This window comes from Blautia sp. ZXY-1-B12, assembly GCF_056339915.1.
The window spans coordinates 1-57,671 of record NZ_JBWJVP010000164.1; the positions used below are offsets into that span (position 1 = coordinate 1).

Sequence of the window (57,671 nt, forward strand, 5' to 3'; positions counted from 1 at the left end):
AACACTGATTGTTCCGGAAGCCGAGATGGACCTTCCGGAAGCAGGACAGTACTTTGTGAGAGTAAGAGCAACAAATACATCTGGAAAAACGCAGGATGCATTTGATTATTATGTAACAGATGAAGGAAAATATTATGGTATGAGGTGCTTTTACATAACAGAAGATAGTACGGTAGAGGAAGACGATTATGAAGAAGGCTGACAGGAAGAAAGAACGTTTTCGTAACGAGTGGAAATATCTTATCAGTACCAGTGAGAAAGAAGTCCTGAATCTTCGGATGAAGCCACTTATGAAACTGGATCCTCATGCAGAAAATGGAGGATATCTGATACGGAGCCTGTATTTTGATGATTACTGGAACAGTGCATATGAAGAAAAGGAAAGCGGCGTTCTTATGAGGAAGAAATACAGGATACGAATTTATAATTATAGTGCTGAAAGTATCAAGCTGGAAAGAAAAAAGAAGTTCGGCAGTTATATTTATAAAGAAGATGCCCCTCTGACAAAAGATGAGGTGCAAAAAATTCTTTCCGGCGAGTATGAATTTCTTCTGAAAAGCCCGTATAATCTTTGCAGGGAATTTTACATAGAATGTATGAGTAATATGATGCGGCCGAGAACAATCGTAGATTACGAGAGAGAACCATGGATCATGGATGAGGGAACAGTCAGGATTACATTTGATACAGATGTCAGAGCGGCTGTTGGAAGCTATGACATTTTCGACAGTACGCTTCCGGCTTTATCTGTACTGGAACCGGGAAAACTGATCATGGAAGTGAAATTTACAGAGATGCTGCCTCAGATTCTGAGAAATCTTCTGCCGCCGCAGGCAGCAGAATTTACAGCAGTTTCCAAATATGTACTGTGTTATGAAAAAACGCGGTACATGAATGGATTTGAGTATTGGTATGATACACAGGGGAGGATGATAAGATGAGTGTACAGGATATGATAAAAAAATCTGTACTGGAATCAGGAATGTTCAGTCAGTATGATATACCTAAGATATTGGCTGCTCTGGCAGTGGCTTTGATTTTGGGAAGTGTGATTTATCTGGTTTATCAGAAATTTTATGTTGGAGTTATTTTCTCCAGAAGTTTTGCAGTTACACTTGTGGGAATGACAGTGCTTACCTGTATGGTAACACTTGCGATCAGCAGCAATATTGTGATTTCTCTTGGTATGGTTGGTGCATTGTCTATTGTACGTTTTCGTACAGCAATTAAAGATCCGATGGATCTTCTGTATCTGTTCTGGGCAATCACATCGGGGATTACAGCCGGTGCAGGTATGTATGCATTAACTCTGTTGACAGCTGTGATTATCATTCTGATGATCACCCTGTTTTATCACAAACAACAAAATGGAAGAATTTATATTGCAGTGATTCATTATCAGGGAACTCAGGCGGGAGATGAAATTATCCGTTGTTTTGGAAAAAGAAAATATTTCGTAAAATCAAAAACTATGCGCAATGAAAAAACAGAAATGGCAGTGGAAATATATTGCAGACAGAATGATATGGAGTTTATGGAAAAAATCCGGGATATCGGTGGAGTGGAAGATGTTACATTGATTCAGTATAATGGAGAATATCATGGCTAAAAGTCAGAAACGATATCTGGTTCTGTTGGGTTTTGGACTTTTAGTTATTATAGCAGCAGGAGTATGGATGGTATTTGGAAGAAAAACTCAGATATATGAAAAAACAGAAGAAATTTTTGGAAATCCATTAATGGGATATGCACCTTGTGCCTGGGAAGAAACAATAGGAGAGGATATATCTTTACTGTATATGGATATTACCTGGGCTGAACTGGAACCGGCGGAAGGAAAATATGACTGGGAGAAAATCGAAAGAGAAAATCAGACTGACAGATGGAGAGAAGAAGGGAAACACCTGGTACTGAGGTTTGTGTGTGATATTCCCGGGGAGGAAAAGCATATGGACATTCCACAATGGCTATATGACAAAACTGATCATGCGGGAACCTGGTATGATATGGAGTATGGAAAGGGATATGCTCCTGATTATAATAATGAACAGATGATACAATATCACAAAAGGGCAGTTAATGCACTTGGAGAGCATTTTGGCAGAGATGGACTGGTCAGTTATATCGAACTTGGAAGTCTGGGGCACTGGGGAGAATGGCATGTAAATATTTCCGCAGGAATACAGAGTCTGCCGGAAGAATCTGTAAGAGAACGTTATATGATTCCATGGACAGAGGCCTTCCCTGATTCCATGATACTGATGAGAAGACCTTTTAGTGAGGGAGAACATTATGGAACAGGTCTCTACAACGATATGACCGGACAGCCAGAGAGCACAGAGGAATGGTTTCGCTGGATTAATGAAGGCGGTGAGTTTGACCAGACTCATGAGAAAAAAGGGTTATCCGCAATGAAAGATTTCTGGAAAAAGTTTCCTTCCGGAGGTGAGTTTACAAGTTCAATTACAATGAAAGATTTGCTTGACACAAATCTGGATCAGACAATAAATCTGATAAAGAAAGCACATACTACTTTTCTTGGACCGAAAATAGCGGATAAAACTTATGAAAATGGTTATAGGAAAGTTTTAGGAAGCATGGGATATCGTTTGTGGATTTCGCAAGCAAGCCTTATTCAGATGCCGGGTTATGTCAGCCTGAATCTTAAATGGAAGAATGATGGAGTTGCACCATTTTATGAAGACTGGCCTGTATGGGTTCTGGTAGAAGATGAGGATGGAAATAGTCTTGAAAAAGAAGCGGTTGACATTTCGTTAAAATCACTTCTGCCGGAAGAAACTTTACAGACAAAAACAAGAATGCAGGTAAAAAAGCTGATCTCACTGGCCGGAAAGAAATATAAGATCAGTATAGGTATTGAAGATCCGATGACTGGGAAATTAGCTGTTCGATTTTCAATGAAAGGAACTTATAATGAAGGGAAAAATTATCTTTTTCAGTAAACTGAAAGAGTTACGTTTTGATATTTAGAAACTAAAATTACCTTATTTAATTACTATAAATGAGCAAATTTGAAAAAATGCACAAAATTATCCTGCTAATTTCATAAATGCTTCAAAATCATCACTTGCTTTTGCACATAGGAATAGATACTGATACTTTTCCTGATGAACGGCACTACAGATTCGATGATATCCATCTTGAAAAGACCGATATCCGCCAGTTCCTGTGACACAAATATAATGTGTCAGTGACATCAACAGCCAGTACCTCTGTATTCCCTTTGAGGAGCGTATCTGGTATGTATCCAGGGCCAGATGGTTTTTGCATTGCCTGAAAAATATCTCAATCGGCCATCGACAAACATAACAGGAAAGGATCTCCTGTGTAGATAAGGATACATTTGTGCTAATGAAAGCACGTAGTGCTTTAGGATTACCAAATGCTTTTTCAGGATAGCTTAAAAGAACAACTGCATTTTCTATGCCGCTGAGGTTTCCCTCATACCGGTACACATAATAGTTGCGTTTTTTGACTGTGACGAGGTCAAATCCTTTATGTGTTGTGGATCGTTCAGCAGCCAGTTCACTGAGTTTCTTTTTCATTCCTGATGGATACAGCAGACGGTTTGTTTTCAAAGCACCAATGGTATGGAACCCTTTCTGTACAAAAGTATTGATTATTTTTTCAGAAACATACCAGCAGTCACAAAGGAAATAAGACATTACTGGTGGAACAGGCAGTTCCTTTGCAATATTTTGTACAATATCAATCTTGGAAATTGATTTATTGTACATTACAAAAGCATAGTTCAGGACAATGCCGTTACAGGAAAGCATAACAGCTACTGCCTGATGTCCGTAGTCTTGTTTCCCCTTTAAATGGGATTGGTGAAAGTACGCATCTTCAATCGGATGCAGAGCCTGTGACGAAGGCTTTGTCTTTGAAGCTATCGTATCGTCTACAATGCAGAAAACAGGCTTTCCGGTGCGTGCTGCTTCTGAATAAATAATCTCTATAACAGAACGTTTTAACGTATCTAAAAGTAGAGAATCATCCCATTTCCCTGAATTAAGGAAATGTGCAATCGTAGTTCTGTGACAGGAACTGTTTTTAGCAAAATCCGTGGTTTTTCCATGATATCCTGAAATGAAAATGCTGATCAGGATACTTATAAGGTGGTTTATCACCCGGTTCGAATAAAATTTGCATAAATTTAATTTCTTAAGCTGGTTGTATATGAATGCGGAATGATGTATAGTATTTGCGAGAGACACCTTCTTTCGTAAATGTTGCAAATGTTTGTTTAGGCACTTTCATTATACAACACACGGAATCGAGGTATCTTTCTTTTATGCAAAATCACGAACTTGCTCATTTATAGTAGTAAAAATATTTTAGCATAAACAAAGAAATGCCACAAGAGAAGGTAGTGCTGCAAAGAGACCCTTATTATGGAATAGATACTGGAATCTGAATATTCAAGACCATAGTAAAAGTGAATAAAAAAACATATAAATATTAGATGTAAATTATTGACGTTAACCAAATGGAATTATATAATAAAAATATAATGAAGTTGGGGAAAAGCCTTAGCGCGGAGTAAAAATAGTTTTTGACTTTTAGCCCCTGATATCATATTATAAAAATAATGCATGTTTCCAGTAATATGGAATTAAAAGGGAAACCGGTGCAAGTCCGGTACGGTCCCGCCACTGTAAAAGGGAGCTTTTTATCATATATGTCACTGCTTAAGAGGCGGGAAGACGATAAAATGCGATGAACTTAAGTCAGGAGACCTGCTTGCATTAAAAAAGGTTATTTCTTACGGTGTATAAGAAAGGCTTTATTTTTATACCTAAAATACATTTTAAGAAAAAGATCTTTTTTATTTCAGGAAAGGATGTGAGAAAAGAAAACTTGAATTTTTATACAAATACGACAGAAAGGTAAAAAAGGAATGAAAAAGATAATAAGTTTTATATTGACAATGATTATGCTGCTTACCTGCACCAGTATTTCAGTTATGGCAGCTGACACTCAGAGTGATACAACAAATCAGGACGGAAAAATGACAATAGGAGTGTCCGTATATAATCTGAATGATGCAGAAGTAAGAGCATTTAGAAATTATTTTGAAAATTATGTCGGCATGGCTTTTGATGTCGAGTTTTTATATTCTTCCAGTATAAGTACAGCAGAAGAAGAAATCAGCTTTATCAACGAGCTTCATGAAAGAAATGTAAAGGGAATTATTTCTTTCCTTTCCTCAGATCTTGAAGAAGTTCTTCCGGTATGTGAAGAATATGGTATGTATTATGTACGTGGCTCAGGAACGATCAGTGATGAAATGTATGAGAAAGTAAAGGATAATCCTTATTTTCTGGGAACAATAGGAACATCTGTTGAAACAGAAATGGATGCGGCTGCCAATATGGCGGAGTATTTTGTTTCAGAGGATCAGAATAACCAGAATCATTACATAATAGCATGTGGAGGATCTGCTATCGGTAATGAGATGCATCGTCTGAGAACGATTGGTATTCTGAATAAGCTTCAGGAAGCATATGGCCTGTCATATGAGAAGTCTGTAGAAGAACTGGTGAATACGCAGGATACTGAAGAAATTGAAACAGGCAGTGACATTAAGATTACTCTGGTTCCGGGGTATCCAAAAGATCACCTGGATGAAAAGCTGGCTGATTCGCTGAATACAGGAGAGTATAATGTTATTCTGAGTGTAGTGAGCGCAAGTGATTTTATCAAGATAATTGATGCTTATGAAGAAGAGAACAGTACAGATGTATTGTTGGGTTCCATTGACTGTTTTACAGAAGATACATACGAAATGTTTAATAAAAAGGGATATAACGGCAAGGAAAGAATCGACTATCTTGTAGGAAAATACGGTGCTATCGTTGCACCATCATTTGTTGCCATGAAAAATGCTCTGGAAGGCTTTGCAGAAGATTACCGTGAAGATGGAAGTGCTTTCCGGCTGCAGCAGTCATTCTGGACAGCGGATTCAGTAGATGAGTTTAATAAGCAGTATGCGTTATCTATTGGAATGTATGATAATACATATAGTGTAGAGGACATGATGGAAGTTCTGAAATCCTATACACCGGAAACAAATTTTGAGAAATTCCGGAAATTTACGGAAAAATAGATAGAAAATAAGAGTCTAAAATAATTGACGTATACATGATGGTATGTTATGATAAATGAGTATTCATACGGTCATTTAATGATTTTAGAGATAAGTTCAGACCAGCAGAAGCGTCCTGCTGGTCTGATTAAAAGGGAAACCGGTGTAAATCCGGTACGATCCCGTCACTGTGATAGTTGGTTTTCAGCTGAATGCCACTGGAAGATATTTTTCTGGGAAGGTGCTGAAAATGGGTAAGCTTAAGTCAGGAGACCTGCTTATTTCTGGTAAAAGAGATTCTTGCGGACGACGAGAAATCCTGATTAAGAGTTACAACTTCATGTGTTGCATATATATGTTTGATTCTTTAATGGTAAGATTTCGTGACGGATGTGGGAGCATCTGTCTTTTTTTTCGTTCAAAATCACAGGAATGGACAGTATGAGAAGGAAGAAAAACAACGAAGAAACAAAAAAAGAAAGGAAGTAAAGGATGAAAAAAACAAAAAGAGAATTACTTGTGTTAGCAGCGGCAACAACAGTTGCATTATTAATGGGAGTTACTGTACAGGCGAAGGGTGATGAGAAGGTTTTAAACTTCGGATGTCAGATGTACACAGATGGATGTGTAAACAGTGCAAATGATGAAAACAGTGGATGGAATGCTATGAGATATGGTATTGCTGAAGCATTATTTAAATTCGATGACAATATGGAAGTTATCCCGTGGCTTGCTGAGAGTTATGAAGTAAATGACGAGCATACAGAATGGACGATCAAGCTGAAAGACGGAATTAAATTCTCTGACGGATGTGATTTAACTCCGACAAAGGTAAAAGAGTATTTTGATCACATGAAAGAGGTAGGACCTTCCGGATCTGCCAAACCGGAGAAATATCTGGAATTTGAAGCAGAAGTTACTGTAGATGATGATGCAAATACTATTAACATCAAAACAAGCAAACCATATGCAAACCTTGTAGGACAGCTCTGCCACCCAACTATGGGAATCACAGATGTAGAACATATTGAAAACTACGATAATGGAATTATTGGAACAGGTCCATACAAGATTGAAGAATTCAATGGTGTAGGTGTTGGTTATACATTAGCTGCAAATGAGTATTATCGTGAAGATGTTCCATACGATAAGATCAATCTGCTGTTCATGGGAGATAACTCCGCAAAAACAATGGCTCTCCAGAGTGGTCAGGTAGACTTGGTTGAGAATATCACAAATGTAGCAGATATTCAGGATTTCCAGGACAGTGATGACTTTACTGTTGATATTGCATCCGGTGTACGCTGCGGATTTGCATGGATGAACTTTGATGGTGTTCTTGGAAACAAAACACTTCGTCAGGCAATCCTGATGGCAATTGACTATGATACAATCTGTAATTCCAGAACAATCGGTGGACTTTATACACCAGGATTTTCCGTACTGCCATCTACTCTGAACTATGATTACGACAAACTTGAGAATCCATATACCTATGATCCGGAAAAAGCAAAACAGATTCTGGATGATGCAGGAATCGTTGACACAGATGGAGATGGAATCCGTGAACTGGATGGCCAGAATATCAACCTTAGATATATTTCTTATGAAAACCGTCTTCTGAATGACTTTGCAGATGCTCACGCACAGTATCTTGCAGAAATCGGCATCGGTGTTGTTCCTGAATACGGAAGCTCAGATGATCAGTGGAGTAAACTTGCAGCACTGGATTATGACTTTAATAACAATAACTGGATCACTGTTGGTACCGGAGATCCTCTGGCATATATGGCTAACTGGGCAACTGATACCAGCTACTGCGCATACTCCAACCCGGACTATGATAAGTTATATGAAGAATTAAAAGGTGAAATGGATCCGGAAAAGAGAAAAGATCTGATCTTCCAGATGCAGCAGATCCTGGTAGATGATGCAGCGGTTCTGATTGATGGATACTACAACTCATCTATGATCTACAGTAAGAAAGTTGGTTCTGCACATATCCATACAGCAGATTACTACTGGCTGTCAACAGAAATTACTCCTGCAGAATAAGAAAAGTCTGCGAATTGTGAAGTTACTGAATAGTTACAAACAGAAATAAAAAGAGGTGTCTTTTTTGAGTAAAAAGCAAATAATCAAGCGTTTATTACAGATTGTGATCGTATTGATCGGTATCAGCTTTATTACATTTGCACTGACCTTTATGTCACCAGGTGACCCTGTACGAAACATGTACACGGCAACCGGTGTAATGCCTACTGAAGAAATGGTTCAGGAGACACGCGAGGAACTTGGTCTGAATGATCCGTTTCTGGTGCAGTATACCAGATGGCTTAAGAACTGTCTGAAAGGTGACTTTGGCAAATCATACAGCTTAAATAAACCAGTTACAGAACTTCTTGCAGCCAGATTATGGCCGACTTTGAAACTTACATTAATGGCCATGATCCTTATGCTGGTTATTTCTGTACCTTTAGGTATGTTGTCTGCCATATATAAAGATAAATGGATCGATTATCTCGTCCGGGGAATTACATTCCTCGGATGTGCGATGCCTAACTTCTGGGTTGGACTTCTGTTAATGCTGGCATTCTGTGTTTATATCAATGCATTTCCGGTTATCAGTTCTGCGGGAGACTTTAAGAGTCTGTTTCTTCCGGCTTTGACACTTGCGATTGCAATGTCTTCCAAATATACCAGACAGGTAAGAACAGCGGTGCTGGATGAACTGAGTCAGGATTATGTGATCGGTGCACAGGCAAGAGGAGTAAAGAAATCAAAGATTATCTGGGGCAATGTATTTCCAAATTCATTGCTTCCGCTGATCACAATGTTTGGTCTTTCCATAGGATCACTTCTTGGAGGAACCAGTGTTGTAGAAGTAATCTTCTCTTATCCGGGTCTTGGAAACCTTGCAGTTTCAGCAATCACATCCAGTGATTACAATCTGATCCAGGGATATGTATTATGGCTTGCCCTGATTTATATGGTCATTAACCTGATCGTTGATGCATCTTATGTTTATATTGATCCACGTATGCGTTTAAAGGAGTAGAATCATGAAAAAGAAAAACAGATTTTTAGCAAATAAAACTTTTGTCGTGTTTTCTATTCTTGCAGTCTGTATTATTCTGACAGCAGTATTTGCACCGGTGGTAACCAGAGGGGTTGACCCGTTAAAAGGTTCTCTGGTAGATGCACTGCTTCCGCCATGCAAGGAACATATTTTTGGAACCGACAAAATGGGCAGGGATATTTTTTCAAGAGTTATTTATGGAGCACGTGCATCTCTGTCAGCAACCTTTGGTGTTGTTGCCCTGATCTTTCTGGTGGGAACTGTTACCGGAGTCCTTGCAGGATATTTCGGAGGTGTCATTGATGCTGTTATTATGCGAATTGCAGATATGATGCTTGCTTTCCCAGGACTGGTACTTGCTCTTGCTGTTGCAGGTATTATGGGCGCAAGTATCAAAAATGCGATCATCGCTATTGTAGTAGTAAGCTGGACCAAATATGCGCGTCTGGCACGAAGCCTAGTTATGAAGATCCGTGACAGGGATTATGTATCAGCAGCGATCGTTACCGGTTCCAAAACACCGTATATGCTGTTTCGATATATGCTTCCAAATGCACTTCCTACACTGATCATTACTGCTGCCACAGATATAGGTTCCATGATGCTGGAACTGGCAGCAATGTCCTTCCTGGGATTTGGCGCGAAGCCGCCGGCACCGGAATGGGGTTATATGCTGAATGAAGGAAGAGCGTGTATGCAGTCCGCTCCGTGGCTGATGATCTTCCCGGGTCTTGCTATTTTTGTAGTAGTTGTTGTATTTAATATGCTTGGGGATTCCATCCGTGATATCCTCGATCCAAGAAATGAGTAGGAGGAATAAACATGCTGAAATTAGATAATGTGACAATCTCCTACAAAAATGTTCCAACTGTTCAGAACTTTAATCTGGATATGAAAGAGGGACAGATCGTTTCTCTGGTAGGAGAATCCGGAAGTGGAAAAACCACTGTTATCCGTGCTGTTCTGGGACTTCTTGCAGGTGGCGGTAAGGTCACAGAAGGAAGTATTACGTTTGAAGGAGAAGACCTTTTATCCTATACACCGGAACAGTGGAGAAAACTTCGTGGTTCTGATATTTCCATGATTTTTCAGGACAGTGGTGCAATGATGAATCCGACACGTAAAGTCGGAAAGGTATTTACAGAATATATTCTTACTCATGAGAACATTTCCAAGAAAGAGGCATGGAGTAAGGGAATCGCAATGCTGGAGCGAATGAGACTTCCGTCTCCGGATAATATTATGGAATCTTATCCTTTCCAGTTATCCGGTGGTATGAGACAGCGAGTTGGTATTGCGATGGGAATGACTTATCAGCCGAAGCTTCTTCTTGCAGATGAACCGACTTCTGCACTGGATGTAACAACACAGGCGCAGATCGTACGTCAGATGATGAAGCTCAGAGATGATTACCATACAGGCATTATTGTAGTAACCCATAATCTGGGTGTAGCTGCCTACATGTCAGATTATATTGTTGTAATGAAGAACGGAAGAATGGAAGACCAGGGAACAAGAGAGTATATTCTGAAAGAATCAAAGAACGAATATACCAGAAAACTTCTGGAAGCAGTTCCATCCCGGGGAGGTGAACGATATGTCTGAAAAAAGAGAAGTCATACTGGAAGCGAAACATGTAACCAGAAGATTTGCGGCATCACATGGACGTACTCTGCTGGCGAACAATGACATCAATCTGAAAATGTACAAAGGCGAAACACTGGGTCTTGTAGGAGAATCCGGATGTGGTAAGAGTACATTTATGAGATTTCTGGTTTCTCTTGATACACCTTCAGAGGGTGAGATTCTGTACCGCGGTACAGATATCACGAAATTAAAGGGAGAAGAACTGAGAAATAACCGTCAGAACATTCAGATGGTATTTCAGGACCCGACCTTATCTTTTAATCCGAAAATGAACATTCGTGATATTGTGTGCGAACCTTTGATGAATTTCAAAAAGATTAAGAAATCTGAGAAGGATGCTGTCTGCAGAAAACTTCTTGAGATGGTAGAATTACCGGGAGATTTTGCGGATCGTTATCCTCACAATATGAGTGGTGGACAGCGTCAGCGTGTTGCAATCGCGAGAGCACTGGCACTGGAACCGGAAATCGTTGTTCTGGATGAAGCAACTTCCGCTCTTGATGTTTCTGTTCAGAAAACAGTAATTGAACTGATCACGAAGCTTCAGAGAGAAAAGAACATCACATTTGGTTTTATCTGTCATGATATTGCACTGGTTCAGTTAGTGGCACATCAGGTAGCCGTTATGTATCTTGGAAACCTCGTAGAGGTTCTTCCGGGAAAAGATCTTGATATGAAAGCAATGCATCCATATACAAGAGCACTGATGGGTGCAGTATTTGATATTAATATGGACTTTTCCAAACCAATCGAGAGTATTGAAAGTGAGGCTCCGAGCCCACTGGATCTTCCACAGGGATGCCCGTTTCAGGGAAGATGTGAGCATTGTATGGATATCTGCAAAAAAGAGAATCCAAAACTTGTGGAAGTGGAAGATGGACACAGTGTTGCCTGCCATTTGTTCCAAAAGGGCAGTAAATAATGAAAAAAGATAGTCTGATCTCTGAAAATATAGGAAAAGCATTATTACTTTTTGTACTTCCACTGATTGCGGGAAGTCTGATCCAGCAGTTGTATACAACAGTTGATGCGGTTATCGTCGGACAGTTTACGGGAAAAGTCGGACTTGCTGCAATTGATTCTGTACATACACTTTTTAAGTTTCCGATTAACTTTATGAATGGTCTTGCAACTGGTGCGACGATTATGATCTCCAGATATTTTGGAGCAAAAGATAAAGAAGGACTGCATTGCGCAGTGCGGACAGCTCTTTTGCTTGCCGGTATTCTGGGAATTATCTGTGCAGCAGCCGGTGCTGTTTTTTCTCCATGGCTGCTTGATATCATGTCTGTTCCGGAAGAAGTTCGTGCAGGATCACTAATCTACTGCCGCATTTATTTTGGCGGAATATGGGCAATGATCCTTTATAACATGATGGCAGGAGTCCTGCGAGCGTTTGGAGATTCTAAAAAGCCATTATATGTACTGGTCGTATGCAGTGTGGTTAATATTGTTGTAGACCTCATACTGGTAGGACTTATGCATACTGGTGTTGGAGGAGCGGCAGCAGCTACTGTACTTTCTCAGATTGTAAGTGTTGTACTTACCGCATATTTTCTTGTGAAATCTGATTTCCTGGAAGAAAAGATAGGAATCAGAACTATGAAAATCTGCAAAGAGCATATGGGGATGATGGTAAAAAAAGGTTTCCCGTTAGCTCTTCAATCTATGTTGTTTCCAATTGCCAATTCTATTGTTCAGGCAAGTGTCAACACAATGGGAACTGACAGTATTGCGGCATGGGGAATTTGTGATAAACTGGATTTACTGATCTGGCTGATCGCGGATTCTATGGTACCTGTACTGACGACATATACCGCACAGAATCTCGGTGCCGGTAAGACGAAGAGAGTAAAGAAAGGAGCACTGATCGGTACTGGGTTATCTGTAATCGCAGTAGGAATTATCAGTCTTGTTCTTTACTTCGGTTCAGGACTGATTGGACCGTTGTTTATTGATCAGAAAGACGTTCCGACACTGATCCCGCTGGTTGTAAGATATATGCAGATGATGGCACCTTTTTTTGTATTTTATGCAGTTGCAGAGGCGCTTTCAGGAGCCTGCTGTGGTCTGGGTGAAACGCTGGTACCGATGATTACTACATTACTTACAATTTGCCTGTTTCGAGTAGTATGCATTTTGCTTGTTTTACCGTCATTTAAAACAATGGAATGTATTGTATGGATCTATATTGGATCATGGGTTGTGTCCGGTGTTGCTTTTGCTGTTTTATATCTGGCAAAAGTCAGGAAACTCTACCATAAGAAAATTAAATAAAAAGATTGCAATCATTTTGTAAATGATAGATGACACAGAGGATATGGCAGGAAGAATGATCAGGCGGTATCCTCTGTTTTTATATATTTGCTATTTTTCTAACATTAAGCTATTGACAGAGGACGAAAATCTGTTATAATAAAATAAACAAATGAACAAGTGCTCATATGATAATGTGAAAAAATATTCATGAGCCAGAAAGGAAAAAATACTATGAAAAAGACTTACAAAATTGACGTAGACTGCGCAAACTGTGCAAATAAAATGGAGGAAGCTGCTAAGAATACAGCAGGTGTTAAGGATGCAACTGTAAACTTCATGATGCTGAAAATGATCGTTGAATTTGAAGACGGACAGGATCCGAAAGCAGTTATGAAAGATGTTCTGGCAAACTGCAAGAAAGTAGAAGACGACTGCGAAATCTATCTTTAATTCAGGAACGATTTCTGTTGATAATATATTTACGGGAATTGTCGTAAATTAGCAGAGAGGGACTGCGGCACAGAGATATATCAGGCGGTTATGGTTATCCACTGATATATATTCTGGCGGCGGTCCTGTTTTATAAGAAGTGAGGTATTAAGATGAATAAGAAGCAAAAAAAGATGCTGATCAGAATCATCGTAGCGGCGGTATTGATCGTGCTTTTTTCTAAATTGCCGATAGATGGATATGTCAGATTTGGACTGTTTATGATTCCATATCTGGTAATTGGCTATGATATTCTTCAGAAAGCATTTAAAGGTATCAGAAATAAACAGGTATTTGATGAGAATTTCCTGATGGCAGTAGCTACTGTGGGAGCAATCCTGCTTGGAGATTATTCCGAAGGTGTTGCGGTTATGTTGTTCTACCAGATCGGAGAACTTTTCCAGAGTTATGCAGTAGGAAAGAGCAGACGTAACATCAGTGAACTGATGGATATCCGTCCGGATTATGCCAATATTGAAGTAGATGGAAAACTTGAACAGGTAGACCCGGATGAAGTTGAAATTGGTACTGTAATTGTTGTACAGCCAGGAGAAAAAGTTCCGATTGATGGTGTGATCATTGATGGTGTTTCTATTTTAAATACCAGTGCTCTGACCGGAGAAAGCCTTCCAAGAGATGCAAAAGCCGGGGATGAAGTAATCAGCGGATGTATCAATATGACAGGTGTTCTGAAAATCCGTACGATCAGAGAATTCGGAGAATCTACCGTATCCAAGATTCTGGAACTTGTGGAGAATTCCAGTTCCAGAAAATCAAAATCAGAGAATTTTATTTCAAAGTTTGCCAAATATTATACTCCGGTTGTATGCTACGGAGCACTTGCACTTGCTTTTATTCCTCCGATCGTACTTTTGATCATGGGAAAACCGGCTATGTGGGGTGATTGGATTTACCGAGCACTTACTTTCCTGGTAATCAGCTGTCCATGCGCACTGGTGATCAGTATTCCTTTAAGCTTCTTTGCAGGAATCGGTGGAGCAAGTAATCAGGGCGTTCTGGTTAAAGGTTCCAACTATCTGGAAACACTTGCACAGACCAGCTATGTAGTATTTGATAAAACTGGTACAATGACACAGGGTGTTTTTGAAGTAAGCGGAGTTCATCATAATGAGATTTCAGATGAAAAACTGCTGGAATATGCAGCTCTTGCAGAATGTTCTTCTTCCCACCCGATCAGTAAGAGTCTTCAGAAAGCATATGGAAAACCAATTGACAGAAACAGAGTCACAGATATTGAGGAAATCAGCGGTAACGGTGTGACTGCAAAAGTGGATGGTATATCTGTAGCAGCAGGAAATGCGAAATTAATGAAACGTCTTGGAATTTCCTATCAGGAATGTCATCATGTGGGTACAGTAATTCATATGGCTGTAGATGGAAAATATGAAGGTCATATTCTTATTTCTGATATTCTGAAACCTCATGCAAAAGAAGCAATTGCAGAATTGAAGAAAGCAGGCATTAAGAAAACAGTTATGCTTACCGGCGATTCTAAACGTGTTGCAGACCAGGTAGCAAAAGAACTGGGAATTGGGGAAGTTTACAGTGAACTTCTTCCGGCAGATAAAGTAAGTAAAGTAGAAGAATTACTTCATCAGAAATCCGAAAAAGAGAAGCTTGCATTTGTGGGTGACGGTATCAATGATGCGCCGGTACTGTCCAGAGCAGATATTGGTATTGCTATGGGTGCACTGGGTTCTGATGCAGCGATTGAAGCAGCAGATATCGTACTGATGGATGATGATCCGCTGAAAATTTCCAAAGCGATTAAGATTGCAAGAAAGTGTATTCATATTGTATATGAGAATATTTATTTTGCAATTGGCATTAAGATTTTGTGTCTGATACTTGGTGCGCTGGGAATTGCCAATATGTGGATGGCTATTTTTGCAGATGTAGGTGTTATGATCATTGCGGTATTAAACGCAATCCGTACTTTATTTGTAAAAAACCTGTAACTGTGAAGGTACTGAACAGTTACAAAAATTTATAGAATAACAGACAGTTGCAGACAGGAAGGAAAATGGTGAAAGCGTGGAAAAACATAAAGACGAGGCTTGTGACTATTATGAAATTCATGAAGATTCAATGGAAATTATAAATAAAACAATGCCAGAAGAGACGGAACTTGAGGATTTGGCAGATTTGTTTAAGATTTTCGGAGATTCTACAAGAATCCGTATTCTGTTTGTGCTTTTCGAAACAGAGGTATGTGTATGCGACCTTGCGAAAGCACTGAATATGACACAGTCTGCAATTTCCCATCAGCTTAGAATCCTGAAGCAAAACAAACTGGTGAAGAACCGACGAGAGGGAAAGTCCATTTTTTATTCTCTGGCAGATGATCATGTGCGGACGATTATCAATCAGGGAAGAGAGCATATAGAAGAAAATTAATCCGATGTGAACGTATGGTAAAAGTAAAAAGCAGGGAGTTGATATTTCAAGTATTGGCTCCCTGTTTGAAAATATAAAAGTTTTATAGAACTAACTATTGAAAGTGGAATTTACAGAATGAAATAAGAGCCTGCCAGTGGATGATAAGATCTGGCAGAGATGGAATGAGTGGAAGGAGAAGATTTGATGCGAACATTACGAGTAGCAGACCTGGAAGCAAAACCGGGTGAGAAAGTATCAGGATTTGTGCACATCATCGGGGCAGAATTCGGAATTCCGGTAACACTGATCTGTGGAGAAAAAGAGGGGGAGACTGTTCTGATCTCCGGTGGGGTACATAATGCAGAATATGTAGGAATTCAGGCAGCTATGCAGCTTGCAGATGAGCTGGATCCGAAGAAGATCGCAGGAAATATCATAGTGATCCGTCTGATGAACCGAACTGGATTCGAACACCGTACCATGAGTCTTACTTATGAGGATGGAAAAAACCTGAACAGAGTTTTCCCTGGAAATCCGAATGGTACACTTAGTGACAGGATCGCTTATACTGTTGTGACAGAATTTTTCCCGAAGGCAGATTACTATGTGGATCTGCACTGCGGTGATGGATTTGAGGGACTGGTATCTTATGTATACTGTACAGGGGCAGCAGCTCCGGAAGTAGCTGCAAAGAGCCGTGAGATGGCGGAGATCGCACATGTAGATTATCTGGTAACTTCCATGTATGGAACAGGCGGAGCTTACAACTATGCCGGAAGCATGGGAATCCCAAGTATCCTGCTGGAACGTGGACACAGTTCCCGCTGGTGCGAAGATCTGGTAGCGGAGGATGTTCATGATGTGAAGAATATCCTCAGACATCTGAGAATCCTTCGCGGGAAGTCCCATATTCATGGCAAACCACCGATAGAAGTAAGTCCTGTGATCTATGAAGATGCCCCGGTATCAGGCTGCTGGTATCCGGCGAAACAGCCCGGTGAGACCTTTAAAGAAGGCGAAGTACTGGGAAGAATCTGCGATTATTTTGGACGTGAACTGTTTGTATACAGAGCCAAAATGGGTGGTATTATTCTTTATCAGACCATCAGTCTGTGCATTATGAAGGATACGCCGATGGTTTCTTATGGTACCTGGGATGAGGATACACAGGGTAAGATTGAAGTAGGATGTGAAGTGTGCGGAAATGAGAAACATAAGCATGGACACCATCATCATAAATCAGAGGAAAAACATCATAAACGGCATGAACATCATAAGCATCATGAGGATAAATAAATACTTAAGTAAGACAGAAATGGGTTCGACCAACTCAAGTGAACAGCAAAGCAAATGAGCTTATCGGTTCGACATAAATATAAAAACAGGGTATAAAAATACGGCTGACTATATCCGGGTTAAATGCGGATATAGTGCAGCCGTATTTTATACTATAGCAAGCCTCTTAATCAATATGCATTATTTATGAGGCTTGCTATAATCTTCGTGAAACAGAATCTGTGTAAAGAATCTTACATCTGAGTCATCTGCCCAGCAGACCATACCTACTGCATCAGCCATTTTCTGTGCATCTACACTGTAGGCGGACATACAGGAACAATTCTTATACGGTCCTGCGCTCATGATCAGGATATCTTCTTTTCCCGCTTCCTGCATCTGTCTGGCAAGCTGTTCTGTAAGAATATTCTGTGCATGCTTCGCCTGCTTGAAAAGTACCGGATCCATGATCGGATCCTTCAGAACAGTCTGGAGAACCAGTGCCTTTTCATATTTCAATGCTTTTGCCTGCATTTCTTCTACAGTACCGCAGGCAGGCGGACATGCAGGAACCAGGTTATAATTTCCACAGAGATTGTCCTCGCAGAACTGTCTGTATTCCGGTACAAATACCAGATCCTTTGTATCCATGATCGCCGCATCTGCGAAACCCATGGAAAGTGCTTCTTTTATTAAATCCATAAGAATGACTCCCTTCTTAAAGCGGATTATTTTGGCTTGAACATATCAAGGTGAATTATAACATTTTGAAATAAATAAAATCAAGTTTTGTCGAGAACTTCTGATGAGGGAAACTTGATGTAACAAAAAACTTATGTTAACATATAGATATGCAAATTGGGGGATATTAATAAGAGGAAGTGATTATATGCCGGAAAATATCAGAAACATCATATATAGATTTTCTCAGGAGTTAAGACGTATTTTGGGCGATAAATTGACAAAGATTATCGTATATGGATCATATGCGAGAGGAGATTTTCGAGAAAATTCTGATATAGATATTATGATTTTGGTGAAAATGTCTGATGAAGAAATTCGATTAGTGAAGAATGATATTTATGATCTTGCATTTGAGTTTGAAATAAATACAGGAATAGAGTTCTCTCCCATCATTAAAAATGAAGACCAGTATGAGTATTGGATTGATACGTTACCTTTTTACCGAAATGTGCGAGATGAGGGGGTAGTGATCGATGAATGACAAAAAAGAGGATTTATGTATATACCGTATTCGGAATGCGGTGGAGACATTGGGAGTGGCAGTATTATGCTTAGAAAGTCAACATTATAAAGATTCAATAAATCGTAGTTATTATGCTGCTTTTTATGCAATAAAAGCAGTATTAGCTTTAGAAGAGATTGATTTTAAGCGTCATAAGGATGCGGTTGCGTATTTTAATAAAACTTATATAGCAAAAGAGATTTTTCCAAGAGAAATGGGAAAGAGGTTGGGAAGACTAAAGCAGGAGAGAGAAAATAGTGATTATGATGATTTTTACGTTGCATCTTTAAAAGATGCATCAGATCAATATAAGTCAGCGAAGCTTATTATTGAAAAGATAGAAGAATATCTGTCAGAGAAAGGTATTCAATATTAACTTGTCGACACACTAGAGAAATGAATTAGCGAGAGGAAATCTTATGAAGCTGACGGCAGAAAACAGCAAGGGTGAAAAAATGAAATACCGTCTTGCGCGGTCGATGAAGGAATGTATGAAAACGATGTCTGTAGATAACATCACAGTAAAACAGATCACAGAGAATTGTGGTGTTACGAGGCAGACTTTCTATCGGAATTTTATGGACAAATTTGACCTTATCAACTGGTATTTCGATAAGCTTCTGGCGAAATCCTTTGAGCATATGGGAATGGGAAAAACTGTTTATGATGCTCTGGTAAAGAAGTTTACCTATATTCAGGAAGAGCATGTTTTCTTTGCAGCAGCATTTAAGTATGACAGTCAGAACAGTCTGCGCCAGCATGATTTTGAACTGATCCTGGACTTCTATGAGAATCTGATTCGTGAGAAAACAGGAAGGATTCCGGATGAGACCATACATTGCATTTTGGAAATGTACTGCCATAGTTCTATTTATATGACTGTAAAATGGGTACTGGGAGAGTTGGAATGTGCACCGGAGGGACTGGCGAAAATTTTAGTTGACGGGATGCCTGGAAAACTCTCGGAATTGTTTGAAAAGCTGGAAATATTGTCATAAATATAACAATATTAATGCATAATTTTGCACCCAGTTTTTCGGCATTATTGCACAAATATTGTGAGAAGGTTACATTTGAGCTAAAGTGTAACTTTCTTTTTTTATTTTATATTGTTAAGATAATAACAAAGATAAGTGATGCGGAAACTTACCTAATACTGAAGAATACCGAAAGGAATGGAAATCATTATGGCAAACAGAATTAACTTAAATCAGACATCTTATCACGGAGCAGGAGCGATCGAGGAAATCGCAAACGAAGCAAAAGCACATGGCTTTAAGAAAGCTTTCGTATGTTCTGACCCTGATCTTGTAAAATTCCATGTAACAAGCAAAGTTACAGACATTCTTGAGAAAAACGGACTTGCATATGAACTGTATTCAGACATCAAACCGAACCCGACAATCGAGAACGTACAGCATGGTGTTCAGGCATTTAAGAATTCAGGCGCAGATTATCTGATTGCAATCGGCGGCGGTTCTTCCATGGACACTTCCAAAGCAATCGGTATCATCATTGCAAACCCTGAATTTGAAGACGTAAGAAGTCTTGAAGGTACAGCTCCAACTAAGAAACCCTGTGTACCGATCATTGCAGTTCCGACAACAGCAGGTACAGCAGCAGAGGTAACTATCAATTACGTTATCACAGATGTAGAAAGAAAACGTAAATTTGTATGCGTTGACCCACATGACATGCCGATCATCGCAGTTATTGATCCTGAAATGATGTCCTCCATGCCAAAAGGATTGACAGCTTCTACAGGTATGGATGCCCTCACTCATGCAATCGAAGGATATACAACAAAAGCTGCGTGGGAAATGACAGATATGTTCCATTTAAAAGCAATCGAGCTGATCTCCAAATCTCTCCGCGGTGCTGTTGAAAACACAAAAGAAGGTCGTGAAGGAATGGCTCTTGGACAGTATATCGCTGGTATGGGATTCTCTAACGTAGGTCTTGGAATCGCTCATTCCATGGCTCATACACTTGGTGCTGTTTATGACACACCACACGGTGTTGCCTGCGCAATGATGCTTCCAATTGTTATGGAATACAATCAGGAATGCACAGGTGAGAAATATCGTGAGATTGCCAGAGCAATGGGCGTAAAAGGTGTAGATGAAATGTCTCAGGATGAATACAGAAAAGCAGCAATCGAAGCAGTTAAGAAACTTTCTGTTGATGTAGGAATCCCGACTAAACTGGAAGCAATCAAAGAAGAAGACCTTCAGTTCCTGGCAGAATCTGCACACGCAGACGCATGCGCACCAGGAAACCCGAAAGATGCAAGCGTAGAAGATTTGAAAGATCTGTTCCGTAAGATTATGTAATTAATAATGGTTATAAGATGAAATAAAAAAAGCACCGGCTGTAATGGAGTACTGTCACAGTCAGTGCTTTTTTATTTCCCATAAGTGTGCTGATGCTCTGAGTGTGGCGGGATTGTGCATGAGAAGCAGTGCCATATGTAAGTGTAAACGGACGAGAATTTTGTTTATAAAATGATTAGAATTGGGACACTGATTAAACACATTTCTTTTGTATGATGGAAACGTAATGGGGAAAAAATGGTTATTTTGCAGTACAAATGTGGAAAAAAGGTAAGTTCTGCAAAGAAGTACAGAATAAGAAATATGAAAGACAGAAGAATAACAGCAGAGGTTTTTACAGGAGAAATAATATGACAGATGAAGAATACTATGAATTTATACAACCATATGAAGATGCTAAACAGATGCTTCTCACACGTCTTGATGTGTTGAATCACAACCTGTACGGTGAAGCATCTGCAAGACCGATCCACAACATCCAATGCAGGATCAAGAAGAAACAGAGCATTGAAGAGAAATTACAGCGAAAGGGAAAAGAACCTACTGTGATGAATGCGAAGGATTATCTTCAGGATATTGCAGGTGTCAGAGTAATCTGCTATTTTGTAGATGATATCTATAATCTGACAGAACTTCTGAAGAGTCAGAGTGATTTGATCGTGATCAAAGAACGGGATTACATTGGAAACCCGAAGCCAAATGGATATAGAAGCTATCATGTGATCGTAGGAGTGCCGGTATACTGTCTGGATGGAATGGAATACTTCCCGGTGGAGATACAGTTTCGCACTATGTCCATGGATTTCTGGGCCAGTATGGAGCATAGGATTTCCTACAAAAAGGAACGCACAGATAAAGAACAGCTAAAAGAGGAATTAAGAGAATATGCGAATATGCTGGTAGAGATCGAGAGCCGTTTTGAGCAGTATAATGAGACGGATCATCAACAGGAAAAAAGAACAGCAGAAGTAAAACAGTCACTGTAAAAGGTGGCTGTTTTTGTGTCTTGTATTTTTTATAGTGGGATGTTAGTATAACATTGGTTTATAGTACTCTTATATTATTTTCTGACAGCACCTTCAGAAAATAATATAAAGGTAACTATTCAGCAGTTTATTATCCTGCTGAGGTACTGAACAGTTGTGATTCTGGAAATAAGAGAAGGAGAAGCGTGTGAAATATAATCAGAAGAAGAAAAAAGAAAACATAGAGATATTTCTGTTTATCATGGTGATGGCTGTTTTTGCTGCTGTTCTGGGAGTTATGTCACTGGGAGAAAAGATGCAGCCGGTGAACCAGATCAGGAAGATATCTTCTGGCTGGTACTATTATGACAACGGAAAAAGAACAGAAGTTACTCTTCCGGATACAATACAGGCAGAGAAAGGGGAAGAACTGATATTATATAATGACGGGATTACTGATCTGGATGCCGGTAAGGTAGTTACAACCAGAGGTGCACAGTATGATCTGAAAATCTGGCTGGGTGACCGTCCCATCTATGAATATCAGGATACAACCTTTGTAAGGAATACGCAGATGAAATCAAAACTGGAATGTGTAGGGGAAATCCCTACAGACATGCAGAATGAGCCGCTGAAGCTGGTTTATTCAAATCCACATCACGGAAAGTACGTTTTGACTTCTGTTTATATTGGAACCGGAAGTGCAGTCATTGCTTTACATTTACAGAATTCAGGAATAGTTATAGGTATTGCTTTGTGTTTTCTTGTTTTGAGCGTTATTTCTCTGTTGATTACAGTTTATCTGAAATACCGTCAGATGCCGGATGCCAGATTTCGCGATGTAGCATTGTTCCTTATGATATGTGCAGTCTGGCTGATTACAGATTCTTCTGCGATCCAGACCTATAGCAGTCATCCGGATATGCTTTGTACGATTTCTTTTTATATGTTTATGTTACATTCGGTACCGATGCTGCATTTTGCCCAGAAAATAGGTGGACTGAAAAAGGAACGCATTTTGGATGCAGGAATTGCTGTGTTTTATCTGAATGCATTTATTCAGGGACTTCTGGCCTATTTCGGGGTATTCACGTTTGCAGATATGCTGTTTGTAACACATGTTCTGCTGATAACGTGGGTACTGATCGTAGCGGTACTGCTCTGGAAAGAATATAGAAAGAAGCCGGATCGAAGTGTGCAGATCATATTGATCGCTTATATGATATTATTGTTCAGTGGACTTTTGTCACTGTCATTGTACTGGCTGTTTGAAATATCCTATTATGGAGCAATATTTGAGTTTGGAATACTGGTATTTCTGGTTATGATCATTGCAGATACTGTGATCAGTCTTGTTGGAAAGGTCCGTTACCGGACAGAAATGCAGGCATATGAACGACTGATGAAAGAGGACTGGATGACCGGAATGCAGAGCAGGGAACCTTTTGAAAATCTGCTGGCGGAAATTCCGAAAACCATGAATGAGCATAAGGATATCCTGCTGGTCTTTATGGATATTGATTATCTGCGCAGGATCAATAATGATTTTGGCAGAGCGGCAGGAGATGAGGTTATTGTGGCGGCTGCCAGATGCATTGAGAATGTTTTTGGAGCAATCGGAAAATGTTATCGCACAGGAGGAGATGAGTTTGCGGTAGTTGTGTTTGATCCGGAGGAAGACAGGAATGCATTGTCTGAGAAACTGGATAAAGAAATAAGGCGTTATAACAGAAACAGCAGATATCGTATGTCTATTTCAAGAGGTTTCAGTTCAATTCGGGATGACAGGGGAAAGCTGAAGACAACTGGTGAATGGAAGTATGAGGCAGATACGAATATGTATCAGAATAAAATGAAAGAGAGAAAGACACATGAATTATAATATAAACTTTCAGGTAGCGGCAGTTATTATTACAGCGTTACTCTTATATCATTTTCTGACGCAGAAGAAACTGCATAATGCAAATGTGAAAACATTTACATATATACTTGTCCTGAGCGGTTTATATATTTTGTCTGACCTGTTGGGTACGCTGACAATTATGAATTACACAGCGGAAGATGAAGGAACTGTCATGGGTATTCTGACAGGAATCTATTTGCTTGATATTCTGATTCCTTATATTTTGTATTCATGTATTCCTGATTCGCGTGAAAATGAGAAAAAGAGCGGTGCATTATCTGTGATCTGTGCCGGGATTACGGTGGCTATGATGATAGCTGTACTTGGAAACCTTGGAAGCGGGGGATTTTTCTGTTTTGACAGTAATGGCGTTTTTCAAAAAGGAACAGGGTACGTGTTTCTTTATCTCTATGCCCTGGTTTATATCGTTCTGATAATGCAGCGTATGATCAGAAGCAGAGAGGACTATACGCCGGAAAAGATGAGTATTGCAGGCGAATTTCTTGTGATCGAAGGCGTATGTATAGGAGTGGAACTGTACACAGGGTACATATTTCTGTCAGATTTTGGACTGGCACTTGGTCTCATATTTCTCTATCTTATGATGAACAATCCAGGTGATTATATAGACAGTACAACAGGAGCATTTGATAAAAGGTATTTTGATAACTGGATACAGGAGAAATTTACCAAAGGAATCGAGTTTCATGTGATTGCTGTAGAGCTGTTTATGCTGAAACAGATTAATAAGGTTTACGGAAGTAGTACAGGTGATCTGCTTCTGGTACAGATTGCAAGAGAACTGCAAAACATTACAGGTTCTGTACAGGTGTTCCGAACCACAGGAAACTGTTTTCTGATCATTACAGATTCATTGACAGAATATGAGAAAAAAAGACAGGAGATTGAGAACTATTTCAAAGAACCTTTTGAAACTGACGGGGAAAAAATCACTTTTCCGGCAATCATCTGCGGGATTATCAACGGTGAAAAGATGGAGAAGGAAGATGTACTGCTGGCATATATCGAGTATCTGATATCTTTGGTAAAACGTGCAGATGAAACGGTAGTGATCCAGTCAGATGACAGGATTCTGGAGGGCTTCCGTTATGAAAAAGAGGTGGAGCATTTCCTGAAAACAGCAGTGGATAAAGACCTGTTTGAAGTGTACTATCAGCCGGTATTCTGGACAAAGGAAGATCGTTATATTACTCTCGAAGCTTTGAGCAGGCTGAAGCATCCCTGTATGGGAATGATCCCGCCGGATGTGTTTATCAGTATTGCAGAAAGGCAGGGGCTCATCGCACAGATCGGACTGCTTCAGTTCAGAAGGGTGTGCCGTTTTATTAAAGAGAATGAATATATGATGAAACAGATTAAGAATGTAAAGTTCAATCTGTCACCTTCCGAACTGTTAAAACCGGGACACAGTCAGCTTCTGATCGATATAGTGAAGGAGTATGAGCTTTCACCGAAATATTTTCAGTTTGAGATTACTGAGACAGTGGCAACTGAATACAGTGAAAGTTTCTGCAAAGCTGTGGAGGATTTTACGAATGCGGGAATCGGATTATGTCTGGATGATTTTGGTTCAGGGTATGCAAATCTGAATGCAGTATTGAGACTTCCGTTTGATGTGGTGAAAATGGACAGATCGTTGTTAACAGGGATTACCTGTGATGAACAGGCTGCTGTTTTTTACCACAGTATTGTGACGGTTATGCAGAATATGGGTTATACAATTGTAGCAGAAGGAGCAGAAACAGAAGAAGAGGTGAGTCTGCTGAGAGAATGGGGCGTGGACATGGTCCAGGGATATTACTTCTCAAGACCACTTCCGGAGGTAGAGTTGCTGAGACTTTTCATGTTATAGGAAATTATTCCGTAATATACCTATAACATAAAAAGGTCCTCCGGACAGAATCGCACTGCGCCGGAGAGAAAGCAGGTGTTGTTCAATCAGATATAAATGATTGAACGACATCTGCTTTTTTAAATAATTTAAAAACAGAAATACAATACACTTATAAAGATGTTCTTGCATATTCTATGTGCTTCCTTTATAATGTAACGTATCATTGTTTTATCAAATTAAAGGGAAAGAGGATTAAAGAAATGAAAAAAGTTTGGGACAAATGGACCAGGATTGCTCTTGTAAAGAGAATCCTGGTTGGCCTGATTCTGGGTGCGATTCTGGGAATTGCTGTACCGCAGGCAACAGGAATCGCAATTCTGGGTGATGTCTTTGTAAGTGCATTAAAGGCAATCGCACCTTTGCTGGTATTCTTCCTGGTTATCAGTTCCCTGTGTAATGCAGGAAAATCTCACGGAGGAGTTATTAAGACAGTTATCATTCTCTATATGTTCAGTACAGTTCTGGCAGCAGTGATCGCAGTATTTGCGAGTATGGCATTTCCTGTAAAGATGACACTTGCAAATGCAGCAACAGATACAAGTGCACCACAGGGTATCGTTGAGGTATTAAATAACCTGCTTCTGAACGTAGTTGCCAACCCGGTATCTTCACTGGTAAATGCAAACTATGTAGGGATCCTGATGTGGGCTGTTCTTCTTGGGCTTGCTTTTCGTGCAGCTGATAAGATGACAAAGAAGGTTCTGGCTGATGTTGCAGATGGTATTTCCATGGTAGTAACCTGGATCATTAATCTTGCACCTTTTGGAATTTTTGGTCTGGTATTTAACACAGTATCTACAAACGGTCTGGATATCTTTACGACTTATGGAAAACTGTTGCTTCTTCTTGTAGGATGTATGCTGTTTATCTATTTTGTGACCAATCCGCTTCTGGTTTACTGGTGCATCCGCCAGAATCCATATCCGCTGATTTTCCACTGCCTGAAGAGAAGTGCGCTGACGGCTTTCTTTACAAGAAGTTCCGCAGCTAATATTCCGGTAAACATGAAAGTCTGTGAAGAGATGGGACTGGACAGAGATACTTATTCTGTAACCATTCCGCTTGGTGCAACTATTAATATGGATGGTGCGGCTATCACTATTACGGTTATGACAATGGCAACTGCATTTACTCTTGGTATTCATGTAGATATTCCGACAGCAATTATCCTGAGTCTTCTTGCAGCTCTGTCAGCATGTGGCGCTTCCGGTGTAGCCGGCGGATCACTTCTTCTGATCCCGATGGCATGCTCTCTGTTCGGAATTTCAGATGACATTTCCATGCAGGTTGTTGCAGTAGGATTTATCATTGGCGTAGTTCAGGATTCTGTAGAAACAGCTCTGAACTCTTCGTCAGATCTTCTGTTATCTGCTTCCGCAGAATTCAGACAGTGGAGACTGGAAGGGAAAGAGATTAAATTTAAATAAGATTGCAATGAGCGAAACGGTCGTCCGGTATGGACGGCCGTTCTTTTATAAGGCACAACTATAAAAATGATTGCTACATATTCGGGAATTTCTGTGCATACACTGTAAAAACAGCGTCTTCGGAGGCTTATCCGTGAAAGATTATATCGAGGAGCGGGCAGTGGAAATTGCAAATTATATTATTGATACAAAGGCAACGGTGCGTCAGGCGGCGAAGAAATTTGGAATTAGTAAGAGTACAGTACATATAGAAGTAACAAAATAGAACGGTTCGTTTGGGCAATATATTAAACAAAATCAAGGAGGAACGAACCATGAAGGAACTGAAACCAAGAATTACAGAGAATGGCATCGAATATGTGCTTGTCGGGGACTATTACATCCCGGATTTGAAGTTGCCGGAGGAAAACCGACCTATCGGTAAGTACGGACAGATGCATAGGGAGTATCTGAAAGAGCAGTGCTACGGTAGATATTCCAGTTTACTGCTGACCGGAAAACTTTGGAGCTATCTGGAGGATTTGGACGAACAAGCGGAGGAACGGTTTACGTGTATTGTTGATCAGATGAAAGCGGCTGAGGGAGTGACGGAGGAATTGAAGCGGAAAGATGCTATGCTTTGGGTACAACGGTGTAATAATATTAGAAACAGAGCAGAAGAAATTGTACTGAATGAAATGGTTTATATTTAGTATGGAGCAGTCAGCCGAAAGGCTGGCTGTTTTTCTTTTCCTAGCGACAGAAAATGATTGACAATGCTATAAGACTGTGGTAGTCTGAAAACAAGAACAGACTACTGTAGTCTTATAGGAGGCGAAACAAGTGACAGAGGAAAATATCAAACTTTTTGATTCGGAATTAAAGGTAATGGATGTTCTGTGGAAGGATGGTGACGTGCCAGCGAAATATGTTGCAGATACTTTAAACAGAGAAGTCGGCTGGAATAAAAACACAACGTATACATTGATTAAGCGGTGTATCAATAAAGGCGCGATTGAACGAACGGAACCGGGATTTATGTGCCATGCGCTTATAGCAAAAGAACAGGTACAGGATCTGGAAACAGATGAACTTATTGATAAGATATATGATGGATCTGTTGACAAGTTGTTTGCGGCACTTCTTGGCAGAAAAAAACTTTCTATGGAGCAGATTAAGAACCTGAAGCAGATCGTCAGTGAATTGGAATGAGGTGATGTATATGAGCCTGCTGCAAATGAGTTTTCTGGGAACGGTTATTATTTTACTTATTGTGGTATTAAGGGCTGTGCTTATCAACAGATTACCGAAGAAAACATTTTTGATTTTATGGTGGATTGCATTAATACGGTTATTAGTTCCATTTTCCATAAAATCAGTCACAAGTATTTATTCTCTGTTGCAGAGTATTTATTCTGATATAAACCCAGTGAGAACGGCGCAAACGACAACATTTTTACCCATTCATGGGAATATGCCTGAGATAGCAAATGGATTATCAGAGGCTATGGTACAGAGAACAGAATCCATTTCGATTTTGAGTGTAATATGGCTGGCAGGTCTGTTACTTTGTTTTGGATTTTTTGCGGTTTCCTATATAAAATGCTATCGGGAATTTCGATTTTCGCTGCCTGTTGAAAATGATATTTTGGAAGCATGGAAGGAAAAACATCCACTAAAAAGGAGTCTATCCATCCGGCAGACAGAAACCATAGCTGCACCACTTTCTTATGGTGTGATTCGCCCAGTTATTTTAATGCCAAAAAATACAGAATGGAAAAATATTTATCAGCTTCGTTATGTGTTGGAACATGAATATGTGCATATCAGACGGCTTGATATGCTTACAAAGCTGATAATGATTGCTGCAGTATGCATTCATTGGTTTAATCCGCTTGTGTGGGTAATGTATATTCTTTTTAACAGAGATTTGGAATTATCCTGTGACGAAACCGTAGTCCGCAGATTTGGAATGGATATAAAGTCGGTATATGCAACTGCTTTAATATCTATGGAAGAAAAAAAGAGCGGACTGACACCATTATGTAACAGTTTCAGTAAAAATGCGATTGAAGAAAGGATAAGAGCAATTATGAAGATAAAGAAGACATCTAAGTTTGCAGTAATGATAAGTGCAGTATTGGTAATTGGCGTGACAGGTGGATTTGCAACTTCCGCATCATCCTTGGAGAAAAATACAGAGACAGCGCAGGAAAACGGTGAAACAACAGTTGCTTTAAACGAAGTGAATATCCGGGAAGATGAACCACTTTCAAGTTCGGATGTGGAATGGTGGACAGCAGAAGAGTATGCGAAATGGCTGGACGAGGAAAAAGAAGTTCTGCAGTCTATGATTGGTGAAAAAGCTTATACAGGCGGCGACGGATGGTTTGTATGGACACAGGAAAAGGTAGATGAGACGATTGCACTTTATGAGGATAATCTTCAAAAAATAAAAGATGGGATGAAGTTGTCGAAATCATCTGATGATGCAGTGGGAATTACAATGGCATATTCTCCGGAAAATATAGAATATGCGAAGCAGGAAGCAGAAACGGTCACCGAAAATAAAGACAGTAATGAAAATGTATTCAGCGAAGAACAGCTTTCTGAATATGCAAAAGCGGGAATAACTTACCAGAAAGAAACAGGATTTCTGATGTATGATGGAAAGACCATTGGATATTTCCGGGATGAGTTTAAGCCGGGTACTTATACAATAAGTTCCAAACGTGGAGGTACGCTTCGAGTTGAAGTGCAAAGGGAAAACTATGGCACCATCACAGACGTAAAGGCAGAACCGTTATCAGATGATTTTTGGTCAGAACCGGCGGCATTGGTTGAAAGTTCCGGCGGAGAAGCTGTAACTGCAGATGAAATGAAAGGATCTGTTTTTGAAGAAGGAGGAAGTGAGAACATAGCGGCTGATGACATGGGCGAATATAGCAGTGAAGAGGGAAAAGGTCTTAATATTGCTGTTCCACAGGAGTATGCTGATTATGGAGTATCCTGTGATGCTCAAGGAAACTGGGTTTATAATGGTAAGATTATAGCAGATTTATATGATGAGGGAAGGGGAATCTTTTCTAACAGCAACGGCACTATGTACATTGAAGTAACGAGAGACAAAAGTGGAAAGATTAGCAGCTTTCAAAAAGTAAGCAAAAATAGAATGCAGGAATTATTTACTGAATTTAATCCGGAAACGGAAACATTTGCGGAATATAATTCAGAGGCGAAGCATTAAGTTAGTGCTAAATGAAACGAGGATGATTAAGTGGGAAAAATATTGCTGGTATCATTCGAGGGAGATGAGGAAGAGTTGGTAAATTCTGTTATTTCCGTGTTAGATTCCGGCAGAGAAAAATTCCTTTTTCAGGAAATACAACTTCAATCGAAAATAAGGCATAAGGGTATAGCGATTGATTTGAAACGGAGGGAAGTTGTTCGTGATAATAGAAAAATAGAATTAACTTACACTGAGTTTGAAATCCTGCAGTTATTAGCACAAAATCCAGGAAGGGTATTTAGTAAGGAGCAGATTTATGATGTAGTCTGGAAAGAAGCCTATTCTGGCGATTACAATATTGTCATGAGTCATATCAGCCATATTCGTGAGAAGATAGAAGATGATCCGGGCAACCCGGTATATATTCAAACCGTCTGGGGTGTAGGATACAAGTTTAATGAGAGGGCAGGCAGCGAGTAAATTCGCTGCCTTTCCTTTACAGGGATGGATTCAGATTTCGCTGAGTTTCAAGATAATATTGCTCTGCTGATACAGCCAGTCCGTGAATTCCGTTGGCTTGGTTGTTCCTGCCTTTACAGCTTTCTTACGCCGCAGAGCTTCTTTCTTAAAAAGGTCAAACGCAGTTTTCATTTCTTCCAGACGTTCAATCGGAAAATCAGCAGTTTTTTTGGATTTATTGATTTTATTACGCCAATTCTGGCATTCATTTTTATAAAGCAAATCATAGTTATTTTCTCTGGCTCGTTCATCAAATTCCCTTTTATTTTGAAGTGCCTGTGCTTTACGGCACTTATCACTGCATAGTTCATAACGCTGGTTTTTTGCCAGAAAATATTTTCCACAGACTTTGCACTGACGGAAACAAAGGCCCCAGTCATTCAGCCGATTCAAGTAATAAGTGATAAGCGGATAAAAAGAGCTGTAGGCAGCTACGCATTCTGTTCTGCGCCTATTATCCGGAAACCAAAGTTCAAGTCGAGTGATTTCAGCAGGAGTGTTGCGGAAATAAAGACTGCCAGTATGAAAACGTTCTGGTTTTCCGGTATCAGAATTAAAATTCATGACATTTTCTGTTTGGAATGCCTGAGTCAAAATTTGGATTTTTTCTATAAAACGATCACAGGCAGTATTACGGTCACGATATTCCCTTGTAACAAGATATTCATTCCAAATACGGAATGTAGCATACATTCTCACCGGATCACCGGTGAGATATTTTTTTGCCAGAAAATCACCAGCAGTCTGTTCCAGTGCAGGCTGTTTCCAACGGTTAGTGTGCAATGCATCACGTAGGGGAGCAAGTCCATATATATTCCAGTTCTTTTCTTTATCATATTCAAAATCTATCAGAAAACGTCCTAGAGGACGTGTTATATCATATATGACATCGTTATCTTTATTTCCGTCCAGTCGAAAACGGATTTGCTGTTCCGTTCCGATTAAAATTCGCTCCTTCATTTTGTCTCTATCCAATGCCAGAACGAAGAGGATGTGGTCGTAGCAAGGTTCTTGCCTTATAAATTGATAAGCCATTTCTATTTGCTCCTGTTTAGTATGGTAATTTTAAAAAATATAATATTAGTTACATTTATGGTATCGCGAAAGTATTGAAAAGTCAAGATGAGATTGATAAGATACGATTGCATGGTAATTTCGTACTATGCAGTGTACTTTGACAACTTTATGACCGTCTAACCTGAGATAAACCGCCATGACCTTCGATAAAAGAAGTGAGCGCATCCGAATGGATGACGTGTTGTATGCCTTGACAGCAGTATGACTCAGGAAACAGGAAAGATAAAACGGCAATGAGAAGCTAAAAAATGAGATCAAAAATGGAGGAACAACATGAGTGAAAATAAGAGATTAAACAATTATGATGAACTGCCTCTTGTACTGGATGTGGCTGATATTCAGCGGATTATGGGGATTTCCAGAGTAACGGCTTATGAACTGGTTCATACACCCGGTTTTCCGGCATTTCGAAGCGGCAGATTAATTAAGGTTAGTAAAATTGCTTTTTTCGAATGGATGGCAAAGGGGAATGGAAGGGTGCCAGAGAATAGTAACTAAATCTGGAGCAGAGCGGAGAGCGAAGTCTTTTGTGCAGGTTAAGGGCGGCAGCCATTGCCCAGTGAGTTGATGCGTGCGTCTACTCGTACTGGGTATTACCTGACGCAAATTCACGCAGGTTTGCAGCTTCGCTGCCTTATTTAATTTGGAAAAACGTGAAAAAGGAGGGCAAGAAAATTATTGAAAGCAACAAGACACAATGGACGCTCCGGGAAAAATGGCACTTATAATCCCAGGCATAATGATCGCCGTTTCGACTTGGAAAACAGTGAACATATTGATGCTGGAAGAGTCAGAGAAAATATTTACTGGGACTGTTACCGTGGCTATACCACAATGCAGAACAGGGAAGAAGATTCTCAGGATATCAGTTTTGAGAAAATTGAATGTACTTTTTATCAGGAACATTATGGAAAATATATAGAAGCGCAGAATGAAAGAAATGCAAGAACCCGTCATACAGAGCGTAACCGATCTGTGGAAGATTTACTAAAGAACAATAAAACCTGTCCAGAGGAAACTATTTTTCAAATAGGAACAGTAGAAGAATCTGTTTCCTATGAAATATTACTTGCGGTCGTACAGGACTTTACAAAGCAGTTCACAAATCGGTTCGGTTCTCATGTCCATATTCTGGACTGGGCACTGCATTTGGACGAAGGAACGCCGCACATTCATGAACGTCATGTTTTTGATTGTGAGAATAAGTACGGGGAAATCTGTCCCCAGCAGGAAAAAGCACTGGAAGAATTAGGGATTGCACTTCCAAAACCGGATAAACCTAAAGGCCGCAATAATAATCGAAAGCAGACTTTTGATGCTATTTGCCGGATAATGCTTTTTGATATAACCCGAAAATACGGGTTGCATCTGGAAGAAGAACCGTCTTATGGAGGGCGTGACTATCTTGAAAAACAGGATTATATTCTGTTTAAGCAAAAGGAACAGATGAAAAACCAGACGGAAATACTGGATAGACTTACTTTGAAAATTGAGGATGTGGAAGCTCTGATCGATGAAGTTTCAGATATTGCTTACGACAAAGCTGTGGAGGTTGTGACGGATGAGGTCAGAGTGGAAACCCATAAAGAAGACATTCGTCTGGTAGAACAGTCAAAGGCGTGGGTGCTTTCCCCTGAGCGCAAGGCTTCCCAAAAAGAAAGGACTTATGCTGCAAGCCGATTGGATGGAGTAATTACCAAAATTACAAAAGCTATGCAGACAGCAGTTAAAACAATTCAGACCACGCTGATAAAACCAGAAGTCAAAAAGGCGAATACCGAGCAGATTAAGAAAAAAGCCAGAAGTTCCATTCTGGATAGGCTGACAAAAGCGAAAATTACTGCGGAACAGGAGAACCGGGAGCGATGGGAACACGAAGGAAGAATTAAATTAGGAAGAAACGATATGGAGTTGTGATGTAAAGGAAAGAGGAAAAGGATGAATATATTTGAAGCAGTTAAACAGTCTGTGACTACCCGGCAGGCTGCAGAATACTATGGAATACGGGTAAACAGGAACGGAATGGCGGTCTGCCCGTTTCACCGTGACAAGAATCCGAGCATGAAAGTGGACAGGCGTTTTCATTGTTTCGGATGTCAGGCAGATGGGGATGTGATTGATTTTACGGCACACTTGTACAATTTAAAACCGAAAGAGGCGGCAGAGAAACTGGTAAGGGATTTTTCTGTATATTATGAGAACATGGGGCACAGCCCGCCACAGAGAAAACAAATCAAACGACAGCTAACACAGGAACAGAGGTATCTGCAGGCAGAAAATAGATATTTCCGTGCATTGGTAGATTACCTGCATTTGTTGAAACAGTGGAAAGAAGAGTATCCGCCGAAACAGATGGAAGATGTCTGGCATCCGTTGTTTATGGAGGCATTGGAAAAAATATCAGAAATAGAGTACCTGCTGGATATATTATTATCAGGCACATTAGAAGAACGAGTTGCCGTAGTGGTAGCTCATGGGAAGGAGGTGACAGCGATTGAACAGAGAATTTCGGACTTTAACGCCACAGACACGACAGGAATTGTGCGAAGTAATGGATATAATGGAAGCGGAGTTGACAGTAGAGGAAATCAGAGAACAACTGGAAATAACACAGAAGGGTGCTGTGAAAAACAATCGGCATAACTGTAAGCTAATTTTAGAACATGATTCTCTGCTAAAAGGTGTATTCCGGTATAATATTTTGACTGAGCAGACAGACCTTGTAAAACCTGTGTGGTGGGAACGGATAAGCCCGGCATTCACAGATATGGATTTGAACTATATTATGCTTTATCTGGAAGAAACGTATGGTTTGACGATGGATAAGGTTGTGCAGAAAAGTATTGTCCATCAGGCAGATCGGAACAAATATCACCCTGTCCGGGATTATTTGAACAGTCTGCAATGGGATGGGCAGGAACGTATCCGCTATGTGCTGCATCATTTTCTTGGTGCACCTGTGGATGAGTTGACCTATGAAAGTATGAAAATGTTTTTGCTGGGAGCTATTGCCCGTGCGTTCCGCCCCGGAATTAAGTTTGAATATATGCTCTGTCTGGTCGGGGGTCAGGGCGTGGGAAAATCTACATTTTTTCGTTTCATGGCAGTAAAGGATGACTGGTTCACTGATGACATTGGCAAGCTGGATTCAGAAAAAGTTTATTGTCAGCTTCGCGGTCACTGGATGATTGAAATGTCTGAAATGGTTGCAACGGCACGTTCCAAGAGTATTGAGGAAACAAAGAGCTTTCTGAGCAGGCAGAAAGAGACTTATCGGGATTCTTATGCAGTATATGCTCTTGATCGTCCGAGACAATGTGTATTTGGAGGAACATCCAATATTAAGCGATTCCTGCCGTTTGACCGTACCGGAAATCGAAGATTCGTTCCGGTTCAGACGAACCGGGCAGAGATGGAGGTTCATATCCTCGAAAATGAGAAGGAATCCAGACAGTATATTGATCAGGTGTGGGCGGAAGCAATGATGTTGTACCGTAATGGGAATTTTAAACTGGCGTTTTCAAAGGAAACAGAAACACAGCTTGATAAACTGCGGCAGGAGTTCATGGCGGATGATACGGAAGCCGGAATGATACAGGCATGGCTGGATGAACATGAAGACAGAAAAGTCTGTTCATTGATGCTTTTTAAAGAGGCACTGGACAATCCTTATGTAAAGCCGAAGAAGGCGGAGACAGACCGCATCTGTGAAATCATGAATACAAGCATTGTGGGTTGGAAACAGGGGACGATGACAAGATTCAAGGATTACGGTACACAGCGTTCGTGGGTATGTGTAAACGAAAACTGTAAACGAGACGCAAAAGACTTAAAAAATGAAAATGACTGGCATCCGGTTACTGAGGAGGAAGCCCGGCAGATGGAGTTATCCTTCCAGTAAAATGCCAGTCAGGTTTACGGTAGTTGGCGTGTTGTTTACGCTTTTATCTATGGTTATTGCTTTGAGTTGTAGAATTTGTAAACAGTAAACAGATATATAAGAGTAATTTGGTATTGAGGAAAGAAAACTGAAAAAACAAAAAGAATTAGATTTTTTGGAGTTTGTTTACAGCGGTGGTTTACAACAGGGATGCCCCTTTGACTGGCATCTATTTAAGTTGAACAGGAATGACATTTAGCAGGACTATTTCAAAGAACATTTTCATAGTTATGGACAAGGATATACGGGAGGAGGTGGGAATTCCGCTATGAAAAAGAGAAAACTTAATTATCGATTCCATAATCCAAACACTGCGGAAGTAACCGCCGACTATCTGTTAAAGATATTGATTGAAGCAAATGCAAGTAAGGTGGAACAGGCAATACAAGAAGCAGCGGATGAGCTTCCCAATGAACCAAAACATGATGGAGGGTGTCCTGCGTAGCGCGTGGGATGCCTTTTATTTTTTTGCTATTGCTTGTGTTCTGTCTGAAAATCAGTTAAAATTAGTTCTAGAAAGTCATAGATTAGTCATAGAATTTAGTCATAGAAAATTTTGAAAGGCGGAAGAATATGATATATACGGATAGCCAATTAAAAGAAAAGATTGTTCGCATGATAGAATCCTTTGAAAATGAAGTTGTAGAATTTAAAGAAGCACGCACAAATTATTCGTTTAATGACATTGGTAAATATTTTTCTGCACTTAGCAATGAAGCAAATCTTCGGGGATTACAGGAGGCGTGGCTGATTTTCGGAATTTCGGATGATAAACGATATGTAGGAACGGAATTTCGGAAACAGGGAAGTCTGCAAAGTTTGAAAAAGGAAATCGTAAATGGAACCAATGAACGATTGACATTTCTGGAGATATACGAACTGACAATGGAAAAATGTCGAGTGATAGCATTTCAAATTCCTCCAGCTATTAGGGGGATTCCGACAACATGGCAAGGGGCAGCGTATGCCAGAGAGCATGAATCTGTATCGCCGCTTCCGATGAATAAAGTAGATCTACTTAGAAATCAGATAGGAATGGATTGGTCAAAAGAAATTGTAGAAGATGCTACCATAGAAGATTTGGATGAAGAAGCGATTAAAAGAGCAAGAGAACTTTTCTCAAAACGTCAGAGTGATCGAAAAAAAGCACAGGAAGTTTTAAAGAAACTGTCTGATATTGAGGTTTTAAATAAAGCTGGTATTACAATAAAAGGAAAAATAACCAGAACGGCGTTATTGTTATTAGGAAAAAGTGAGGCTAAATATTTCTTTGATGGCTTTATTCCTAGAATTACCTGGACACTTTATAATGCAGATAATTCGGTAAAAGCTTATGAACATTTTGATATACCGATGTTAATGGCAGTGGATAAGGTATATTCCAGGATCAGAAATGTAAAGTATCGCTATATTGCCGGACAGCAGACTTTGTTTCCGGATGAAGTAGATCAATATGAACCAGAGCTGATCAAAGAGATTATTAATAACTGTATTGCTCATCAGGACTATCGCTTGCGTGGAAAAATCAACGTAGAGGAATTTGAGGACAGACTGGTATTTATCAATGAGGGGGCTTTTATACCAGAAACTATTGAACAAGCACTGGAACCGGGATATAAACCACCGTATTATCGAAATGTGTTTTTGTGTAACGCAATGGTAAATCTGTATATGATTGATACAAATTCAATGGGAATACCAATGATGTATCAGATACAGCGTGATAAATGCTTCCCATTGCCGACATATGATTTGAACACAATTAATAGAGTTACAGTGACTGTGTACGGAAAGATATTGGATAAGAATTATACTCAGCTTTTATATTCCAATGAAGATTTAGATATGAGAACTGTATTTTTGTTGGATAAAGTTCAGAAACAGGAAGTAGTTTCTAAAGAAAGCTTTAAGGATTTGAAGAAAAAAGGTCTTGTGGAAGGACGTTATCCTAATGTTTTTGTATCTTTCAAGGTGGCAGATATTGTCGGACAGAAAGCTGCTTATGTTCGAAATAAAGGGTTAGATGATGATATTTGCAAGCAGTTAATTATAAAAGCACTTCAGTCAATGGGAGAAGCCAGCAAAAGAGATTTAATGGAAGTACTGGAAAAAGCATTGCCAGAAGTACTTAGCGATGAACAGAAATCGAAGAAGGTTTCTAATTTGTTACAGGCAATGAAAAAGGATGGAATTGTTGTTACAACAGGAACTAATAGGTATGCAAAGTGGTACTTGATAAAAAAATGATTGATTTACAAAAATGCGAGGGGGATGAAAAATGAAATATATTACACAAGATTGGACATCTACTAAGGATGGATATTTATTTTTTGTTCAAAGACTACAAGAAATGTTGTTTCATTATTCAGATGATATTGTTAAAGCGCCTGTTCATAATACACAAACATTATTAGAAGAATATGTTGATACTGAAAAAGATGTGGTGAAAGGGAGTATTAAGCAATATCAATTAGATATAATTGCAAAAGAGATTAAGTCGAGTTTAATGACAGACGTTATTGTTCGAGAGTTGTATAAATATGAAGTTATTGAAGAGATGGCAAAATTTTTAGATAAAGATCAAAGAACAGCGGTACATTATATATTCAATAAGATACCAAAGAAAAAGTACTATGAAATATGTTGTAAATACTTGAAAGAAAATTTGTCGGAATCAAACCGTAAAACAGAAATTGAAAAAGGACTTCGTGCTTGGCTTGCTTTTTTGCTATGGCATGGATATTCATCGGAATATATATAGATTCCTGAGAAATATATTTGAGGAAAGTATAAATGATCCAGAAAAAAAAGCACAGATTTTTTTGAATAGGTTTGATTTTGAAATTGGTAAATACAAAGTGTACTTTGTTTTTTATGAAAAATTAAAGCCATATCAAAAGTTGTTAAATGAAAGATTGCATATTTCGTTTGAAGATGATGGTTGCTTTAAACAGATTAAAAGAAAGCAAAAGTCCTTTATAGGGGTTATGGAAACAAAGGCATATGATAATTATTCAGCAATGAAACGAGCGTATTCTGCATTAGAAATTTTTTTGAGATATTTAGAAGTTTTTTTGAATGATAATATCAGTGTAATAGGTAAAAACGGATTGGTAATTCGACAAGATACCCAAGAGGGAATAATTCTTCCCGTAAAAGCGTTTGGGTATAAAAGTATCAAGCCTGAGCCACGAGAAAATTTTAAAACTGAAATAGATACAATTGTTTTGGGATGCCAAGAAAAAGGAAAGGAAACTTATTCTCAGCTTAATAAGATTGTTGATTTGCATAATGCGGCATTAAATCAACAAGACTTAAATGATGCATTTCTTAATTTGTGGTCAGCGTTGGAGGTTGCAAGTGTTACAGATAGTTCAAAATCCAAAATTGAAAGCGTTACTGATAATATAGTTTCCATTCTACAAAATGACTATTTCGAATGCATATTTTCTAATATACTTGACGATTTGAAAAATAATTTAGGTAATCGAAAAGTAAGTTTGTTGCTTAAAGATATAACAGAATTCGATAAAGAGATTTGTAAAATCGCAGGCTTTATATTTCTTGAAAAATATGAGAAATATCGAGAAGATTATTTTGCGAATGAGCTTAAGTATTATCCCAATATACGTTATAAAATATATAACTTATATGAGCAAAGAGAAAATCGCGAAAAATTATGGCATCTTTCCGAAAAGTATTGTCAAAGAATTGAATGGCATCTTTATCGCTTATATAGGCTTAGAAATGCTATTGTTCATGCAGGGGAAAGCCATAAACGAATACAAATGTTAGGAGAACATTTGCATATCTATGTGGATCGTGTAATTCTTGAGTTGATGGTTAAATTAGCAAAAGATAAATGCCTTGGGACGATACAAGATGTTTTTACAGATACATATTTGTTATTGAATAAAAAGAAAAAAAATTTAAAAGAACCAGGTAATGTTGATGAACAATCCATTATGCTATTGTTAGAAAATTTTTTTATCGAAGAGTAATGCATATAAGGAATATTCTGAAGAAAGGGTATTCCTTATTTTGCTATTTACAATTATATTTTAGATGGTACAATAAAGTTGTAACAGAACGACTTAAATATAACAGAAAGGTATTAGATATGAATATAGCTGCTTATTGTCGTGTCTCCACTGATAAAGCTGATCAGCTCAACAGTCTGGAAGCTCAAAAGCAATTTTTCTCTGAGTACACCCAGCGTACTGGTGACAACTTAGTTAGATTATATGCAGATGAGGGTATTTCAGGCACGAAAATAAAAAATCGAAAAGAATTTTTACGCATGATGGCTGATGCTGAACATGGACTATTTGATATGGTAGTAGTAAAGGACATCTCTCGCTTTGCCAGAAATACTGTAGACCTTCTGCAGAATGTCCGCAAACTGAAAGCATTAGGAATCGAGACACAGTTTTTGACGGCCAACATGACCAGCATGGGAAACAGTGAATTTGTTCTGACAATCTTCGGTGCATTGGCGCAGGAAGAAAGTGCCAATACTTCAAAGCGTGTGAAATTCGGCAAGAAAATGAATGCTGAAAAAGGACGAGTTCCGAATATTGTGTACGGATATGATAAAACCATTGGAGATTACTTTAATTTGGCAATCAACGAGGAAGAAGCAGCTGTTATCAGGCAGATTTATAAATGGTATATCGAAGAAGGATATGGTGCCGCCAAGATTGCAAACATGCTGAATGCGAAAGGTATCCGAACAAAGCGTAATTGTCAGTGGAGCCAGAATGCGACGTGCCGGATTTTAACGAATGAACTTTATACCGGAAAAATTATCAACGGCAAGCAGGAAGTAGCTGACTTCCTGACTGGACAGAGAACGGAAAAAGACGAGACGGAGTGGATGGTAACAGAACGTCCGGAACTGCGGATTATTGAGCCGGAAATGTATGAAAAGGCACAGGAGATTTTGGAGTGCAGAAGCAAGACTTTTAAATTAACAAAGGAACGGCAGAGCAATAAGTATTTGTTTTCTACTCTGATTAAATGTAAGGAATGTGGCTGGTCATTTCGACGAACTGTTCGTACTTATAAGAATACTTATATTCGCTGGGTATGTTCCGGTCATAATGGACGTGGGGCGGATAGCTGCCCGAATGCTCAGACAGTGGACGAGGAAGAGTTGATTGAAGTTCTGTCCGAATACTTTTCCGAGCTGCTGAAAGCAAAGAAAAATGTAATTCGTCACGTAACAGGCGAATTCCAGAGGGTTTACAAAGCCAAGGATGAGAACCTGAATTACGAAAAGGAATTGAACGCACAGCTTCACAAGCTTCAAAAAATGCGTCAGAAATACATGGATATGTACACCGATGACCTCATTACACGTGAGGAACTGAATGAAAAAATCGGCGGCACAAAACAGGAAATCGAGCGTCTGGAGAATGAGTTGAAAATGGTTGCTTATCACCTGACAAAAGGTGAACAACTGGAAATAATCTTGAATCGCACGTTTAAAGAGATTGAAGATATTTCCGATGTTCACCAGATGACCAATGCACAGCTTAAACGGATTATCCAGAAAATTGAAGTAGACAAGGATGGTAACGTAGATATTTACTTACGAATCTTCGGTGATTTAGGCTTAGATGAAACCGTTCTAATTAGTGACAACCAAACATAAGGATTGTACCGATCGTCTCAAACAGCTAAATCCGGGACTGGCCAGTGAAGTCAGACAGGTTCTGGATGTGAATAAGCAGGAGCGGCATATCAGAGGTGGTCTTGCAACCAGAGAAAAATACCTGCATCAGCATTAAATGTGTTAAAATAAAACTCAGATATATAAAAAAGCGCCCGCGGATCGGCGGGTGCTTTTCATAAAGAGGATAACATAGAAAAATGGAAGAAAATCTGAAACGAAATATTGTAAATAAAATATTTGATATGCAGGAAACCGAAATATGCCATAATCCATATGACCACGAACAACGGAAATTATTTAGCATTGAATCCGGGGATTTGCGGCAACTAAGGAGATGCCAGAAGGAGAAATACGAGGGAAGACTGGGAAGAGTAGCTGATGAGGATCTGCGGAATGATAAAAACATTGCAATTATTGTTATAACACTTGCATCCAGAGCGGCAATTCGCGGAGGGATTAGTCCGGAACTTGCTTTTACAATGGCAGACAATTATATATGTGACATCGAAAGACAGAAAGACAAGAAGGTTATCGCAAAAAAAGCAGAAGAATATGAAGAAGAATTTGCAAGACAAGTAATGGAGGCGAAAAAATCACCGGAAACTAATCATTATGTTGAGAAAGCAAAAGATTATATTTATAAACACCTTCACAATATAGATATTCATCGTGTATGGGAAGAAACGGGGATAAACGGTGATTACCTGTGCAGACTATTCCAAAAATATGAAGGATGTTCTGTGGAGGAATATATACGAAAAGAAAAAATAAAACAGGCAAAGGAATTATTACAATATTCAAATTATCGCATACAGGAAATTTCGGAATATTTATCATTTTCGAATCAGAGTTCTTTTACTAAGTGCTTTAAACTTGAAACTGGAATGACTCCAAAGGAGTTTCGGAAAAGCTGTTTTAAACAAACTAGGTAAGTACTCTGCTTCAATGGCGAATAACATAAATTCTGCGCATCGCAAAGTGTATTACTGAGAGCAGTGAGAGAGGACAGTAACCAGAGGATAAAACAGTGAGAAATACAAACTATAGAAAGTCGCTGCAGGCAAAAAATGTTCGGTAAAATAGTATATAAATACTTAAACCTCGATTATATTCAAAGATATAAAAGCGCGCTGAGTATTATTTCAGGAGGTAATCGGGATGAAATACCATGTAAATTCGAAAAGAGTGATAGGAAAACGAAGTCCCATGTTATATGGACATTTTATCGAGCATTTTCACAGACAGATTTATGACGGGATTTATGATCCGGGAAATGAATTATCAGATGAGGAAGGATTTCGCAAGGACATCATTGAAGCGATGAAGAAAATCAAAGTCCCTGTTTTGCGTTGGCCGGGAGGATGTTTTGTATCTTCTTACCATTGGAAAGATGGGGTGGGAGAGAATAGGCAGCCATTTTTTGATAAAGCATGGCGTGTAGAGGATCCGAACACGTTTGGGACAGATGAATATATTCATATGTGCAGAAAAATAGCCTGTGAACCTTATATCTGCACCAATGCAGGAACCGGAACAGCAGAAGAAATGAGTGACTGGGTAGAATATTGTAATCTTGAAAATGAAGGTAAATATGCAAAATGGAGAATTGCTAATGGAGAGGAACAGCCATACAATGTAAAATATTGGAGCATCGGAAATGAAAATTATGGAAATTGGGAGATAGGTGCGAAAAGTTCTGAAGAGTGGTGGCGACTTGTAAAGGAATCTGCAAAAATGATAAAGCACGTGTCACCGACAGTAGAATTATCAGCAGCGGCACTTCCTGATATTGACTGGACAATGAACCTTTTAAAACATTGTGGAGAATATCTGGACTGGATTTCTCTGCATGGATATTGGGATATGCTTGCGGAAAAAAATGAACTTGCAGATTATACTCAGTGCATGGCATACACGGAACAGGTAGACCGGGCAGTTACTGACGTAAAAGGTCTGCTTACGGCATTACATCTGGAAAAGAAAATAAAAATTGCTTTTGATGAATGGAATTTACGAGGGTGGCATCATCCAAATGTGCATACAATTAAACAGGGAATTGATAAAGACAGCTATCTTATACCGAGAGACAAAAATGATGATAATTCCTCTTATACGATGGCAGACGCTGTTTTTACGGCATGTTTTTTAAATGCAATGAATCGCAATTGTGATATTGTTGGAATGGCTAACTTTGCACCAATTCTGAATACAAGAGGATGTATTTACAGTTATAAAGATGGAGTTGTACTGAGAAGCACTTATCATGTATTTGACTTGTATGTGAATCACATGGGGGATACAGTTTTGGACAGTTGGGAAGAAGGTGAGAAAAATACATTCACAGTGTTGGATAAAAATGGCAGAAAAGTAACTGTGAATACACTTGATATTTTGGCTACACAGCATTCTGAAACAGAAAAAATTTCTATTGCCGTTGTAAACAAAGAACCGGACAAAGAAAAGAAACTGGAAATCTGCCTGGATGAAAATTCATATGCGAGGTACGAAGTTCAAGAGTATCGGATCGTGGGAAGTTCGGTAGATTCTTATAATGATATTGATAGAACGGAAGTATTTATTGAACAGCTTCCGACAAAGGAAACAAGTGGCGTATATCAGGTGAATCTTGCACCACATTCGATAAATGTGATTGACTTTAAGATATTATAAAATGTAGTGATAGATGCATTCAGGCGCGGATTGCAGAAAATCTTTTTCAAACAGGCTCTGGCATCAGAATTCATCTTTTATATACGCGATAATAAAACAGGATGTGAGATCCCGGCATTAATACGGAACCTCACATCCTGCTTTTATAAAATACAGATCAGATTATTAAAAAGAAGTCTCAAAAGCCTTATTAACTGGTCCGGTAGTATGTCCGTCATATATGGTTACGGGTAAAACTGCACCGGTAAACTTACTGTCTGAATTTTTAATCTTATCTAAAAGTATTGAAACAGCAGTATCCGCAATGCTTTTGTCTGTATTGTCGGCGATACTTGTCAGTGGCGGAAGGTATGTATGTGTTTTTCGCAGATGATCAAAACTGATTAAAGATATATCTTCGGGAATACGATATCCTCGTTCTTTTAGTATTTCCATTGCAGAATAGCTCTGAAGGTCGTTGAAACCGATCACAGCGGTGTAATCGACAGGGAAAAACAACTCTTCGTATGATTTATAGGAAGAAGTTGAAGGAACCGGAGAACCAAATACAGTGTGATAATCTATCTGGCGAACGTTAGAAACCGGTACGTTTGCCTCTGAGAGTGCATCCATAATACCAGCATAACGACGAGTCTGTGAGAGATTATATTTTGGCCCCGGAAGATAGAGAAATCGACGGTGACCCAATTCCAGAAGATGCTTTCCAGCAAGATATCCTCCCTGATAATCATCGCAGCGTACGAAGTCCGTCTGACATTCTGGTATTTCACGGTCAATCAGTACCAATGGGATTTTATTTTGATTGATGAGATTTATAGCATTTTTATTATAATTTCGTGGAAAAAAAACGATTCCACTAACATTATAAGATAATGCGAGGGACAGTGAATAATCTGCGTAATTTTTTTCTATGTATGATGCTAAAATTAAAGTATGATATCCATATTTTCGCAATTTGATAGAAATTTGTGAGATAATATCAGAATAATGAGGGTTCTGAATATCGTCAACAATAACGGCAATCAGGTTTGTGTGACCGGAACGCATGGAAGAGGCAATTATGTTTTTCATGTATCCAAGCTCATCTGCAACCTGCTTAATCCGGGATATAGTGGCTTCCGGGAGCCTGGGATCGTCTCTGAGTGCGCGGGAAACTGTATTGACGGAATAACCGCACTGTTCTGATATATCTTTTAATGTGATTCTTTTATGTTGTTGACTGTTCATTTAGGTACTCCTTCTGGTAGTTTGCAGAGGGGACATCTTTCTCTGTTTGATTTGCAAAGTCCCATTTATATTTTGACTCTGTAACTGTGAAAGCGCTGAACAGTTACAAATATATTCAATTATATTCTATAATACCGCAAAAATCAAATGTCAATAAATGAAAGTGAAAACAGAATAGGACATTGTAAGTTATGTACAAAAAACATGATATAAAACATATAATTTATACAAAATAACGGTGGAATTAAAACTTGCTATTGACATTTTGTTGGATTAACGTTAATCTAAACGTGTAGCAAAGAACGGTACGAAAGGTACACAAAAAACAATTTAGGGAGGGTAACTATATGAAAAAAAGACTTCTTGCCTGCGCATTGGCAGCAACGATGATTCTTGGTTCCACTGCACCTGTTTTAGCAGCAGATGACGGATCCACACAGGGAACAAACACATTTGTGGATGGAGGAACAGACCTTAGTTTCTGGACATTCCAGGAATTGCATGTAGGATTCTGGACATCCATGGCTGATGAGTGGAACAAACAGAATCCAGACAGACCGATTAACTTAACTGTTACAACAGGTGAGTCATCATCCTTACACAGCAAATTACTTATTGCGTGTCAGTCTGGAGAAGGCGCTCCTGATATGGCAGATATCGAAATCGGACATTATGGTGCATTCTTAAAAGATGGTTACTTACTTCCAATCAATGATGCTGTAGAACCATATAAAGATGACGTTGTTATGTCACGAATCAGCATGTACGGCGACAACGAAGGAAATTATTACGGTGTAGACTTCCACTTAGGAGCTACAGTTGCTTACTATAACATGGACATCATGAACGAAGCTGGTATTGATCCGGCAGACATCGTTACATGGGATGATTATGTAGAAGCCGGTAAGACTGTACTGGAGAAGACAGGAACTCCGATGTGTGCAGTAGAAACATCTGACCTTTTCCTTCCACAGTGTATGATGCTTGAAAAAGGTGCTCAGTATGTAGACGAAGATGGAAATCCAAACCTTGTTACAGACGAGCATGCAGAAGTAATTGATTATATCCGCAGCATGATCAACGATGGTGTATGTGAGATTGCTCCTGGTGGTGGATTCCACACAGAAGAGTGGTACGGACATCTTAACGGTGCAGGCGTTGCATCTGTAATTATGCCATTATGGTACATGGGAAGATTTACAGACTATTGCCCGGATCTTGACGGTAAGATGGCAATCTATCCAATTCCTGTATGGAACGAAGGCGATACACGTGAAGTTCTTCAGGGTGGTACAGGAACATCTGTTATCAAAGGAACAGAGAACGAACAGTTAGCTAAAGACTTCCTTGCTTTTGCTAAATTATCAAAAGAAGGTTGTACATATGAGTGGGAAAAACTTGGATTTGACCCGATTCGTACAGAACTTTGGGATGATCCGGCTATCACAGAAAACAAAGATAATAAGTTCCTTGCATACTTTACTACTAACCCATTTGATATTCTGAAAGAAAACGGAACAGACATTACTGCTCCAAACATCAGCGGCAGTTATTCAGCAACATATAGTACACTGGTATCTACAACTTATTCCAATGCATTCGAAATTTCTGTAGACCAGGATGCTAAAGAACTTCTTCAGAGCGAACAGGATTCTATTATCTACTAAAATATATGCTTTGAATTTCAGGCATAGAGATTAAAGATTAATTGGAAGGCTGCAGGAGGAGATCCTGTAGCCTTTCTTTTAGCAAAATATCGGAAAAATATATGTCTGGATGTAACATAGGGAGGGATAGCATTGAAAAAACAAAGTAAATTTAAAAAATTATTATACTCGCAAAAGGTGGCACCCTATGTATTTGTAATGCCATTTATCATTACATTTGTTGTATTCTTCGCATACTCAATCGTGAGCATGATTATTATGAGTTTTCAGAAGGTTGCCGGACCAAATACAACATTTGTAGGACTTGAAAATTATAAGATCTTAACAAATGCAGTCTTTATTAAGAGTTTGAAAAACAGTATCTTCTATACGATCGTTACCTGTCTTTTAATGATTCCGATTCCGATGGTTCTTGCTGCAATGCTTAACAGCAAACATATGAGAGCCAAAGGAACATTTCGAAGCATTCTGTTTATTCCGGCACTGACTTCAGTTGTAGTTGCAGGCGTTGTTTTCAGACTGATGTTTGGTGAACTGGACGGTTCTTTTATGAATCAGGTAGTTGGACTTTTTGGAATAAAACCAATTGTATGGCTAAGAACACCGGCTACGGTCTGGTGTACAATGTTTTTCCTGTGTCTGTGGAGATGGACGGGTGTAAATATGATGTACTATTTATCCGGACTTCAGCAGATACCAGCGGACCTGTATGAATCTGCATCTATTGATGGAGCAACAAGTATGGAACAGCTTCGTTACATTACAATTCCGTTACTAAAACCTACAACAATTTATGTACTTACAATTTCCATTTTTGGTGGTATGGCAATGTTCTCAGAGAGCTATATGCTGTTTAATGGAAATAAATCACCGAACAATGTGGCTACCACGTTAGTGGGTATGTTATATCGAATGGGATTTGAGCAGAGTCAGCTTGGTATTGCAAGTGCAATCGGTGTAATATTCCTGCTTATTGTTCTGGCAGTTAATATTGTACAGCTCTGGATCAATGGAACTATAGGAAGTAAAAAGGGGGAATAAACAATGTCAATAACTAAAAAATCAAAAATCTATTCAACGTGTTTATTTATCTTCTTTGTGATTATTGCGATTATCACGTTGCTTCCATTAGCGCTTCTTGCTGTTTCATCACTTCGTCCCGGCTCTGATCTGATGCGTTATGGACTGAACTTCTCTATTGACTGGGCAAGTGCGAATTTAAATGAATACAAAATGTTATTCAGCGGTGCGAACTCATATTTCATATGGTATAAAAATAGTTTGATTATTACAATTGTTCAGGTTGGACTGGCATTGTTCTTAAGTGCATGTGTAGGATATGGATTTGCAATGTACAATTTCAAAGGAAAAAATATTTTATTCCTTTGCGTATTACTTGTAATGATGATTCCTACAGAAGTAATCTTACTTCCATTGTACAGACTGATCGTAAAAATGGGTCTGATTAATAATATGTGGGGTATTATTCTTCCGTATCTGGTTGTACCGATGCTGGTATTCTTTTTCCGGCAATATCTGATGGGAATACCGAAAGATTTCCTGGATGCTGCCAGAGTAGACGGATGTACAGAATATGGCATTTTCTTTAAGATCATGATTCCTTTGATGAAACCTTCTTTCGCTGCTATGGGTATTTATCAGGGTATGCAGAGCTGGAATAACTTCCTCTGGCCAATGATCGTAACAAACTCAATTGATAAAATCACACTTCCAGTTGGTCTGCAGAGTCTTCTCTCACCATACGGAAACAATTATGATATTCTGATTGCAGGTTCCTGCTTTGCAATCATCCCGATTCTTATATTATTTATTTGTTTCCAGAGATACTTTATCGAAGGTATGACAGCCGGCGGAGTAAAAGGTTAATAAGTAAAAGGTTAATAATTTTAAAATATGGAGGAAACCAAAATGAAACAGGCAAAAATGATTATTGACAAAGCGTTTAAAGTTTCTGAAGTTGATAAAAGAATTTACGGATCTTTTATCGAGCATCTTGGCAGAGCTGTTTATGATGGAATTTATCAGCCGGGAAATCCGTTATCAGATGAAGATGGATTCCGTACAGATGTATTAAACATGGTAAAAGAATTAAATGTTCCGATCGTAAGATATCCAGGTGGAAACTTTGTATCTAACTTTTTCTGGGAAGATAGTGTGGGACCTGTAGAGGAACGTCCGGTTCGTCTGGAACTTGCATGGAGAAGTCTTGAACAGAATAAAATTGGTCTGAATGAATTTTCCAAATGGCTGAAAAAAGCAGATGCAGATATGATGATGGCTGTTAATCTTGGTACAAGAGGAGTAGCAGATGCCTGCAATCTTCTGGAATACTGTAACCATCCGGGCGGAACGAAATACAGTGATCTGCGTATCAAACATGGAGTGAAAGATCCTCACAATGTAAAAGTATGGTGTCTGGGAAATGAGATGGACGGTGACTGGCAGATTGGACATAAGACAATGCATGAGTATGGACGTCTTTCCCAGGAAACTGCAAAAGCGATGAAACTGATTGATCCTACGATTGAACTTGTTTCCTGCGGAAGTTCAAATCTGGATATGCCTACATTCCCTGAATGGGAGGCAACGACATTAGGATATAATTACGATTATGTAGATTATGTTTCTCTTCATCAGTATTATGGAAATTTAAATAATGATACAGCAGATTTCCTGGCATTATCTGATGATATGGATAAGTTTATCCGTTCAGTCATTGCAACCTGTGATTATGTAAGAGCAAAAAAACGTGGAAAGAAGAATATTAATCTTAGCTTTGATGAGTGGAATGTATGGTTCCATACAAGAGAAGCTGATGATGAATTTATGGAAAAAGATCCATGGCATATTGCTCCTTCGCTTCTGGAAGACCAGTATAACTTTGAAGATGCTCTTTTAGTAGGTCTTATGTTGATTACGTTAATGAAACATGCAGATCGTGTGAAAATGGCTTGTCTGGCACAGCTTGTAAATGTAATTGCTCCTATCATGACAGAGAAAGATGGTGGTAAAGCATGGAAACAGACAATTTTCTATCCATTCATGCATGCATCCAGATATGGACGTGGAATGGTTCTTCAGCCGGTTATTGACACACCTGTACATGATACAAAAGAGCATGAAAATGTTACGGATCTTTCCAGTGTAGCCGTATGGAACCAGGCTGACGAAGAACTTACTATTTTTGCAGTAAACAGAAATATCAATGAAGATATGGAACTTGTTACGGACTTACGAAGCATGGAAGGATACCAGCTGGTCGAGCATATTGTACTTGAGAATAATGATATGAAAGCATGCAACAGTGCTGCTGGTGAGAATGTAGTTCCGACAACTGTATCAAGAAGTAAGGTAGATAGTGGAAATATGACTTCTGTACTTGCAAAGGCATCATGGAATGTGATCAGATTAAAAAAACAGAAATAATCAAGTAAAAGGTTGACAAAACAAAAATAAGAAGATGTTTTTACTGTTGCTTATCCAGGGCTAGAGCAGTGAAAACATCTCTTATTTAAGCTGTTTCGTCAACTTTTTTGATATATTTTTTATATAATGAGAATTTCCTTTTGACGGGCCATGAGAAAACGTAGAGTTACAGGTAGCTTTTCAAAAATATTCTTTGTATAATAAATGTAGATATTTTATAAAAGCACATAACATGGAGGATAAAGAAAGATGGCATTATTGGAAGTAAATTTTTTTTCAAAAGCACTGATGCGTCCGGTGACAATGAATGTGATCTTACCGGCAGATAAGGTATTTTTTGAAGAAGAAACAGAAGAGGATAATAAACCGTTTAAGACTTTATATTTGCTTCACGGAGTAATGGGAAACTATACAGACTGGGTAACGGGAACATGTATCAAGAGATGGGCGGAGGAGAAAAATCTGGCAGTTGTGATGCCATCCGGAGCAAATATGTTCTATATGGATCATCCGAATGTGAACGAAAATTATAGTGAATTTATTGGAAAAGAACTGGTGAAGATTACAAGAAAAATGTTTCCGTTATCTCATAAAAGAGAAGACACTTTTATTGCCGGATTATCTATGGGCGGTTATGGAGCAATCCGAAATGGTCTGAAATATCATGATACATTTGGATATATTGCCGGATTATCTTCGGCTATGATTTTGGAAAAAGCGAATGTAGCAGATGACAGTTCACCAATGTTTTTTGAGAAGAAAAGCTTTCTGGAAAGTGTATTTGGAGATTTGTCAAAAATTCAGGACTGCGAGATTAATCCAGAATGGATCGCTGGAAATATGAAAGAAGATGGAATTCCATTTCCGCATATGTATCTTGCCTGTGGGCTGGATGATCCTCTTCTTTCTCCGAACCGTAAATTCAGAGACACCATGCGTGAACTTGGTGTAGATGTGACCTATGAGGAAGGACCGGGAGCTCATGAGTGGGATTTCTGGAACCGCTATATTAAGAAAGTTTTGGAATGGCTTCCTCTTGACAAGGACAGCAAAGAGGGACTGAACAGTGGAAATGTAGGTTTATAGAAAAAAGAGGGGATTTACTGCAACCGTAGTTGGATAAAGCCCCAGAATGGATAAAGGGGGATATAAGAAATGAGCAAAGAACTCAGGTACAATGAGCCATGGATTCTACAGAGAGCAGATCCATATGTATATCGGCACACAGACGGAAATTATTATTTCACCGCATCTGTACCGGAATATGACCGTATTGTGCTAAGAAGAAGTAAAACTCTGGCGGGACTGAAAGGCGCAGAAGAAGTGACGGTCTGGGAAAAGCACAAAGAAGGAATTATGAGTGAACATATCTGGGCACCGGAACTTCATTATCTGGATGGAAAATGGTATATCTATTTTGCAGGCGGAGATAAAGATGATATCTGGGCAATTCGCCCATATGTGTTGGAATGCGCAGATGCAGATCCACTTACAGGAGCCTGGACAGAAAAGGGCAAAATGGGACGCGCTGATGAAGACGAATTTTCTTTTGAGGCTTTTTCTCTGGATGCAACTGTATTTGAAAATAAAGGAAAACATTACTATGTATGGGCTGAGAAAGTAGGTGTAGGAAAACAAATTTCCAATCTTTACATTGGCGAGATGGAGACACCGTATAAATTGAAAACAGTTCAGGTATTGCTTACTACACCGGATTATGACTGGGAAAGAGTTGGATTCTGGGTAAATGAAGGTCCGGCGGTAATTCATCATGATGGAAAAATCTATCTTACCTATTCTGCATCTGAAACAGGCATTGCATACTGTATGGGAATGCTGACAGCTGATGAAAATGCTGATCTCCTTGATCCAAAATCGTGGACTAAAGAACGCTGCCCGGTTCTTTGTACAGATGAATCAAAAGACATCTACGGTCCGGGACATAATTCCTTTACCGTAGATGAAGAAGGAAATCCTATTATGGTTTACCATGCAAGAACAGAAGCAGAGATAGTAGGTGATCCACTGTACAACCCGAATCGACATGCCATGCTGATGAAAATCCGTTGGGATGAAAAAACAGGAGCGCCGGTCTTTTCTTATGAGGCCCAATAGAATTAAAAATGAAGGGCTTAAATATTTCTGATAACTAATGAAAGTTTATCATTTGATCAAATGAGGCTGAAGCGTCTGTATGGTGTATTCATGCAGCGCTTCTTTTTTGCTCCTGTCAATCTGAAGATAGTGTGCATAAAGTACATCCAAAACCAGCAAAATCGGAAATTGCGGAGAAATAATATTTCCATATTCGAGATGCTCCATACTGGCGAAGATCAGTGTTTCATCGCAAAATTCCTGATAGGATTTGTCCTGTCTGGCGGTCATAAGGAGAGTGTAAGCTCCTCGCTGATGAGCGGCTGTTAAGGAAGAGATAATATCATCCGTCTGTCCGCTGACACTGATACCGATGACCAGACAGTTCTCATCCAGAATAACAGAATTCACCTTCATAATATGACTGTCTGTAACTGCTTCGATATTCAGTCCGATACGCATGAAACGAAGCTTCATCTCCTGAGCTACGAGACCGGAACTGCCTCTTCCGTAAACATAAACACGAGGTTTGGAAACCAGCAGATTTGTGATCCGTGTGATCTGCGCTTTGTCCAGCAGAGCGTTAGATTTATTCAGAAGTTCCTGATAAGTATTGAATTCCGATACTTCAAAATTCGGAATATTTTCTTCGGGACCTGGTGCCAGGTTCTGCTTATACTCATAAATAAATTCTCTGTATCCGTGAAATCCACATTTCTGGGCGAAACGTGAAAGTGAAGCTTCAGATACATAAAGAAGCCCGGAAATATTTCTGGAAGAAAAATCCTGCTCTTCAGTATTATGAATAAAGAAATCGGCGATTGTTCTTTCCAGCGGAGTGAATGTATGGTAATAAGATTCAATTAAAGGAATAATTTTATGTTTGTTTAATGACATATGGAATCCTTTCTGTATGGTGGAATTGCTATAGATTACTATAACATTGTAGAATTTGTTTCACAAGGAGAATGTAAATATTTTCATGAAAAATATAAACAAGGAAAGTAATTTCGGCAAGCTTTAAAAACCGAACTGCAAAATGGCTCAAAATAATAAAAAATGAAAGAAGATTCTAAAAACAATACATTCATTGAAAATAGAACCAACGGGAATTATAATGAGTTTATAACAAATCGGAAGTGTCAGATGACACGCAAAAAAGGAGAAAACTATGATTATTTATGTAGGTAAAGATTATCAGGACGTAAGCAGAAAAGCAGCTAATATCATGTCTGCCCAGATTATTATGAAACCAAACGCAGTTCTTGGACTGGCAACAGGCTCTACACCGGTCGGATTATATAAACAGCTTATCGAGTGGTACAACAAAGGTGACCTTGATTTCTCACAGATCACATCTGTAAACCTGGATGAGTATAAAGGACTTTCCGGTGACAACGACCAGAGCTACCGTTATTTCATGAACACAAACCTGTTCGATCATGTAAATATTGACAAAACAAGAACTTATGTGCCAAACGGACTGGAAGAAGACAGCGACAAAGCATGTGCAGATTATAATGAGATCATCCGCAGTGTAGGTGGAATTGATATCCAGCTTCTGGGAATCGGCGGAAACGGACATATTGGTTTCAATGAACCCGGAGAAGCTTTTGAGAAGGAAACTCATTGTGTAGACCTTACAGAAAGCACTATCAAGGCAAATGCAAGATTTTTTGAAAGTATGGATGAAGTTCCGAAACAGGCATACACCATGGGAATCAAGAACATTATGGCAGCAAAGAAAATTCTTCTTGTAGCAACAGGAAGTGCCAAGGCAGATGCTTTGTACAAATCTCTGTACGGACCGATCACACCGAATGTACCTGCATCTATCCTTCAGCTTCATCAGGATGTAACTGTAGTGGCAGATGAAGATGCTTTAAGTCTTATTAAAGAAAAAGGACTTTTATAATACCGGCTCTTGTGTGATAATAACAGTATCAGTGGAAAGAATTGCCTGACAGAGATAAAGTCAGGGAAATACTTAATAATTCACTTCAGCGAGAAAAGAGGCAAAAATCAGATGATTATAAAGAATGGAAAAGTTTTTCAGGAAGATGGCAGTTATAAAGTCACAGATCTGTATGTAGAGAACGGCAGAATTGTGGCTTCAGCAGATGAAGTAACCGACAAAACGCAACTGGATGCATCAGGACTGAAGATTCTGCCCGGACTGGTAGATATCCACAGCCATGGTGCAGTCAGACATGATTTCTCAGACGCAGATGTTGATGGGTTAAGAACAATCCTTCAATATGAAAAATCTCAGGGAATCACATCCTATTGCCCGACATCCATGACACTTCCGAAAGAGGAGCTGCTTAAGATTTTCCAGACTGCAAAAGATGTAGAACAGGATGAAACCTGTGCCCGTATTGTGGGTATCAATATGGAAGGGCCTTTCCTTGATCCTGCGAAAAAGGGAGCACATGTAGAAGGCTATATCCGTAAACCGGATATTGAATTTTTCAGAGCATGTAACGAAGCTGCGGGCGGAATGATCAAACTGGTAACTCTTGCACCGAATATGGAAGGCTCTGAGGAATTTATCAGAGAATTACATAATGAAGTGGTTATTTCTATCGGACATACAGCAGCAGATTATGGCTGCGCAGCAGAAGCGATGAAAGAGGGAGCACTTCATGTAACTCATCTTTATAATGCCATGAACTCTATGGGACACAGAGAACCCGGTGTGATCGGTGCAGCAGCAGATAATCAGGACTGTATGGTAGAGATGATCGGTGATGGGATCCACATCCATCCTGTAACTGTACGCAATACCTTTCGTTTATTTGGAGACAGCAGAGTCGTCCTTATCAGTGACTCCATGATGGCAACAGGTATGGAGAACGGACTGTATGAACTGGGCGGACAGGAAGTGACCATGAAAGACAGAAAGGCAACTCTGGCAGACGGAACGATCGCCGGTTCTGCAACCTGCCTTTTTGATTGTATGAAGTGTGTTATTTCCATGGGTGTACCGGAAAGAGAAGCGATTCTGGCAGCAACAGCAAATCCGGCGAGAAGTATTGGGATTTATAATGAAGTGGGTTCCCTTACTCCCGGAAAACGGGCAGATATTGTGTTGACAGACGAAGAGTTGAATATTGTAAAAGTATTATAGAAACTGAATTTGAAAATAATAATAATTTTTAAATATTAATCACTATGAAAATAATTTTCTTTATGGTATAATGAGCCTATAAATAAAAGCTACATCAAAAGCGTATGAAACCGATCATAGCTACATAAAGAAAAGGGGAAAAAACATGACCAAAAAAGAAATTCTGGATGCGATCCATGGAAAGATGATCATTTCCTGTCAGGCTGTAGAAGGTGAACCATTATATGTAGAGGAGAAATCCATTATGTATTTAATGGCCCGTGCCGCAAAACAGGCAGGCACACCAGCGATCCGTACCAGTAGCATCCGTGATGTCATTGCGATCAAAGAAGAAACAGGACTTCCTGTTATCGGTCTGGTGAAGATCCAGTATCCTGGATATGAAGGATATATCACACCTACCATGAAAGAAGTTGATGACCTGGTAGCAGCAGGTTCAGATGTTGTGGCACTGGACTGCACTCTTCGTAAACGTGGGGATGGAACAACTGTCAATGAGTTTATCGCACAGATCAAAGAGAAATATCCGGACATTATCCTGATGGCTGATATTTCCAATTATGAAGAAGGTATCAATGCATGGAAATGCGGCGTAGATATCGTTGGAACAACTATGAGCGGTTATACGGATTATACATCCAAAAAGGATGGGCCGGATTATGAACTGATGGAAAGACTTGCAAAAGATACAGATATTCCGGTTATCGGAGAAGGCAAGATCCACTATCCGGATCAAGCTGTAAAAGCACTTCAGACAGGTGCATGGGCAATCGTGGTTGGAGGAGCGATCACACGTCCGCTGGAGATTGCACAGAGATTCCAGAATGCTATTAAAAATAGCAAATAAGTAAGAGTATATTTAAAGTTAGTACTAAAGGGGATATAACAGCTAAACTCTAAAGATATCGGTTATGTCCCCTTATTTTTATGTTATAAAGAGTTATCCCTTTTTATGTGTTTTGTTTTTGATTGGCAATAAGCATTTGAACTATTTCAGGGTGCTCTACCAATGATTCTGCCTGCTCTTTTTCCCATTTTTGTATTTCTTCATTTGATATGTCTATTATTTCATAGCTATATCTTGTATCAACAAATGGTGCTAACTCCTTATAAATTGAATGAAGTTGTTGATATCCCTCACCTAATCCTAAATATGAAACATCAGAAAAATCAAACTGCAATAGGAAATCATTCGGTTTCGGTAATATTCGTAATAATTCAGACAACTGGATTTCTGAAATAATATGTATTACTTTAGTGTCGCAATAGGAAAAACTTGGGTAAGCGATGAATAATCCACCGGTTTTTCAGTATCCAAAATTTATGAGATAATCCCTCTAAGGAGTGGTATCTCTATAACTTTTTCAGTTTTTTGCACTTAGGACCATTTCACTTCAGTTCTTCTGGTACCTGTGCTAATCTCACTCCAAATAAAAAACAGGAGTTGAATTTTTATGCCTAAAAAAAATCCAAGACGTACAGATAAAGAATGGTTGGATCTGATCCAGGAATGCCGGTCCAGTGGTCTTTCTGATAAATGCTGGTGTCAGGAACATCATATCCATACAAGCAACTTTTATTACCAGATACGAAGACTTCGACAAAAAGCCTGTGAGATACCGGAACCAGTCCATTCTTCTTTCTCAGGAAAACAGGAAGTTGTACCGCTTTCTTTTGAGGAACCGGCAGTCTGCCCATCCTCAGTGCAGCTCAAAACGGATACCATTCCAGACTCTGTTATAAAGATCACTTATCACAGTTTCCAGATTGAGATCACCAACGCAGCAGACCGTGAGACCATATTTCATACGTTATCAGCGCTGCAGGATTTATGTTAGGTGATCTGTCCGGTGTGTCTAAGATCTTCGTTATCACCGGACGTACAGATATGCGAAAAAGTTTCGACGGGCTTATGGCTATCATACGCGATACTTATGAACTCGATCCGTATGCAAATGCAGTTTATCT

General features: G+C 39.2%; 54 protein-coding genes, 3 pseudogenes and 2 riboswitches (1 of these 59 running past the window's edge). Of the genes and pseudogenes, 51 read left to right on the top strand and 6 right to left on the bottom strand.

Features of this window, described 5'->3' with window-relative positions; genetic code table 11:
• The 4 genes and pseudogenes from AC075L_RS08340 to AC075L_RS08355 form a co-directional block, all read left to right on the top strand.
• A pseudogene (locus AC075L_RS08340) lies at positions 1-202 on the top strand (CotH kinase family protein); the annotation flags it as partial.
• Positions 189-941, top strand: a complete 753-nt coding sequence (locus AC075L_RS08345; protein ID WP_022380433.1) for a polyphosphate polymerase domain-containing protein — start codon at positions 189-191, stop codon at positions 939-941. The pseudogene AC075L_RS08340 and the gene AC075L_RS08345, both read left to right, overlap by 14 nt.
• Positions 938-1,609 carry a DUF4956 domain-containing protein gene (locus AC075L_RS08350; protein ID WP_008707171.1) on the top strand — a complete coding sequence of 224 codons (672 nt, stop codon included), beginning with the start codon at positions 938-940 and terminating at the stop codon, positions 1,607-1,609. Before AC075L_RS08345 ends, AC075L_RS08350 begins: the two co-directional genes overlap by 4 nt.
• Positions 1,602-2,963 carry a DUF4832 domain-containing protein gene (locus tag AC075L_RS08355; RefSeq protein WP_227226689.1) on the top strand — a complete coding sequence of 454 codons (1,362 nt, stop codon included), beginning with the start codon at positions 1,602-1,604 and terminating at the stop codon, positions 2,961-2,963. The genes AC075L_RS08350 and AC075L_RS08355 overlap by 8 nt, the downstream gene beginning before the upstream one ends.
• A gap of 87 nt (positions 2,964-3,050) precedes the next feature.
• On the opposite strand, the gene AC075L_RS08360 is transcribed toward AC075L_RS08355, so the two are convergent.
• On the bottom strand, positions 3,051-4,151 hold the full coding sequence (locus AC075L_RS08360) for a transposase (protein ID WP_242857124.1): 1,101 nt from the start codon (positions 4,149-4,151) through the stop codon (positions 3,051-3,053).
• Between the two features lie 448 nt (positions 4,152-4,599).
• A riboswitch (cobalamin riboswitch) is annotated at positions 4,600-4,782 on the top strand.
• A 139-nt stretch (positions 4,783-4,921) separates the two neighbouring features.
• Here AC075L_RS08360 and AC075L_RS08365 point away from each other — a divergent pair.
• The 11 genes from AC075L_RS08365 (at position 4,922) to AC075L_RS08415 (ending at position 17,279) form a co-directional block, all read left to right on the top strand.
• Entirely contained in the window at positions 4,922-6,130 is a 1,209-nt protein-coding gene (locus tag AC075L_RS08365; protein WP_117676950.1) for a hypothetical protein, read from the top strand.
• 75 nt (positions 6,131-6,205) lie between these two features.
• Positions 6,206-6,405: riboswitch (cobalamin riboswitch) on the top strand.
• A gap of 196 nt (positions 6,406-6,601) precedes the next feature.
• On the top strand, positions 6,602-8,164 hold the full coding sequence (locus AC075L_RS08370) for an ABC transporter substrate-binding protein (RefSeq protein WP_117676949.1): 1,563 nt from the start codon (positions 6,602-6,604) through the stop codon (positions 8,162-8,164).
• Between the two features lie 55 nt (positions 8,165-8,219).
• A complete protein-coding gene (nikB, locus tag AC075L_RS08375; RefSeq protein ID WP_306452298.1) occupies positions 8,220-9,167 on the top strand; it encodes a nickel ABC transporter permease in 948 nt (315 codons plus the stop codon).
• Between the two features lie 4 nt (positions 9,168-9,171).
• Positions 9,172-9,999: a nickel transporter permease gene (nikC, locus tag AC075L_RS08380; RefSeq protein WP_008707164.1), complete on the top strand. Its 828-nt coding sequence runs from the start codon at positions 9,172-9,174 to the stop codon at positions 9,997-9,999.
• An 11-nt stretch (positions 10,000-10,010) separates the two neighbouring features.
• Positions 10,011-10,793, top strand: coding sequence for an ABC transporter ATP-binding protein (locus tag AC075L_RS08385; protein WP_020993291.1), 783 nt, complete (start codon positions 10,011-10,013; stop codon positions 10,791-10,793).
• Complete coding sequence (locus AC075L_RS08390) at positions 10,786-11,757, top strand: ABC transporter ATP-binding protein (RefSeq protein WP_020993290.1); 972 nt, start codon at positions 10,786-10,788, stop codon at positions 11,755-11,757. The genes AC075L_RS08385 and AC075L_RS08390 overlap by 8 nt, the downstream gene beginning before the upstream one ends.
• A complete protein-coding gene (locus AC075L_RS08395; RefSeq protein WP_008707162.1) occupies positions 11,757-13,112 on the top strand; it encodes an MATE family efflux transporter in 1,356 nt (451 codons plus the stop codon). Before AC075L_RS08390 ends, AC075L_RS08395 begins: the two co-directional genes overlap by 1 nt.
• Positions 13,113-13,325: 213 nt before the next feature.
• A complete protein-coding gene (locus AC075L_RS08400) occupies positions 13,326-13,544 on the top strand; it encodes a cation transporter (RefSeq protein ID WP_020993289.1) in 219 nt (72 codons plus the stop codon).
• Positions 13,545-13,696: 152 nt separating this feature from the next.
• Entirely contained in the window at positions 13,697-15,562 is a 1,866-nt protein-coding gene (locus AC075L_RS08405) for a heavy metal translocating P-type ATPase (RefSeq protein WP_008707160.1), read from the top strand.
• A 130-nt stretch (positions 15,563-15,692) separates the two neighbouring features.
• Positions 15,693-16,001, top strand: coding sequence for an ArsR/SmtB family transcription factor (locus AC075L_RS08410; protein WP_081017038.1), 309 nt, complete (start codon positions 15,693-15,695; stop codon positions 15,999-16,001).
• Between the two features lie 186 nt (positions 16,002-16,187).
• Complete coding sequence (locus tag AC075L_RS08415) at positions 16,188-17,279, top strand: M14 family metallopeptidase (protein WP_020993288.1); 1,092 nt, start codon at positions 16,188-16,190, stop codon at positions 17,277-17,279.
• 180 nt (positions 17,280-17,459) lie between these two features.
• Here AC075L_RS08415 and AC075L_RS08420 read toward each other — a convergent pair whose 3' ends face one another.
• Positions 17,460-17,960 (bottom strand): DUF2284 domain-containing protein, encoded by a 501-nt coding sequence (locus AC075L_RS08420; protein ID WP_008707157.1) that lies wholly within the window; start codon positions 17,958-17,960, stop codon positions 17,460-17,462.
• Positions 17,961-18,147: 187 nt separating this feature from the next.
• Here AC075L_RS08420 and AC075L_RS08425 point away from each other — a divergent pair, with 187 nt between their 5' ends.
• The 13 genes and pseudogenes from AC075L_RS08425 to AC075L_RS08485 all read left to right on the top strand — a co-directional run bounded on the left by AC075L_RS08425 (position 18,148) and on the right by AC075L_RS08485 (position 30,735).
• Positions 18,148-18,483: a nucleotidyltransferase domain-containing protein gene (locus AC075L_RS08425; RefSeq protein WP_008707155.1), complete on the top strand. Its 336-nt coding sequence runs from the start codon at positions 18,148-18,150 to the stop codon at positions 18,481-18,483.
• Positions 18,476-18,880 carry a HEPN domain-containing protein gene (locus tag AC075L_RS08430; protein ID WP_008707154.1) on the top strand — a complete coding sequence of 135 codons (405 nt, stop codon included), beginning with the start codon at positions 18,476-18,478 and terminating at the stop codon, positions 18,878-18,880. Before AC075L_RS08425 ends, AC075L_RS08430 begins: the two co-directional genes overlap by 8 nt.
• Positions 18,881-18,923: 43 nt before the next feature.
• On the top strand, positions 18,924-19,502 hold the full coding sequence (locus AC075L_RS08435; protein ID WP_008707152.1) for a TetR/AcrR family transcriptional regulator: 579 nt from the start codon (positions 18,924-18,926) through the stop codon (positions 19,500-19,502).
• A gap of 189 nt (positions 19,503-19,691) precedes the next feature.
• Complete coding sequence (gene fucO, locus AC075L_RS08440; protein ID WP_008707151.1) at positions 19,692-20,837, top strand: lactaldehyde reductase; 1,146 nt, start codon at positions 19,692-19,694, stop codon at positions 20,835-20,837.
• A gap of 350 nt (positions 20,838-21,187) precedes the next feature.
• The gene (locus AC075L_RS08445) at positions 21,188-21,823 is read left to right on the top strand and encodes a GTP pyrophosphokinase (protein WP_008707150.1); all 636 of its coding nucleotides are present in this window, start codon (positions 21,188-21,190) and stop codon (positions 21,821-21,823) included.
• Between the two features lie 187 nt (positions 21,824-22,010).
• Positions 22,011-23,684 (top strand): GGDEF domain-containing protein, encoded by a 1,674-nt coding sequence (locus tag AC075L_RS08450; RefSeq protein ID WP_008707149.1) that lies wholly within the window; start codon positions 22,011-22,013, stop codon positions 23,682-23,684.
• Positions 23,674-25,578 carry an EAL domain-containing protein gene (locus tag AC075L_RS08455; protein WP_118409218.1) on the top strand — a complete coding sequence of 635 codons (1,905 nt, stop codon included), beginning with the start codon at positions 23,674-23,676 and terminating at the stop codon, positions 25,576-25,578. Before AC075L_RS08450 ends, AC075L_RS08455 begins: the two co-directional genes overlap by 11 nt.
• A 242-nt stretch (positions 25,579-25,820) precedes the next feature.
• Entirely contained in the window at positions 25,821-27,047 is a 1,227-nt protein-coding gene (sstT, locus tag AC075L_RS08460) for a serine/threonine transporter SstT (protein WP_062807111.1), read from the top strand.
• A 133-nt stretch (positions 27,048-27,180) separates the two neighbouring features.
• Positions 27,181-27,306 (top strand): annotated as a pseudogene (locus AC075L_RS08465) (sporulation transcriptional regulator SpoIIID); the annotation flags it as partial.
• A 55-nt stretch (positions 27,307-27,361) separates the two neighbouring features.
• On the top strand, positions 27,362-27,739 hold the full coding sequence (locus AC075L_RS08470; protein WP_015541713.1) for a TnpV protein: 378 nt from the start codon (positions 27,362-27,364) through the stop codon (positions 27,737-27,739).
• Positions 27,740-27,869: 130 nt separating this feature from the next.
• Positions 27,870-28,238 (top strand): BlaI/MecI/CopY family transcriptional regulator, encoded by a 369-nt coding sequence (locus AC075L_RS08475; protein WP_008707144.1) that lies wholly within the window; start codon positions 27,870-27,872, stop codon positions 28,236-28,238.
• Positions 28,239-28,263: 25 nt separating this feature from the next.
• On the top strand, positions 28,264-30,273 hold the full coding sequence (locus AC075L_RS08480) for a M56 family metallopeptidase (RefSeq protein ID WP_118137637.1): 2,010 nt from the start codon (positions 28,264-28,266) through the stop codon (positions 30,271-30,273).
• Positions 30,274-30,303: 30 nt separating this feature from the next.
• Entirely contained in the window at positions 30,304-30,735 is a 432-nt protein-coding gene (locus AC075L_RS08485; RefSeq protein ID WP_022388636.1) for a winged helix-turn-helix domain-containing protein, read from the top strand.
• A gap of 30 nt (positions 30,736-30,765) precedes the next feature.
• On the opposite strand, the gene AC075L_RS08490 is transcribed toward AC075L_RS08485, so the two are convergent.
• Complete coding sequence (locus tag AC075L_RS08490; protein WP_118137592.1) at positions 30,766-31,809, bottom strand: DUF6076 domain-containing protein; 1,044 nt, start codon at positions 31,807-31,809, stop codon at positions 30,766-30,768.
• A gap of 315 nt (positions 31,810-32,124) precedes the next feature.
• Between AC075L_RS08490 and AC075L_RS08495 the strand changes: the two genes are divergently transcribed.
• The 12 genes and pseudogenes from AC075L_RS08495 to AC075L_RS08550 all read left to right on the top strand — a co-directional run bounded on the left by AC075L_RS08495 (position 32,125) and on the right by AC075L_RS08550 (position 44,138).
• Positions 32,125-32,349, top strand: coding sequence for a helix-turn-helix domain-containing protein (locus tag AC075L_RS08495; protein ID WP_008707138.1), 225 nt, complete (start codon positions 32,125-32,127; stop codon positions 32,347-32,349).
• A gap of 180 nt (positions 32,350-32,529) precedes the next feature.
• A complete protein-coding gene (locus AC075L_RS08500; protein ID WP_118409216.1) occupies positions 32,530-33,768 on the top strand; it encodes a plasmid recombination protein in 1,239 nt (412 codons plus the stop codon).
• 21 nt (positions 33,769-33,789) lie between these two features.
• Complete coding sequence (locus AC075L_RS08505; protein WP_118409215.1) at positions 33,790-34,494, top strand: CHC2 zinc finger domain-containing protein; 705 nt, start codon at positions 33,790-33,792, stop codon at positions 34,492-34,494.
• Entirely contained in the window at positions 34,403-35,752 is a 1,350-nt protein-coding gene (locus AC075L_RS08510; protein ID WP_118409214.1) for a virulence-associated E family protein, read from the top strand. Before AC075L_RS08505 ends, AC075L_RS08510 begins: the two co-directional genes overlap by 92 nt.
• 307 nt (positions 35,753-36,059) lie before the next feature.
• Positions 36,060-36,236, top strand: coding sequence for a hypothetical protein (locus AC075L_RS08515; RefSeq protein ID WP_171030313.1), 177 nt, complete (start codon positions 36,060-36,062; stop codon positions 36,234-36,236).
• 128 nt (positions 36,237-36,364) lie between these two features.
• Complete coding sequence (locus AC075L_RS08520; RefSeq protein WP_022388874.1) at positions 36,365-38,038, top strand: RNA-binding domain-containing protein; 1,674 nt, start codon at positions 36,365-36,367, stop codon at positions 38,036-38,038.
• A 31-nt stretch (positions 38,039-38,069) separates the two neighbouring features.
• Positions 38,070-38,552: a hypothetical protein gene (locus tag AC075L_RS08525; protein ID WP_173699233.1), complete on the top strand. Its 483-nt coding sequence runs from the start codon at positions 38,070-38,072 to the stop codon at positions 38,550-38,552.
• Positions 38,500-39,792, top strand: a complete 1,293-nt coding sequence (locus AC075L_RS08530; protein WP_288245720.1) for a hypothetical protein — start codon at positions 38,500-38,502, stop codon at positions 39,790-39,792. Before AC075L_RS08525 ends, AC075L_RS08530 begins: the two co-directional genes overlap by 53 nt.
• A gap of 119 nt (positions 39,793-39,911) precedes the next feature.
• Positions 39,912-41,447 (top strand): recombinase family protein, encoded by a 1,536-nt coding sequence (locus AC075L_RS08535; RefSeq protein ID WP_118137600.1) that lies wholly within the window; start codon positions 39,912-39,914, stop codon positions 41,445-41,447.
• Positions 41,434-41,583 (top strand): annotated as a pseudogene (locus AC075L_RS08540) (sporulation transcriptional regulator SpoIIID); the annotation flags it as partial. The gene AC075L_RS08535 and the pseudogene AC075L_RS08540, both read left to right, overlap by 14 nt.
• An 82-nt stretch (positions 41,584-41,665) precedes the next feature.
• A complete protein-coding gene (locus tag AC075L_RS08545) occupies positions 41,666-42,400 on the top strand; it encodes a helix-turn-helix domain-containing protein (RefSeq protein ID WP_173699766.1) in 735 nt (244 codons plus the stop codon).
• A gap of 226 nt (positions 42,401-42,626) precedes the next feature.
• The gene (locus AC075L_RS08550; protein WP_055053323.1) at positions 42,627-44,138 is read left to right on the top strand and encodes an alpha-L-arabinofuranosidase C-terminal domain-containing protein; all 1,512 of its coding nucleotides are present in this window, start codon (positions 42,627-42,629) and stop codon (positions 44,136-44,138) included.
• 165 nt (positions 44,139-44,303) lie between these two features.
• Here AC075L_RS08550 and AC075L_RS08555 read toward each other — a convergent pair whose 3' ends face one another.
• Complete coding sequence (locus tag AC075L_RS08555; RefSeq protein ID WP_055053324.1) at positions 44,304-45,365, bottom strand: LacI family DNA-binding transcriptional regulator; 1,062 nt, start codon at positions 45,363-45,365, stop codon at positions 44,304-44,306.
• A gap of 347 nt (positions 45,366-45,712) precedes the next feature.
• Here AC075L_RS08555 and AC075L_RS08560 point away from each other — a divergent pair, with 347 nt between their 5' ends.
• The 6 genes from AC075L_RS08560 to AC075L_RS08585 all read left to right on the top strand — a co-directional run bounded on the left by AC075L_RS08560 (position 45,713) and on the right by AC075L_RS08585 (position 52,594).
• Entirely contained in the window at positions 45,713-47,032 is a 1,320-nt protein-coding gene (locus tag AC075L_RS08560; protein ID WP_055053325.1) for an ABC transporter substrate-binding protein, read from the top strand.
• Between the two features lie 132 nt (positions 47,033-47,164).
• The gene (locus tag AC075L_RS08565) at positions 47,165-48,073 is read left to right on the top strand and encodes a carbohydrate ABC transporter permease (protein WP_330380554.1); all 909 of its coding nucleotides are present in this window, start codon (positions 47,165-47,167) and stop codon (positions 48,071-48,073) included.
• Positions 48,074-48,076: 3 nt separating this feature from the next.
• Positions 48,077-48,919, top strand: a complete 843-nt coding sequence (locus tag AC075L_RS08570) for a carbohydrate ABC transporter permease (protein WP_055053326.1) — start codon at positions 48,077-48,079, stop codon at positions 48,917-48,919.
• A gap of 42 nt (positions 48,920-48,961) precedes the next feature.
• Positions 48,962-50,479, top strand: a complete 1,518-nt coding sequence (arfA, locus tag AC075L_RS08575; RefSeq protein WP_055053327.1) for an arabinosylfuranosidase ArfA — start codon at positions 48,962-48,964, stop codon at positions 50,477-50,479.
• A gap of 249 nt (positions 50,480-50,728) precedes the next feature.
• Complete coding sequence (locus tag AC075L_RS08580) at positions 50,729-51,565, top strand: alpha/beta hydrolase (RefSeq protein ID WP_055053328.1); 837 nt, start codon at positions 50,729-50,731, stop codon at positions 51,563-51,565.
• A gap of 69 nt (positions 51,566-51,634) precedes the next feature.
• Positions 51,635-52,594 carry a glycoside hydrolase family 43 protein gene (locus AC075L_RS08585; protein ID WP_055053329.1) on the top strand — a complete coding sequence of 320 codons (960 nt, stop codon included), beginning with the start codon at positions 51,635-51,637 and terminating at the stop codon, positions 52,592-52,594.
• A 48-nt stretch (positions 52,595-52,642) separates the two neighbouring features.
• On the opposite strand, the gene AC075L_RS08590 is transcribed toward AC075L_RS08585, so the two are convergent.
• Positions 52,643-53,470 carry a MurR/RpiR family transcriptional regulator gene (locus AC075L_RS08590; protein ID WP_476387540.1) on the bottom strand — a complete coding sequence of 276 codons (828 nt, stop codon included), beginning with the start codon at positions 53,468-53,470 and terminating at the stop codon, positions 52,643-52,645.
• A 274-nt stretch (positions 53,471-53,744) separates the two neighbouring features.
• On the opposite strand from AC075L_RS08590, the gene nagB reads away from it, so the two are divergent.
• The 3 genes from nagB (at position 53,745) to AC075L_RS08605 (ending at position 56,550) form a co-directional block, all read left to right on the top strand.
• Positions 53,745-54,488: a glucosamine-6-phosphate deaminase gene (gene nagB, locus AC075L_RS08595; RefSeq protein ID WP_173704611.1), complete on the top strand. Its 744-nt coding sequence runs from the start codon at positions 53,745-53,747 to the stop codon at positions 54,486-54,488.
• A gap of 111 nt (positions 54,489-54,599) precedes the next feature.
• A complete protein-coding gene (gene nagA / locus AC075L_RS08600; RefSeq protein ID WP_270434452.1) occupies positions 54,600-55,703 on the top strand; it encodes an N-acetylglucosamine-6-phosphate deacetylase in 1,104 nt (367 codons plus the stop codon).
• A gap of 145 nt (positions 55,704-55,848) precedes the next feature.
• A complete protein-coding gene (locus AC075L_RS08605; RefSeq protein WP_055060141.1) occupies positions 55,849-56,550 on the top strand; it encodes an N-acetylmannosamine-6-phosphate 2-epimerase in 702 nt (233 codons plus the stop codon).
• Between the two features lie 103 nt (positions 56,551-56,653).
• On the opposite strand, the gene AC075L_RS08610 is transcribed toward AC075L_RS08605, so the two are convergent.
• Positions 56,654-56,929 (bottom strand): hypothetical protein, encoded by a 276-nt coding sequence (locus AC075L_RS08610; RefSeq protein ID WP_476387541.1) that lies wholly within the window; start codon positions 56,927-56,929, stop codon positions 56,654-56,656.
• Positions 56,930-57,157: 228 nt separating this feature from the next.
• Between AC075L_RS08610 and tnpA the strand changes: the two genes are divergently transcribed.
• Complete coding sequence (gene tnpA, locus AC075L_RS08615) at positions 57,158-57,541, top strand: IS66 family insertion sequence element accessory protein TnpA (protein ID WP_055056074.1); 384 nt, start codon at positions 57,158-57,160, stop codon at positions 57,539-57,541.
• Positions 57,535-57,671: the 5' end (the start) of an IS66 family insertion sequence element accessory protein TnpB gene (tnpB, locus tag AC075L_RS08620; RefSeq protein ID WP_081019426.1), read on the top strand. Its footprint extends 223 nt past the window's final position; the window shows 137 of its 360 coding nt (coding positions 1-137); its start codon is at positions 57,535-57,537; its stop codon lies off the right edge, out of view. Before tnpA ends, tnpB begins: the two co-directional genes overlap by 7 nt.

Bases quoted from the DNA above. Each gene is read 5' to 3' on its own strand.
- AC075L_RS08345 (WP_022380433.1), top strand. From the start codon at position 189: ATGAAGAAGGCTGACAGGAAGAAAGAACGTTTTCGTAACGAGTGGAAA.
- AC075L_RS08350 (WP_008707171.1), top strand. From the start codon at position 938: ATGAGTGTACAGGATATGATAAAAAAATCTGTACTGGAATCAGGAATG.
- AC075L_RS08355 (WP_227226689.1), top strand. From the start codon at position 1,602: ATGGCTAAAAGTCAGAAACGATATCTGGTTCTGTTGGGTTTTGGACTT.
- AC075L_RS08365 (WP_117676950.1), top strand. From the start codon at position 4,922: ATGAAAAAGATAATAAGTTTTATATTGACAATGATTATGCTGCTTACC.
- AC075L_RS08370 (WP_117676949.1), top strand. From the start codon at position 6,602: ATGAAAAAAACAAAAAGAGAATTACTTGTGTTAGCAGCGGCAACAACA.
- nikC (WP_008707164.1), top strand. From the start codon at position 9,172: ATGAAAAAGAAAAACAGATTTTTAGCAAATAAAACTTTTGTCGTGTTT.
- AC075L_RS08385 (WP_020993291.1), top strand. From the start codon at position 10,011: ATGCTGAAATTAGATAATGTGACAATCTCCTACAAAAATGTTCCAACT.
- AC075L_RS08390 (WP_020993290.1), top strand. From the start codon at position 10,786: ATGTCTGAAAAAAGAGAAGTCATACTGGAAGCGAAACATGTAACCAGA.
- AC075L_RS08395 (WP_008707162.1), top strand. From the start codon at position 11,757: ATGAAAAAAGATAGTCTGATCTCTGAAAATATAGGAAAAGCATTATTA.
- AC075L_RS08400 (WP_020993289.1), top strand. From the start codon at position 13,326: ATGAAAAAGACTTACAAAATTGACGTAGACTGCGCAAACTGTGCAAAT.
- AC075L_RS08405 (WP_008707160.1), top strand. From the start codon at position 13,697: ATGAATAAGAAGCAAAAAAAGATGCTGATCAGAATCATCGTAGCGGCG.
- AC075L_RS08410 (WP_081017038.1), top strand. From the start codon at position 15,693: ATGGAAATTATAAATAAAACAATGCCAGAAGAGACGGAACTTGAGGAT.
- AC075L_RS08415 (WP_020993288.1), top strand. From the start codon at position 16,188: ATGCGAACATTACGAGTAGCAGACCTGGAAGCAAAACCGGGTGAGAAA.
- AC075L_RS08420 (WP_008707157.1), bottom strand. From the start codon at position 17,960: ATGGATTTAATAAAAGAAGCACTTTCCATGGGTTTCGCAGATGCGGCG.
- AC075L_RS08425 (WP_008707155.1), top strand. From the start codon at position 18,148: ATGCCGGAAAATATCAGAAACATCATATATAGATTTTCTCAGGAGTTA.
- AC075L_RS08430 (WP_008707154.1), top strand. From the start codon at position 18,476: ATGAATGACAAAAAAGAGGATTTATGTATATACCGTATTCGGAATGCG.
- AC075L_RS08435 (WP_008707152.1), top strand. From the start codon at position 18,924: ATGAAGCTGACGGCAGAAAACAGCAAGGGTGAAAAAATGAAATACCGT.
- fucO (WP_008707151.1), top strand. From the start codon at position 19,692: ATGGCAAACAGAATTAACTTAAATCAGACATCTTATCACGGAGCAGGA.
- AC075L_RS08445 (WP_008707150.1), top strand. From the start codon at position 21,188: ATGACAGATGAAGAATACTATGAATTTATACAACCATATGAAGATGCT.
- AC075L_RS08455 (WP_118409218.1), top strand. From the start codon at position 23,674: ATGAATTATAATATAAACTTTCAGGTAGCGGCAGTTATTATTACAGCG.
- sstT (WP_062807111.1), top strand. From the start codon at position 25,821: ATGAAAAAAGTTTGGGACAAATGGACCAGGATTGCTCTTGTAAAGAGA.
- AC075L_RS08470 (WP_015541713.1), top strand. From the start codon at position 27,362: ATGAAGGAACTGAAACCAAGAATTACAGAGAATGGCATCGAATATGTG.
- AC075L_RS08480 (WP_118137637.1), top strand. From the start codon at position 28,264: ATGAGTTTTCTGGGAACGGTTATTATTTTACTTATTGTGGTATTAAGG.
- AC075L_RS08490 (WP_118137592.1), bottom strand. From the start codon at position 31,809: ATGGCTTATCAATTTATAAGGCAAGAACCTTGCTACGACCACATCCTC.
- AC075L_RS08495 (WP_008707138.1), top strand. From the start codon at position 32,125: ATGAGTGAAAATAAGAGATTAAACAATTATGATGAACTGCCTCTTGTA.
- AC075L_RS08505 (WP_118409215.1), top strand. From the start codon at position 33,790: ATGAATATATTTGAAGCAGTTAAACAGTCTGTGACTACCCGGCAGGCT.
- AC075L_RS08510 (WP_118409214.1), top strand. From the start codon at position 34,403: ATGGATATAATGGAAGCGGAGTTGACAGTAGAGGAAATCAGAGAACAA.
- AC075L_RS08515 (WP_171030313.1), top strand. From the start codon at position 36,060: ATGAAAAAGAGAAAACTTAATTATCGATTCCATAATCCAAACACTGCG.
- AC075L_RS08520 (WP_022388874.1), top strand. From the start codon at position 36,365: ATGATATATACGGATAGCCAATTAAAAGAAAAGATTGTTCGCATGATA.
- AC075L_RS08525 (WP_173699233.1), top strand. From the start codon at position 38,070: ATGAAATATATTACACAAGATTGGACATCTACTAAGGATGGATATTTA.
- AC075L_RS08535 (WP_118137600.1), top strand. From the start codon at position 39,912: ATGAATATAGCTGCTTATTGTCGTGTCTCCACTGATAAAGCTGATCAG.
- AC075L_RS08545 (WP_173699766.1), top strand. From the start codon at position 41,666: ATGGAAGAAAATCTGAAACGAAATATTGTAAATAAAATATTTGATATG.
- AC075L_RS08550 (WP_055053323.1), top strand. From the start codon at position 42,627: ATGAAATACCATGTAAATTCGAAAAGAGTGATAGGAAAACGAAGTCCC.
- AC075L_RS08555 (WP_055053324.1), bottom strand. From the start codon at position 45,365: ATGAACAGTCAACAACATAAAAGAATCACATTAAAAGATATATCAGAA.
- AC075L_RS08560 (WP_055053325.1), top strand. From the start codon at position 45,713: ATGAAAAAAAGACTTCTTGCCTGCGCATTGGCAGCAACGATGATTCTT.
- AC075L_RS08570 (WP_055053326.1), top strand. From the start codon at position 48,077: ATGTCAATAACTAAAAAATCAAAAATCTATTCAACGTGTTTATTTATC.
- arfA (WP_055053327.1), top strand. From the start codon at position 48,962: ATGAAACAGGCAAAAATGATTATTGACAAAGCGTTTAAAGTTTCTGAA.
- AC075L_RS08580 (WP_055053328.1), top strand. From the start codon at position 50,729: ATGGCATTATTGGAAGTAAATTTTTTTTCAAAAGCACTGATGCGTCCG.
- AC075L_RS08585 (WP_055053329.1), top strand. From the start codon at position 51,635: ATGAGCAAAGAACTCAGGTACAATGAGCCATGGATTCTACAGAGAGCA.
- AC075L_RS08590 (WP_476387540.1), bottom strand. From the start codon at position 53,470: ATGTCATTAAACAAACATAAAATTATTCCTTTAATTGAATCTTATTAC.
- nagB (WP_173704611.1), top strand. From the start codon at position 53,745: ATGATTATTTATGTAGGTAAAGATTATCAGGACGTAAGCAGAAAAGCA.
- nagA (WP_270434452.1), top strand. From the start codon at position 54,600: ATGATTATAAAGAATGGAAAAGTTTTTCAGGAAGATGGCAGTTATAAA.
- AC075L_RS08605 (WP_055060141.1), top strand. From the start codon at position 55,849: ATGACCAAAAAAGAAATTCTGGATGCGATCCATGGAAAGATGATCATT.
- tnpA (WP_055056074.1), top strand. From the start codon at position 57,158: ATGCCTAAAAAAAATCCAAGACGTACAGATAAAGAATGGTTGGATCTG.